The 55,872-nt window shown below is 69.6% G+C and carries 54 protein-coding genes (2 of these 54 running past the window's edge); 24 read left to right on the top strand and 30 right to left on the bottom strand.

Annotation, left to right across the window (positions count from 1 at the left end; genetic code table 11):
- A protein-coding gene (msbA, locus tag bpln_RS13915) for a lipid A export permease/ATP-binding protein MsbA (protein WP_042625653.1) crosses the window boundary here: on the top strand, positions 1-786 show its final stretch. Its footprint begins 999 nt before the window's first position; only the last 786 of its 1,785 coding nucleotides appear in the window; its start codon lies beyond the left edge, outside the window; the stop codon is at positions 784-786.
- Positions 787-911: 125 nt separating this feature from the next.
- Positions 912-1,364: an RcnB family protein gene (locus bpln_RS13910; protein WP_055139078.1), complete on the top strand. Its 453-nt coding sequence runs from the start codon at positions 912-914 to the stop codon at positions 1,362-1,364.
- A gap of 139 nt (positions 1,365-1,503) precedes the next feature.
- Here bpln_RS13910 and bpln_RS13905 read toward each other — a convergent pair whose 3' ends face one another.
- The 5 genes from bpln_RS13905 to bpln_RS13885 all read right to left on the bottom strand — a co-directional run bounded on the left by bpln_RS13905 (position 1,504) and on the right by bpln_RS13885 (position 6,092).
- Complete coding sequence (locus tag bpln_RS13905) at positions 1,504-2,172, bottom strand: FUSC family protein (protein ID WP_082465335.1); 669 nt, start codon at positions 2,170-2,172, stop codon at positions 1,504-1,506.
- Between the two features lie 10 nt (positions 2,173-2,182).
- Positions 2,183-3,499, bottom strand: a complete 1,317-nt coding sequence (locus tag bpln_RS13900) for an MFS transporter (protein ID WP_042625651.1) — start codon at positions 3,497-3,499, stop codon at positions 2,183-2,185.
- Positions 3,496-4,485 (bottom strand): PRC-barrel domain-containing protein, encoded by a 990-nt coding sequence (locus bpln_RS13895; RefSeq protein ID WP_055139535.1) that lies wholly within the window; start codon positions 4,483-4,485, stop codon positions 3,496-3,498. Before bpln_RS13895 ends, bpln_RS13900 begins: the two co-directional genes overlap by 4 nt.
- A 204-nt stretch (positions 4,486-4,689) precedes the next feature.
- Complete coding sequence (locus bpln_RS13890; RefSeq protein ID WP_042625650.1) at positions 4,690-5,019, bottom strand: TfoX/Sxy family protein; 330 nt, start codon at positions 5,017-5,019, stop codon at positions 4,690-4,692.
- A gap of 107 nt (positions 5,020-5,126) precedes the next feature.
- Entirely contained in the window at positions 5,127-6,092 is a 966-nt protein-coding gene (locus tag bpln_RS13885; RefSeq protein ID WP_055139077.1) for a LysR family transcriptional regulator, read from the bottom strand.
- Positions 6,093-6,206: 114 nt separating this feature from the next.
- Between bpln_RS13885 and bpln_RS13880 the strand changes: the two genes are divergently transcribed.
- The gene (locus bpln_RS13880) at positions 6,207-7,442 is read left to right on the top strand and encodes an MFS transporter (protein WP_055139076.1); all 1,236 of its coding nucleotides are present in this window, start codon (positions 6,207-6,209) and stop codon (positions 7,440-7,442) included.
- A 57-nt stretch (positions 7,443-7,499) separates the two neighbouring features.
- On the opposite strand, the gene bpln_RS13875 is transcribed toward bpln_RS13880, so the two are convergent.
- From bpln_RS13875 to upp, 10 genes are all read right to left on the bottom strand, one after another.
- Positions 7,500-7,802, bottom strand: a complete 303-nt coding sequence (locus bpln_RS13875) for a hypothetical protein (protein ID WP_042625647.1) — start codon at positions 7,800-7,802, stop codon at positions 7,500-7,502.
- A gap of 273 nt (positions 7,803-8,075) precedes the next feature.
- Positions 8,076-9,545 (bottom strand): ribonuclease G, encoded by a 1,470-nt coding sequence (rng, locus tag bpln_RS13870; protein WP_055139075.1) that lies wholly within the window; start codon positions 9,543-9,545, stop codon positions 8,076-8,078.
- A gap of 7 nt (positions 9,546-9,552) precedes the next feature.
- On the bottom strand, positions 9,553-10,188 hold the full coding sequence (locus bpln_RS13865; RefSeq protein ID WP_055139534.1) for a Maf family protein: 636 nt from the start codon (positions 10,186-10,188) through the stop codon (positions 9,553-9,555).
- A gap of 47 nt (positions 10,189-10,235) precedes the next feature.
- Positions 10,236-10,706 (bottom strand): 23S rRNA (pseudouridine(1915)-N(3))-methyltransferase RlmH, encoded by a 471-nt coding sequence (rlmH, locus tag bpln_RS13860; protein WP_042625643.1) that lies wholly within the window; start codon positions 10,704-10,706, stop codon positions 10,236-10,238.
- A gap of 46 nt (positions 10,707-10,752) precedes the next feature.
- Entirely contained in the window at positions 10,753-11,205 is a 453-nt protein-coding gene (gene rsfS / locus bpln_RS13855) for a ribosome silencing factor (protein ID WP_055139074.1), read from the bottom strand.
- 1 nt (position 11,206) lies between these two features.
- Complete coding sequence (locus bpln_RS13850; protein ID WP_082465288.1) at positions 11,207-11,968, bottom strand: nicotinate-nucleotide adenylyltransferase; 762 nt, start codon at positions 11,966-11,968, stop codon at positions 11,207-11,209.
- The gene (gene hemF, locus bpln_RS13845) at positions 11,959-12,882 is read right to left on the bottom strand and encodes an oxygen-dependent coproporphyrinogen oxidase (protein ID WP_042625641.1); all 924 of its coding nucleotides are present in this window, start codon (positions 12,880-12,882) and stop codon (positions 11,959-11,961) included. Before hemF ends, bpln_RS13850 begins: the two co-directional genes overlap by 10 nt.
- 163 nt (positions 12,883-13,045) lie before the next feature.
- Positions 13,046-14,323 (bottom strand): phosphoribosylamine--glycine ligase, encoded by a 1,278-nt coding sequence (gene purD, locus bpln_RS13840; protein WP_042625640.1) that lies wholly within the window; start codon positions 14,321-14,323, stop codon positions 13,046-13,048.
- A 107-nt stretch (positions 14,324-14,430) separates the two neighbouring features.
- Positions 14,431-15,159 carry a YebC/PmpR family DNA-binding transcriptional regulator gene (locus bpln_RS13835; protein ID WP_042625639.1) on the bottom strand — a complete coding sequence of 243 codons (729 nt, stop codon included), beginning with the start codon at positions 15,157-15,159 and terminating at the stop codon, positions 14,431-14,433.
- A gap of 287 nt (positions 15,160-15,446) precedes the next feature.
- Positions 15,447-16,097: a uracil phosphoribosyltransferase gene (gene upp, locus bpln_RS13830; RefSeq protein ID WP_042625638.1), complete on the bottom strand. Its 651-nt coding sequence runs from the start codon at positions 16,095-16,097 to the stop codon at positions 15,447-15,449.
- A 251-nt stretch (positions 16,098-16,348) separates the two neighbouring features.
- Between upp and bpln_RS13825 the strand changes: the two genes are divergently transcribed.
- Positions 16,349-17,128 (top strand): SDR family oxidoreductase, encoded by a 780-nt coding sequence (locus tag bpln_RS13825; protein WP_042625637.1) that lies wholly within the window; start codon positions 16,349-16,351, stop codon positions 17,126-17,128.
- Positions 17,129-17,241: 113 nt separating this feature from the next.
- A complete protein-coding gene (locus bpln_RS13820; RefSeq protein ID WP_042625636.1) occupies positions 17,242-17,625 on the top strand; it encodes a methylglyoxal synthase in 384 nt (127 codons plus the stop codon).
- Positions 17,626-17,665: 40 nt separating this feature from the next.
- Here bpln_RS13820 and bpln_RS13815 read toward each other — a convergent pair whose 3' ends face one another.
- Positions 17,666-18,067 (bottom strand): hypothetical protein, encoded by a 402-nt coding sequence (locus bpln_RS13815; RefSeq protein ID WP_055139073.1) that lies wholly within the window; start codon positions 18,065-18,067, stop codon positions 17,666-17,668.
- A 245-nt stretch (positions 18,068-18,312) separates the two neighbouring features.
- Between bpln_RS13815 and bpln_RS13810 the strand changes: the two genes are divergently transcribed.
- The 11 genes from bpln_RS13810 (at position 18,313) to bpln_RS13755 (ending at position 32,511) form a co-directional block, all read left to right on the top strand.
- Complete coding sequence (locus tag bpln_RS13810) at positions 18,313-19,287, top strand: quinone oxidoreductase family protein (protein WP_055139072.1); 975 nt, start codon at positions 18,313-18,315, stop codon at positions 19,285-19,287.
- A gap of 276 nt (positions 19,288-19,563) precedes the next feature.
- Complete coding sequence (gene kdpF, locus bpln_RS13800) at positions 19,564-19,656, top strand: K(+)-transporting ATPase subunit F (RefSeq protein WP_042625632.1); 93 nt, start codon at positions 19,564-19,566, stop codon at positions 19,654-19,656.
- Complete coding sequence (gene kdpA / locus bpln_RS13795; RefSeq protein ID WP_055139071.1) at positions 19,653-21,461, top strand: potassium-transporting ATPase subunit KdpA; 1,809 nt, start codon at positions 19,653-19,655, stop codon at positions 21,459-21,461. The genes kdpF and kdpA overlap by 4 nt, the downstream gene beginning before the upstream one ends.
- Positions 21,462-21,559: 98 nt before the next feature.
- On the top strand, positions 21,560-23,644 hold the full coding sequence (kdpB, locus tag bpln_RS13790) for a potassium-transporting ATPase subunit KdpB (RefSeq protein ID WP_042625630.1): 2,085 nt from the start codon (positions 21,560-21,562) through the stop codon (positions 23,642-23,644).
- Positions 23,645-23,657: 13 nt separating this feature from the next.
- Complete coding sequence (kdpC, locus tag bpln_RS13785) at positions 23,658-24,239, top strand: potassium-transporting ATPase subunit KdpC (protein ID WP_055139070.1); 582 nt, start codon at positions 23,658-23,660, stop codon at positions 24,237-24,239.
- A gap of 142 nt (positions 24,240-24,381) precedes the next feature.
- Positions 24,382-27,399, top strand: a complete 3,018-nt coding sequence (locus bpln_RS13780) for a sensor histidine kinase (protein ID WP_063891227.1) — start codon at positions 24,382-24,384, stop codon at positions 27,397-27,399.
- On the top strand, positions 27,392-28,090 hold the full coding sequence (kdpE, locus tag bpln_RS13775) for a two-component system response regulator KdpE (RefSeq protein ID WP_042625627.1): 699 nt from the start codon (positions 27,392-27,394) through the stop codon (positions 28,088-28,090). Before bpln_RS13780 ends, kdpE begins: the two co-directional genes overlap by 8 nt.
- 228 nt (positions 28,091-28,318) lie before the next feature.
- Positions 28,319-28,639, top strand: a complete 321-nt coding sequence (locus tag bpln_RS13770; RefSeq protein WP_042625626.1) for a DMT family transporter — start codon at positions 28,319-28,321, stop codon at positions 28,637-28,639.
- 197 nt (positions 28,640-28,836) lie between these two features.
- Positions 28,837-29,454, top strand: a complete 618-nt coding sequence (locus bpln_RS13765; protein ID WP_042625625.1) for a DUF4126 domain-containing protein — start codon at positions 28,837-28,839, stop codon at positions 29,452-29,454.
- The gene (locus bpln_RS13760; RefSeq protein WP_055139069.1) at positions 29,451-32,021 is read left to right on the top strand and encodes an ABC transporter permease; all 2,571 of its coding nucleotides are present in this window, start codon (positions 29,451-29,453) and stop codon (positions 32,019-32,021) included. The genes bpln_RS13765 and bpln_RS13760 overlap by 4 nt, the downstream gene beginning before the upstream one ends.
- 73 nt (positions 32,022-32,094) lie before the next feature.
- Positions 32,095-32,511 carry a group II truncated hemoglobin gene (locus bpln_RS13755; RefSeq protein WP_042625623.1) on the top strand — a complete coding sequence of 139 codons (417 nt, stop codon included), beginning with the start codon at positions 32,095-32,097 and terminating at the stop codon, positions 32,509-32,511.
- A gap of 51 nt (positions 32,512-32,562) precedes the next feature.
- On the opposite strand, the gene bpln_RS13750 is transcribed toward bpln_RS13755, so the two are convergent.
- The 11 genes from bpln_RS13750 to bpln_RS13700 all read right to left on the bottom strand — a co-directional run bounded on the left by bpln_RS13750 (position 32,563) and on the right by bpln_RS13700 (position 42,334).
- A complete protein-coding gene (locus bpln_RS13750) occupies positions 32,563-34,368 on the bottom strand; it encodes an ArnT family glycosyltransferase (protein ID WP_055139068.1) in 1,806 nt (601 codons plus the stop codon).
- A 361-nt stretch (positions 34,369-34,729) separates the two neighbouring features.
- The gene (locus bpln_RS13745) at positions 34,730-35,488 is read right to left on the bottom strand and encodes an SDR family oxidoreductase (protein ID WP_055139067.1); all 759 of its coding nucleotides are present in this window, start codon (positions 35,486-35,488) and stop codon (positions 34,730-34,732) included.
- Positions 35,489-35,566: 78 nt separating this feature from the next.
- Complete coding sequence (locus tag bpln_RS13740; protein ID WP_055139066.1) at positions 35,567-36,151, bottom strand: LOG family protein; 585 nt, start codon at positions 36,149-36,151, stop codon at positions 35,567-35,569.
- Positions 36,148-36,861, bottom strand: coding sequence for a TetR/AcrR family transcriptional regulator (locus tag bpln_RS13735; RefSeq protein WP_042625619.1), 714 nt, complete (start codon positions 36,859-36,861; stop codon positions 36,148-36,150). Before bpln_RS13735 ends, bpln_RS13740 begins: the two co-directional genes overlap by 4 nt.
- 234 nt (positions 36,862-37,095) lie before the next feature.
- The gene (locus bpln_RS13730) at positions 37,096-37,653 is read right to left on the bottom strand and encodes a diacylglycerol kinase (RefSeq protein ID WP_042625618.1); all 558 of its coding nucleotides are present in this window, start codon (positions 37,651-37,653) and stop codon (positions 37,096-37,098) included.
- Between the two features lie 8 nt (positions 37,654-37,661).
- Positions 37,662-38,696: a glycosyltransferase family 4 protein gene (locus bpln_RS13725; RefSeq protein ID WP_042625617.1), complete on the bottom strand. Its 1,035-nt coding sequence runs from the start codon at positions 38,694-38,696 to the stop codon at positions 37,662-37,664.
- A 43-nt stretch (positions 38,697-38,739) separates the two neighbouring features.
- Positions 38,740-39,675 (bottom strand): UDP-2,3-diacylglucosamine diphosphatase, encoded by a 936-nt coding sequence (locus tag bpln_RS13720; protein ID WP_055139065.1) that lies wholly within the window; start codon positions 39,673-39,675, stop codon positions 38,740-38,742.
- Between the two features lie 342 nt (positions 39,676-40,017).
- Entirely contained in the window at positions 40,018-40,533 is a 516-nt protein-coding gene (locus bpln_RS13715) for an RDD family protein (protein WP_042625615.1), read from the bottom strand.
- Positions 40,530-41,318 carry a DUF3106 domain-containing protein gene (locus tag bpln_RS13710; protein WP_042625614.1) on the bottom strand — a complete coding sequence of 263 codons (789 nt, stop codon included), beginning with the start codon at positions 41,316-41,318 and terminating at the stop codon, positions 40,530-40,532. Before bpln_RS13710 ends, bpln_RS13715 begins: the two co-directional genes overlap by 4 nt.
- Before the next feature lie 30 nt (positions 41,319-41,348).
- Positions 41,349-41,774 carry a DUF3619 family protein gene (locus bpln_RS13705; RefSeq protein ID WP_055139064.1) on the bottom strand — a complete coding sequence of 142 codons (426 nt, stop codon included), beginning with the start codon at positions 41,772-41,774 and terminating at the stop codon, positions 41,349-41,351.
- A complete protein-coding gene (locus bpln_RS13700; protein WP_055139063.1) occupies positions 41,771-42,334 on the bottom strand; it encodes an RNA polymerase sigma factor in 564 nt (187 codons plus the stop codon). Before bpln_RS13700 ends, bpln_RS13705 begins: the two co-directional genes overlap by 4 nt.
- A 335-nt stretch (positions 42,335-42,669) precedes the next feature.
- Here bpln_RS13700 and bpln_RS13695 point away from each other — a divergent pair, with 335 nt between their 5' ends.
- The 6 genes from bpln_RS13695 (at position 42,670) to bpln_RS13670 (ending at position 49,689) form a co-directional block, all read left to right on the top strand.
- Positions 42,670-44,433 (top strand): acetolactate synthase 3 catalytic subunit, encoded by a 1,764-nt coding sequence (locus tag bpln_RS13695; protein WP_042625611.1) that lies wholly within the window; start codon positions 42,670-42,672, stop codon positions 44,431-44,433.
- Positions 44,434-44,549: 116 nt separating this feature from the next.
- Positions 44,550-45,041, top strand: a complete 492-nt coding sequence (ilvN, locus tag bpln_RS13690; RefSeq protein ID WP_015876551.1) for an acetolactate synthase small subunit — start codon at positions 44,550-44,552, stop codon at positions 45,039-45,041.
- Positions 45,042-45,129: 88 nt separating this feature from the next.
- Positions 45,130-46,146: a ketol-acid reductoisomerase gene (gene ilvC, locus bpln_RS13685; RefSeq protein ID WP_042626705.1), complete on the top strand. Its 1,017-nt coding sequence runs from the start codon at positions 45,130-45,132 to the stop codon at positions 46,144-46,146.
- A 120-nt stretch (positions 46,147-46,266) separates the two neighbouring features.
- A complete protein-coding gene (locus bpln_RS13680) occupies positions 46,267-46,911 on the top strand; it encodes a phosphatidylserine decarboxylase (RefSeq protein WP_042625610.1) in 645 nt (214 codons plus the stop codon).
- 16 nt (positions 46,912-46,927) lie between these two features.
- Entirely contained in the window at positions 46,928-47,791 is an 864-nt protein-coding gene (pssA, locus tag bpln_RS13675) for a CDP-diacylglycerol--serine O-phosphatidyltransferase (RefSeq protein WP_042625609.1), read from the top strand.
- A gap of 353 nt (positions 47,792-48,144) precedes the next feature.
- Entirely contained in the window at positions 48,145-49,689 is a 1,545-nt protein-coding gene (locus tag bpln_RS13670; protein ID WP_042625608.1) for a 2-isopropylmalate synthase, read from the top strand.
- A 99-nt stretch (positions 49,690-49,788) separates the two neighbouring features.
- Here the strand turns inward: bpln_RS13670 and bpln_RS13665 are convergent, their stop codons facing one another.
- From bpln_RS13665 to bpln_RS13655, 3 genes are all read right to left on the bottom strand, one after another.
- Positions 49,789-51,321: a SulP family inorganic anion transporter gene (locus tag bpln_RS13665; protein WP_055139062.1), complete on the bottom strand. Its 1,533-nt coding sequence runs from the start codon at positions 51,319-51,321 to the stop codon at positions 49,789-49,791.
- A gap of 46 nt (positions 51,322-51,367) precedes the next feature.
- On the bottom strand, positions 51,368-52,039 hold the full coding sequence (locus bpln_RS13660) for a carbonic anhydrase (RefSeq protein WP_055139061.1): 672 nt from the start codon (positions 52,037-52,039) through the stop codon (positions 51,368-51,370).
- 446 nt (positions 52,040-52,485) lie between these two features.
- Complete coding sequence (locus tag bpln_RS13655; RefSeq protein ID WP_042625605.1) at positions 52,486-52,986, bottom strand: hypothetical protein; 501 nt, start codon at positions 52,984-52,986, stop codon at positions 52,486-52,488.
- Positions 52,987-53,442: 456 nt separating this feature from the next.
- On the opposite strand from bpln_RS13655, the gene rpsO reads away from it, so the two are divergent.
- Both rpsO and pnp read left to right on the top strand, forming a co-directional pair.
- Entirely contained in the window at positions 53,443-53,712 is a 270-nt protein-coding gene (gene rpsO / locus bpln_RS13650) for a 30S ribosomal protein S15 (protein ID WP_013698871.1), read from the top strand.
- A 320-nt stretch (positions 53,713-54,032) separates the two neighbouring features.
- Positions 54,033-55,872, top strand: partial view of a polyribonucleotide nucleotidyltransferase gene (pnp, locus tag bpln_RS13645; protein ID WP_042625604.1) — the 5' portion only. Its footprint extends 290 nt past the window's final position; 1,840 of the gene's 2,130 nt are visible here — the first part of the coding sequence; its start codon is at positions 54,033-54,035; its stop codon lies off the right edge, out of view.

Genomic DNA, 55,872 nt, shown 5'->3' with positions numbered 1-55,872 from the left:
GACGAGCCGGTCGAGCCGAAGGGCGGTGGGCGGCGCGTCGCGCATGCGCGCGGCGAGGTCGAATACCGCAACGTGTCGTTCGACTACGGCGCGAGCGAGCGGCCGACGCTCGACCGCATCGCGTTCAAGGTCGCGCCGGGCGAGATGGTCGCGCTGGCCGGGCCGTCGGGCGGCGGCAAGTCGACGCTCGTGAACCTGCTGCCGCGCTTCTTCGATCCGACCGGCGGGGCGATCCTCGTCGACGGCGTGCCCGTCAACGACTACGACGTCCACGACCTGCGCGACCAGATCGCGATGGTCAGCCAGGACGTCGTGCTGTTCAACGACACGATCGCGGCGAACGTCGCCTACGGCGGCACGCCCGACCGCGAGCGCGTGCAGGCCGCGCTCGAGGCCGCGAACCTGGCGGACACGGTGGCGGCGATGCCGGACGGGCTCGACACGCTGGTCGGCGGCAACGGCATGCGCCTGTCGGGCGGCCAGCGCCAGCGGCTCGCGATCGCGCGCGCGATCTACAAGGACGCGCCGATCCTGATTCTCGACGAGGCCACCTCGGCGCTCGACTCCGAGTCTGAACGGCACGTGCAGGCCGCGCTCGAGCGGCTGATGGAAGGGCGCACCACGCTCGTGATCGCGCACCGGCTCTCGACCATCGAGCGCGCGGACCGGATTCTCGTGCTCGAGGCCGGCCGGATCGCCGAGGAAGGCAGCCACGAGGAACTGCTGCGCCGCGGCGGGCTCTACGCGCATCTGCACCGGATCCAGTTCCAGCAGCAGGCCGCCTGATCCGTGCCGGCGCCCGCCGTTCCGGGCGGCGCCGGCACGGTCTCGATTTGGCTCGCCGCATCCGTCCCCATGCTAGTCTCTCCGAACCGGCTGACGGATCGGCCGGTCAATCTGGGAGAAAACACATGAAGACGTCTCGCTTGCTGCTCGCGCTGCTGCTGGCCGGTTCGCTCGGATCGTCGCTCGCGCTCGCTCAGCAACCGCCGCATGGTGGCGACCACGGCCCCGGCCCGGGCGGCCCGGGTCATTCCGGCGGCCCCGGCCCCGGCCATCCGGGCGGCCCCGGCGGCCCCGGCGGCCCGGACCCGCACCATGCGCCGCGCCCCGGCCATGGCGGCCCGGCCGGCCATCCCGGCGGCCCGCGCGACGAGCCGCCCGGCGGCTTCATCGAAGGCCATCGTGACTGGCACCGCGGCGACCGGCTCCCGCGCGAGTACTGGGACCGTCAATACGTCGTCGACGACTGGCGCGCCTACAACCTGGCGCCGCCGCCGCGCGGCTATCACTGGGTTGGCATCGGCGGCGATTACCTGCTGGTGCAGATCGGGAACGGCGTGGTGCTGCGCGTCGGCCCCTGAGGGCGGTTAGCGGGCGGTGCCTGTCGGTGCCGGTCGCGGTCTGACCACCATGGCCGGGAATCCGGCTTGCTGTAAAACATGCCCGCGCAAGCGGGCATGTTTGCATCGGCGGGGCGTCGCGCGGTGCTTCGGTCTTCGTTCAGCGCGAGGGGGGATCGGAGGGTTCGGGCGCCGAGGCCGGCGGTTTCGCATCGGTCGCGGCGTCCGGGCGATTCGCCCGCGTCCGGTCGGCCGCGCGGCGCCCGCGCGCCCACCAGTGGCGCTCGAGCCACGTCAGCAGCGCGCAGACCACCATCGCGCAAACCGTGCCGAGCGTGACCTCGCCGAGCCGGATCAGCGGGATGTCCCACAGCGGACCGTTGCCCGGAAACAGCAGCACGATGGTGGCGGTCACGCCGCCCAGGCGCGCGGCGCTGCCCACGTCGAGGCACCAGCAGATCACGATCGTCGCCGCGATCGTGACGGCGTAGGCGAGCAGGTGAGCGGGAAAATGCGTGCCGCCGAGCGCGGCGCCGGCGAAGCCGAGCACGCCGCCCACCATCGCGCCGACGAACTGGTCGCGTGACAGGTTCATCGTGTCTGAATACTGGTGCTGGGTGACCGCGATGGCCGTCACCGCCGCCCATACGGCCTGCTCCGAGTGCAGCGCGCGGCCGATGCCGTAGGCCAGGCACGCGCCGCACACCGCCTGCAGCGCCATCATGGCCCCTTGCGCCGCGCGCTGGCGCAGCGACATGCCCTTGAACAGCGCGAGCAGCGATTGCTGGATGTCGCGGCGCGTGTCGTGGAGCGTGCGGATCGGGTCCATCATGCTCGCGTCAGGCGGCTCGGGGCGGCTTGCCGGACGAATCGGGCGAATCAGGTGAATCGGGAGGATCCGACGCCTCGGGCGGCGTGTCCGCCTGAGCCTGCTCGTCGCCGAGCCCGGCGTCGCGTGTCTCCGGCATCGCCAGCGCCACCAGCAGCACGGCCAGCGCACCCGCCGCCGCGAGCCCGAAGAAGCTCATGGTGTTGCCGAAGTGGTCGGCCGCGAAGCCGGCGAGCGAGGTGCTCAGCGTCGCGCCGATGCCGGCCGCGAGCCCGAACAGGCCGATACAGAGGTTGTAGCGGCCCTTGCCGCCCGCCACGTCGGCGGCGATCAGCGGCAGCATCACGCCGAACACGGCCGCGCTGATGCCGTCGAGCATCTGTACCGGCACCAGCAGGTACGGGCTGCCGACGCCCGCGAACAGCAGCGCGCGCACCGGCAGCGCCGAGAAGCCGAGCAGCAGGATCGGCCGGCGCCCCCAGCGCTGCGCGGAGCGGCCCACCCAGGGGGAGAGCATCGCCACGATCGCCTGCGGGACGATGATGCAGGCCGCGATCACGAGTTGCACGTTGTCGCCCATGCCGGCCGTCACTTCGCCGGCCGCGAGGTTCAGCATCGCCGCGTTCGACAGGTGGAACAGCACCACGCAGGCGGCGAACACCAGCATGCGCCGGTCGCGCAGCAGGTCGAAGATCGTCTCGCGCGCTTCGCCGTCGGCGTTCGCGGCGCGCGGGCGGCTGCCCGGCGGCGGCGCGATCGTGTGGGTCGGCTGGATCATCGAGAGCGCGACCAGCGCCGGCAGCGCGAGCGCGGCCGTCAGCCAGAACACCGCGCGTGCCGATACGTATTCGCCCGTCAGCCCCATCAGGCCCGCGGCCACCGCGCTGCCGATCGAGGCCCAGCGCGCGTTGCGCCCGAGCCGGTCGCCGAGGTTCGCACGGCCCACCAGCGAGAACGAGATCGCCGCCATCGCCGGCACCAGCATGCAGCTCGCGAAGCCGTGGAACACCTCGGCCGCGATCACCGGCACGATGGTCGGGCTGGTGGCGAGCAGCACCGCCGACAGGATGATCGCGATGATCGCCCAGGCCGCGGCGCCCTTCTTGTTCTTCAGCGCGTCGACGGCGGCGCCGCCCGGCACCTGGCTGACCATCGCGCTGATGGTGCCGATCGACAGCACGAGTCCGATCTCGCCCTGCGTCCACTTGTGCGAGGCGAGATAGGAGGCGATGAACGGGCCGAAGCCCGTCTGCACGTTCGCGACGAAGAAATTGACCCAGTCGAGGGCGCGCAGGCTGCGGAGGCTGACCGTATGGCGTACCGTCATCGGCTGGTTCCCGCGCTGGACGCCGGGCTCGCCGGCGGCGAGGCGGCCGGCGACACGGCGATCACCGGTTTGTCGGCCGCATAGGGCGGCGCCGCCTTCAGCTGCGCCTCGGACAGGTCGAGCAGCGCGCGCAGCGACTTGTCCTTCGGCGCGAAGCGCAGCGCCGACCAGCTCGCGGCGATGGTGCGCCGGTCCGGATTCACGAGGCCGCCCAGGTCGAGCACGACCGCCTGCGGCTGCGCGTCACGATCGATCAGCACGTCGACGATGCGGCCGACCTCGCTGCCGTTGCTGCGCTCGACGTCGGCGTCGACCATCGCGATGGTCCCCGGCGTTTCACCCGCGTGCGAGGTGCCGCTCAGCGACACGGCCTTCGGCCGGTCGGCGGGCGGCAGCGTGCCCGACGGCACGTCGAGCAGGATCGGCTGCTCGCGCCCGCCCGGCGTGAAGCGGAACAGCCGCCACGGGAAACTGACCTTGCGGTCGCCGACGCCGAGGAAGCCCTGCAGGTTCACGATCATGCGGTCCGGCTTGCCGCCCGCGTCCGCGATCATGTCCACGGCGCGGCCGATCATCTTGCCGTCGCGGCGGCGCACCTCGCTGTCGAGCAGCGAATGCACCTGGTTGCGCTCGATCGTGCGGGTCTGGATCAGCGGCGGGGGCGGCGGCGGCGGGGGCGGCGGAGGCGGCGGCGGAGCCGCGCGCTTGACCACGCGCGGGCGCGGCGCCTCGCGGTGCGGCTTCTTCTGGGTGTCGGTGTCCTCGGGCGCCTCGACCTCGGAGGCGGGCTCCGGCGTGGCGACCGGCAGCCCTTCCTCGTCGAGCGTTTCGACAGCCGCGTCGACGATCGGCGCGGGCCGCTGCGGCGCCTGGAACAGCGCGCAGCCCGACAACGCGAGCGTCGCGGCGAGCGCGGTGACGAGAGGCGCCGCGGAGGCGACTAATTTCGGGAAACGGATTGCTAGACGCGGAAGGCCGCCGCTCATCAACTGGGACTCCATGGGCCGGGGCAGGCCGCGGATGCGGCACTGCGGCGATTGATGGCTGATGCCGCCGGCGGCATCGCGCAGGGCCAGAGTGTAACCTGTGCGCGCGCCGCGCCGATGAAATCGGCGCAACCGGGCCGCCTCGAACTGGCGGCCGGCGCGGAATCCCGTGGCGGAGGCGGGGCCGCCGGGCGCCTCAGCGTCTCATTTCGGCGGCAGCGTCCGCACGAACGCGAGCGCCGCGTCGAGCAGGCGCCGCCGTAGCGCGTCCTGCGCGCAGCGGTCCGGCGAGACCCAGACCCAGCCCGTCATCGGCCGGCCGCCGTTGCGCATCGGCTCGATGCCCGGCATCGCCACCGCCCAGCCGTCGTTGCCCTTGCCGAGCCGCACCAGCATGCCGTCATGACGCGCCGCGCAGAGCAGGTTGCCGTCGGCGAGCCAGGCCCAGCCGCCGAACATGGCGCGGCCCGTGATCCACGCCTCGTCGCGCAGTTCGTCGTTCAGCACTTCCTCGAGGCCGAGATCGCGTGTCATGCGGGCTCCTGCAGGGGCGGCGAGCCAGTGATTGTAGGGGAGCGCGCGCGGCGTGGCGATCGGCTTGATGGCCGGCTGCCGCCCCGGCGTTCGCGGGGGCTTGCGGGTCAGGCCGGTTCGGTGCCGGTGCCGGTGCCGGTTTCATCGCCAGCCGGCGGCTCGGCCGCCGCGAACAGCTGCTCGCGCAGCCAGCGATGCGCGGCGTTCGCCTCGTCACGTGGATGCCAGGCCGCGCCGAGCACGAAGCCGCCCACCTCGACAGGCAGCGGCAGCAGGTCGAGCCGGTCGGCGAATCGGCGCAGGAAGCGTTCGGGCAGCGCGCAGACGTAGTCGGTCGCCTCCAGCACCAGCGGCGCGAGATGGTAGTGCTGGACCGACACGGCCACCCTGCGCCGGTGTCCCGTGCGTGCCAGCACGTCGTCCATGAAGCCGTGGAAGCCGCCGCCGTCGCCCGACACGAGCACGTGGCGCAGCGCGCAGTAGGCGTCGAGATCGGGCGGCGCGAGTCCGCGCGGGTGGCCCTTGCGCTGGGCCATCACGTAGCGCTCATGGAACAGCGCGCGCGAGCGCAGGCTGGCCGGAATCGCGAAATCGGCGGCGATCAGCAGGTCGGCCGCGCCCTTGTCGAGCCAGCTGCCGAACGTGTCGGCCGGCACCGTGCGGAACGCCAGGCGCAGGTTCGGCGCGCGATCCGCCACGCGCCGCACCAGGTCGACGCCCGCCATCACGAACCCGTTGTCGCTCGCGAGGATCCGGAACGTGCGCGCGTCGTGGGCGGGATCGAAGCCGGCGCCGTGCGCGAGCGCCGCCTGCACACCCTGCAGCGCGGCGCGCAGCGGATCGCGGATCGCCAGCGCGCGGGCCGTCGGCGTCATGCCGCGGCCGTGCCGGGCCGGCACCAGCAGCGCGTCGCCCGTCAGTTCGCGCAGCCGCGCGAGCTGGGCCGACAGCGCCGGCTGGCTCAGGTGCAGCCGCTCGGCCGCGCGCGTGACGTTGGCCTCGTCCAGCAGCACGTCGAGCGAGGCGAGCAGCGCGAGATCGGCGCCGCGTAGCGTCGGTAACGTATCCGGCATTTGGATGGCTCCCATATCAACAATCGATTTCAAATATACCAAGCCGCGACGCAGACTGTCGCCTCGGCGCGGCGGACGCGCCGCGACCGATAGCGAACAGGAGGGCAATCGGCGATGGACACTCCGGAACCCGAGCGGCACGCGCTGCGCGCGCTGGCCAGCGCCAATTTCGCGGTGGGGGCGATGTCGTATGGCGTGGTCGGCGCGCTGCCGGCGCTGGCCGGCGCCTGGCGGATCTCGCCCGGGCGCGCGGCGCTGCTGATGAGCGCGTTCTCGATCGCGTTCGCGCTCGGCGCGCCGCTGCTGCAGATGCTCGCCGGCCATGCGCGGCGCCGCGCGCTGCTGCTGGCCGGGCTGGCGACGCTGATCGCCGCCACGCTCGCCGGCGCCGCCGCGAACGGCTTTGGCTGGCTGCTGGCGACGCGGATCGTGGCGGGCCTCGGCGCGGCCGCCGTCAGCCCGCTCGCGAACGCGATCGGCGCCGGGATCACGCCGGTCGAGCGACGCGGCAAGGCGCTCGCGGTCGTGTTCGTCGGCGTGACGCTGTCGAGCGTGATCGCCGCGCCGCTGGCCGCCGCGCTGGCCCACGCGTTTGGCTGGCGCGCCGTGTTCGTCGCGCTGGCGGCGATCGCGGCCGGCAGCGCCGCCTGGATCGTGACGACGATGCATGACGATTCACGCGGCGAGCGGATGCGGCCCGCGGCGCTCGCGCGCCTCGTGATGCGCCCGGGCACCGCGACCGGGCTCGCCGTGATCGTGCTGCAGACGGCCGCGTTCTTCGCGACCTACACGCTGATCCTGCCGCTCGTTGCGCTGCGCTTCGGTGCGAGCGCCGCGCAGGGCGGGGCCGCGCTGCTGGTGTTCGGGGTCACGGGGATCGTCGGCAATCTCGTGGCGCAGCGCGTGTCGCTGCGTTATTCGGCCGAGCGTTTGCTGTGGATCGTGATGGGGACGATGGTGGCGGTGTTCGTCGCGATCGCGCTGCTCGGCGTGGCGGGCTGGCGCGATGCGGCGCGGCAGGCGATGTTGCTGGCGCTGCTGGTGGTCTGGGCGCTGATGCAGGATCTGTTTTATCCGTCGCAGTTGCGCCGCGTGGTGGCGCTCGAGCCCGACTATCGCGGCATGGTGATCGCGCTGAATTCGTCGGGGATCTTTCTCGGGATTTCGCTCGGCGCCGCGCTTGGCGGGCGGGTGGCCGATCAGGTGGGGCTGGCTGCGCTGGCGCCGGTGTCGGCTTTGCTGACGATGGCGGCGTTCGCGGCGCTGGTGGTATCGCAGCGCTTCGTCGTGCGTGCGAGGCGGGGCGTGCCGGAGACGGCCGACTGTGGGGCTGCCGCCGGGCGTGGTTAGCCTGGGCGGCAGCGCGGTGCCGGGTCTTGTCTTTCAGGCTGTAGGGATCGAGCCGTTTCAGGCGCCTGGTCTGGCGAGCGACTGCACCGACAGGTTGCGATGCGAGCCGTCGACGATCATGGCGCCGACGCGCTTCGCGTCGCGCGCGGCTTCGTCGACCGACGCGAAGCTTTCCTCGCCGTTCGGATGGAACGGCACGGTCTGGCCGGGCAATCCGGCGCTGGCGCCGGGGCGGCAGAGATAGGCGACGTAGGTGTAACGGTTCGCGATGGCGCGCGCGGGCTGGACGGTGACGTGGATCTCGTAGCCCTCGCAGGGGATCGGATCGAGCTGGATCGGGACCTCGGTTGCTGCCGGCATGATGGCCTCCGTGTCGCCGCGGACGGCGCGCGCGGGTCGCGCGCCGGGTCGGTCGGCGTGTCCTTCAGGCTGTATTTTAGGTGAGGCGGGGCGGGAGCGGCGACGGCGGGAATTGCAACATTCTGTTGGGACGCCAATGCCGTGAAAGAGGGCGTGGCATTCGATATCGCGGCCGGGGTCGCCCGCCTCTTCGTCTCGCCGGAGTCGGCGGGATACGGGCGGAATCGGCGCGCTGGCGAGGCGTGGCGGGTTGCGCGAGTCGATGAAACGCCCCTACATCAGCACGATATCGTACTGCTCCTGACTCAGATTCGACTCCACCTGCAGCGACACCGGCTTGCCGATGAAATCGATCAGCATCGCCAGATGCTGCGACTCCTCGTCGAGAAACAAATCGATCACCTGTTGCGAAGCAATCACGCGAAACTCGCGCGGATTGAACTGCCGCGACTCCCGCAAAATCTCGCGCAGCACGTCATAGCAAACCGTCCGCGAAGTCTTCACCTGCCCCTTGCCCATGCAGACCGAGCAGGGCTCGCACAGCACGTGGGCGAGCGATTCGCGCGTGCGCTTGCGCGTCATCTCCACCAGCCCCAGTTGCGAGAACCCGTTCACCGTCACGCGCGTGCGGTCGCGCGAGAGCGCCTTCTTCAACTCGCCGAGCACGGCCTCGCGATGCTCGGCGTTCTCCATGTCGATGAAGTCGATGATGATGATCCCGCCCAGATTGCGCAGCCGCAGCTGTCGCGCGATCGTATGCGCGGCTTCCAGGTTGGTCTTGAAGATCGTGTCGTCGAAGTTGCGCGCGCCGACGTAACCGCCGGTGTTGACGTCGATCGTCGTCATCGCCTCGGTCTGGTCGATCATCAGGTAGCCGCCCGACTTCAGGTCCACGCGCCGCGACAGCGCGCGCTGGATCTCGGTCTCGATGCTGTAGAGGTCGAATAGCGGCCGCTCGCCGGTGTAGTGGTGCAGGCGCGCGCTGACGGCCGGCGTGAACTCGGTGGCGAAGGTCGAGAGCCGCGCGAAGGTCTCGCGCGAATCGACCTGGATCTTGCTGGTGTCGTCGTTGGCGAAGTCGCGCAGCACGCGCTGCGCGAGGTCGAGGTCCTGATAGAGCAGGCTGGTGGCCGGCAGCCGCTGCGCCTGCGCGACGATGGTGGTCCAGGTCTTGCGCAGGTAGGCGACGTCGGCGCCGAGCTCCTCGGCCGTGGCGTCCTCGGCGATGGTCCGCACGATGTAGCCGCCTTTCTCCTCGGGCGGAATCACGGCGGTCAGCCGCGCGCGCACGGCCTCGCGCTCGGCCTCGCTCTCGATCTTCTGCGAGATGCCGATGTGCGGCTCCTGCGGCAGGTAGACGAGCGTGCGCCCGGCAATGCTGACCTGCGTCGACAGCCGCGCGCCCTTGGTGCCGATCGGGTCCTTGATCACCTGCACCATCAGCGTCTGGCCTTCGAACACGGTCTTCTCGATCGGCGGATGCGGCACGCTCGCGTGCGGGTCGCCGGGCGGCCGCGGCTGCCAGATGTCGGCCACGTGCAGGAACGCGGCGCGCTCCAGGCCGATGTCGATGAACGCCGACTGCATGCCCGGCAGCACGCGCACTACTTTGCCGAGATAGATGTTGCCGACGCGCCCGCGCGACAGCGTACGCTCGACGTGAAGCTCCTGTACCGCGCCTTGCTGCACGAGCGCGACCCGCGTTTCCTGCGGCGTGATGTTGATCAGGATTTCTTCGTTCATGGTGGGCTCAGAAGGCGACGCGCGCCGCGCGCAGCAGCGCGGCGGTCTCAAAAAGGGGCAGACCCATGATACCCGAATGCGATCCGTCGATCCGCTCGACGAACTCGGCCGCGCGGCCCTGGATCGCGTAGGCGCCGGCCTTGCCGAACGGCTCGCCGCTCGCCACGTAGCGCGCCAGCGCGTCGGCGGTGACCGGCCCGAACTGTACGACGGAGCGCGACAGCGCGGGCATCAGCGGCTTGCCGTCGGCGTCGACCACGGCCAGCGCGGTCAGCACCTCGTGCTTGCGGCCGGCCAGGCGCGCGAGCATCGAGAGCGCGTCGTCGGCGGAAGCGGGCTTGCCGAGGATCGCGCCGTCCACCGCGACGGTGGTGTCGGCCACCAGCACGGGTGCGGCGGGCAGCGCGCTGGTCACGAGCCGCGCGCGCGCCGCGTCGGCCTTGGCGGCGCACACGCGCACCACGTAGTCCTCGGGCAACTCGCCGGGCAGCTCGGCCTCGAGCGCCTCGGCGTCCTCGTCGGGGCGCGGCAGCAGCAGCTCGAAGCTCACCCCGAGCTGGCGCAGCAGCTCCTGCCGGCGCGGGCTCTGCGAGGCGAGATAGACGAACGGATAGGTCGAATCGGGCAGGAGGCGGTCGGACATCGTCAGGGTTCTCGGTGGCAGCATGACGGCGTCGCGAACGCGGCGCGTCATGCTCGGTGGTAGGGATGATTCTGCGTGATGCTCCACGCGCGGTAAAGCTGCTCGGCCAGCAGCACGCGCACCATGCCGTGCGGCAGCGTGAGGCTGGAGATCCGCAGCAGCAGGTCGGCGCGCGCCTTCAGTTCCGGGTCGAGCCCGTCGGCGCCGCCGATCACGAACGCGACGTCGCGGCCGTCCTGCTGCCAGCCGGGCAGCGCCTGCGCGAGCTGCATCGAGGTCCAGTCGCGGCCGCGCTCGTCGAGCGCGACCACGCGTGCATTTTTCGGCAGCGCGGCCTCGATCCTCGTCTTCTCGGCCGCCATCACGCTCTCGGCGCTGCGGCCGCCCGAGCGCAGTTCGGGCTTGATCTCGCGCAGCTCGAGCCGCAGCTCGGGCGGCATCCGCTTCGCGTATTCGTCGAAACCGGCGGATACCCAGCCGGGCATCTTGTGGCCGACCGCGACGATGTGCAGCTTCATGGCGTGACTTCAGCGCGTGGGCGCGACGGCAACGGCGCAGCCGTGCTCAACGGCGCCGCGCGGGCGTCTTGCGGGCGGTGGTGCGCGCGGCGGGGGCGTTGTCCTCGTCGCTGCCGTCGTCGTCGCCGGAGGCGTGCGCGATGCCGCCGGTGCTGCCGCCGAGCTTCATGCGCACCGGCTTGTCGCCCCAGATCTCCTCGAGGTTGTAGTACTGGCGCAGCGCCGGCTGCAGGATGTGGACCACGGCGTCGCCGCAGTCGACCAGCACCCATTCGCCGGTGTCCTCGCCCTCGGAGCTGACGACGTCGCCGCCGGCGGCCTTCACCTGCTCGCGCACGTTCGAGGCGAGCGCCTTGGTCTGGCGGTTGGACGTGCCGCTCGCGACGATCACGCGGTCGAACAGTTCGGTCAGATGGCTGGTGTTGAACACCTTGATGTCTTGCGCCTTGACGTCTTCGAGGGCGTCGACGATCACACGCTGCAGTTTGCGGATATCCATGTCAGGGATGGTAGAGACGATGTTGAAGAATATAGTTCCAGACGGCGGCGGGCACGTGCTCGGCCTCCGCGTCGGGTACCCGGGCACGGCGCGCGATGCATTCGCGCAGGTGCGCACGGATGTCGGTCGCGGCGATGTCGAACGCGAGCGTGGTGTCCACCAGCACGTGGCCGGCGGGGCTTGCTTGCAACGCGGCGGCCTCGGCGCGGCGCGGCGCGATCTCGGCCGCCACGGCGGGCGAGGCGGCGGTCAGGTCGAAGCCGGGCCGCGTGGCGATGCAGACGTGCGCGAGCGAAAACAGCAGGCGCCAGTCGCGCCAGGTGTCGAGCCGCACCAGCTGGTCGGCGCCGATCACGAGCGACAGCGACGCGTCGGGGCCGACGCGCTCGCGCCAGCGCGTGAGCGTCTCGGCCGTGTAGGTCGGGCCGTCGTGTTCGATCTCGTCGGTGGCCACGGTCACGGCCACGCCGGGCAGGTCGAGCGACGGCGCGGCGGCGCGCGTCATCGCGAGCCGGTGCTCGGCGGCCGACACGTCGCGCTTCTGGTACGGCTGGCCGGCCGGCAGCAGCACGAGTTCGGTCAGCGCGAGTTCGCCGGCGAAACGCCGCGCGAGCGCCAGATGGCCGTCGTGGATCGGGTCGAACGTGCCGCCGAGGATGCCGATGCGGCGCGCCAGCGGGGTTGGTCGGGCTTGAGTATCCAGAACGCGTCCTTTCGGGTCGGGGCCGGCGTCCGGGGACGCCGGCGGGCGGCTCACAGCCATTCGCGCGGCACCAGGAATTCGCCGAGGCGCGCCTCGGGCGTGCCCGGCTCGGGCTGCCAGTCGTAGCGCCAGCTCGCGGCGGGCGGCATCGACATCAGGATCGACTCGGTGCGTCCGCCGCTTTGCAGGCCGAACAGCGTGCCGCGGTCGAACACCAGGTTGAACTCGACGTAGCGGCCGCGCCGGTAGGCCTGGAAGTCGCGCTCGCGCTCGCCGTAAGGCGTGTCGCGGTGGCGCTCGACGATCGGCAGGTAGGCGCCGACGAACGCGTCGCCGACGCTTTGCATCAACGCGAACGAGCGCTCGAAGCCGGGCTCCGACAGATCGTCGAAGAAGATCCCGCCGATGCCGCGCGTCTCGTTGCGGTGCTTGAGGAAGAAGTACTCGTCGCACCACTGCTTGTAGCGCGGATAGAGTTCGGCGCCGAACGGCGCGAGCGCGTCGCGGCAGGCGCGATGGAAATGGCGCGCGTCGTCCTCGTCGGGATAGAACGGCGTCAGGTCCATGCCGCCGCCGAACCAGAACACCGGCGCCTCGCCGGCCCGGGTCGCCACGAACATGCGCACGTTCATGTGGACGGTCGGGCAGTACGGATTGCGCGGATGCAGCACCAGCGACACGCCGAGCGCCTCGAAGCCGCGCCCCGCGAGCTGCGGGCGCGCCGCGCTCGCCGACGGCGGCAGCGCGTCGCCGGCCACGGCCGAGAAGCCGATCCCGGCGCGTTCGAAGAACCGGCCGTTCTCGAGGATGCGCGTGCAGCCGCCGCCGCGCAGTCGCTCCTGCGGCCCGCGCTGCCAGGTGTGGCTGGCGAGCGGGGTGCCGTCGAACGCGCCGAGCGCGTCGGCGATGCGGGTTTGCAGCGCCTCGAGATAGCTGCGCACGCGGTTGACGTCGAAATTCGAATCGCTGGTCATGGGGTCGGAAAGAGGGCGCGGTGGTATCCGCTGGCTCGGTCGGCTCCGGCTCGGGCCGATTGCCGCGATTGTAGACCTTTCGGCCGGCGCGCCCGGCCCGCGGGCGCGCCATGAAAAACGCCGCCCGGGCGCACGCGGGCGCACCGGGCGGCGGCTCGGCGCCTCAACCCTGCTTGCGGGCGAGCGCGCGGTGGCCGATGTCGCGGCGGTACTGCATGCCTTCGAAGTTGATCTGGTTGATCGCGTCGTAGGCGGCCTGCTGTGCGCCGCGCACCGAATCGGACAGCCCGACCACGCACAGCACGCGACCGCCCGAGGTCACGAGCTTGTCGCCGTCGAACGTGGTGCCCGCGTGGAACGTGACCGCATGCGCGGTTTCCCCGGGGATGCCGTTGATCCGGTCGCCCTTGCGCGGCGCGTCAGGGTAGCCGTGCGCGGCCAGCACCACGCCGAGCGCGGTGCGGCGGTCCCAGTCGAGTTCGACGGTGTCGAGCGTGCCGGCGATCGCCTGCTCGACCACCTTCGAGAAGTCGCTCTTCAGGCGCGCCATGATCGGCTGCGTTTCCGGGTCGCCCATCCGGCAGTTGAATTCCAGCGTGCGCGGATTGCCGTCCTTGTCGATCATCAGGCCCGCGTACAGGAAGCCGGTGAAGCGGATGCCGTCGTTCTCCATGCCGCGCACGGTCGGCATGATGATCTCGCGCATTACGCGCGCGTGCATCTGCGGCGTGACGATCGGGGCCGGCGAATAGGCGCCCATGCCGCCCGTGTTGGGGCCGCGATCGCCGTCGAGCAGGCGCTTGTGGTCCTGGCTGGAAGCGAGCGCGAGCGCGTGCTTGCCGTCCACCATCACGATGAAGCTGGCTTCCTCGCCGTCGAGGAATTCCTCGATCACCACGCGCGCGCCGGCGTCGCCGAGCTTGTTGCCCGACAGCATCATGTCGACGGCCTCGTGCGCTTCTTCCAGCGACATCGCCACCACCACGCCCTTGCCGGCCGCGAGGCCGTCGGCCTTGACCACGATCGGCGCGCCCTTGGCGTCGAGATAGGCGTGCGCGGCGGCCGCGTCGGTGAAGGTCTCGTATTCGGCGGTCGGGATGCCGTGGCGCTTCATGAACGCCTTGGCGAAGTCCTTCGAGCTTTCGAGCTGCGCGGCTTCGCGGGTCGGGCCGAACACCTTCAGGCCGCGCGAGCGGAAGTGGTTGACGATGCCGGCGGCGAGCGGCGCTTCCGGGCCGACCAGCGTGAACGCCACCTGCTCGGTCTCGGCGAAGTCGGCCAGGTCGTCGAGCGAGGTCAGTTCGATGTTCTTCAGGCGCGCGTCCTGCGCGGTGCCGCCGTTGCCGGGCGCAACGTAGACGGTCTGGACGCGCGGCGACTGGGCGAGTTTCCAGGCGAGCGCGTGTTCGCGGCCGCCGGAACCGACGACGAGTAGTTTCATGGGATTCCCCGCAGGCTAGAAAATGGGGCGGCCGGCGCGCCTCGGGCGGGCCGGCCGCGGAACCTGACGTCGGCCGCCTTTCACCCGAAAGACGGACCGGCGCGCGTTCATTCGTCGACGATGACCGCGTTCGTGTAGACCTCCTGGACGTCGTCGAGGTCTTCGAGCACGTCGAGGAGCTTCTGCATCTTCACGGCGTCGTCGCCCGTGAATTCCACTTCGTTCTGCGGCTTCATCGTCACTTCGGCGAGTTCGGCCTTGAAGCCGGCCGCCTCCAGTGCGTCCTTGACCTGCGAGAACGCCTGCCAGTCGCAGAGCACCTCGATGCTGCCGTCCTCGTTGGTGTTGACGTCGTCGGCGCCGGCCTCGAGCGCGGCTTCCATCAGCGAATCTTCCGACGTGCCGGGCGCGAACAGGAACTGGCCGACGTGATCGAACATGAACGCCACCGAGCCGTCGGTGCCCATGTTGCCGCCGTACTTCGAGAACGCGTGGCGCACTTCCGCGACGGTACGCACGCGGTTGTCGGTCATGGTGTCGACGATGATCGCCGCGCCGCCGATGCCGTAGCCCTCGTAGCGGATTTCCTCGTAGTTCGCGCCGTCCGCGCCGCCCACGCCGCGATCGATCGCGCGCTTGACGTTGTCCTTCGGCATGTTCGCGTCGGCCGCCTTGTCGACCGCCAGGCGCAGGCGCGGGTTCGAGTTCGCGTCGCCGCCGCCCAGGCGTGCCGCCACCTGGATTTCCTTGATCAGGCGCGTCCAGACCTTGCCGCGCTTCGCGTCGGCCGCTGCCTTCTTATGCTTGATGTTGGCCCATTTGGAATGACCAGCCATACCAGTTCTCCGTCGCCCGCGCCGTGCGGCGGGCGTGTCTTAAGCGATGTGTTGCGGTGCGTTGTGGCGCGGTGCCGCGAGAAGTCGTTGGTTCGCGTGTCGGCCCGCTCGCGCGGCATCGTGTGCCGGGGGCGGGGCCGGCCCGTCAGGGGCCGGGAACGCGAAGCACGCGATTTTACCATGCGGCGAAGCGCGCACCGGGCGGGGTGGGCGTTCGCTCGCGCACCATGCGGGGCCGGGTTGCGCCGCGCCGCCGCCGCGGCTGGCGCGGCTGACGGGGCCGCGGCTCAGTTCTTGGTGCCGAACAGCCGGTCGCCGGCGTCGCCGAGGCCCGGCACGATGTAGGCGTGCTCGTTCAGGTGCGAATCGAGCGAGGCCACGTAGACCTTCACGTCCGGATGCGCGTCCTGGAACACCTGGATGCCTTCGGGCGCGGCCACCAGCGCGAGGAACAGGATCCGCTCGCCCGGCACCTGGCGGCGCTTGAGCACGTCCACGGCGTGGACCGCCGAGTAGCCGGTGGCGATCATCGGATCGCAGAGGATGAAGGTGCGGTCCTCCAGATCGGGCAGGCGCACCAGGTATTCGACCGGGCGGTGGTCGTCGGCGCGGTAGACGCCGATGTGGCCGACGCGCGCCGAAGGCACCAGGTCGAGCAGGCCGTCCGACATGCCGATCCCGGCGCGTAGCACGGGCACGATCGCCACCTTCTTGCCCGCGATCACCGGCGCGTCGATCTCGACCAGCGGGGTTTCGACCCGCTTCGTCGTGATCGGCAGGTTGCGCGTGATCTCGTAGCCCATCAGCAGCGTGATCTCGCGCAGCAGCTCGCGGAACGTGCGCGTGGAGGTGTCCTTGTCGCGCATGTGGGTGAGTTTGTGCTGGATCAGCGGGTGGTCGAGGATGAAAAGGTTCGGAAAGCGGCTGTCCTGGGTCATGACGGGCGACGGGCGGCGGAAAATGGATTCATCGGATTCGGCTGCCGCCCGCATGGCGGGGCGGCAATGGCGCAAGTTTACCGAAGATGCCGGGGCGCGATCCGGATATTATCGACGTTTCGTGCGCGGGCGCGGCGGCCGGGGCCGGCTGGATCAAGCTGGAACGAATCGGGCCGGAGCGGTCGGCGTTGCCCGCGCGATTCGTCGCGTTTCGGTGCGGCCCGGCCGCCCGCTTACCAGGACAGACTCGAATGGATCTCGGCATCGCAGGACGAACCGCGCTCGTGTGCGCGGCCAGCAAGGGACTCGGACGCGGTTGCGCGCAGGCGCTCGCGGCCGAGGGCGTGAAGCTCGTGATCGTCGCGCGCACGCAGGAAACGCTCGACGCCACCGCGGCGCAGATCCGCGAGGCCACCGGCGCCGACGTGACGGCCGTGGCCTGCGACATCACCACGGCCGCCGGCCGGGAGGCGGCACTCGCCGCGTGCCCGCAGCCCGACATCCTCGTGACCAACGCGGGCGGCCCGCCCCCCGGCGATTTCCGCGATTTCTCGCGCGACGACTGGATTCGCGCGATCGACGCGAACATGCTCACGCCGATCGAGCTGATCCGCGCCACCGTGGACGGCATGATCGCGCGCCGCTTCGGGCGCATCGTCAACATCACGAGTTCGGCCGTGAAGGCGCCGATCGACGTGCTCGCGCTGTCCAACGGCGCGCGCTCGGGGCTGACGGGCTTCATCGCCGGGCTCTCGCGCAAGGTGGCCGAGCACAACGTGACGATCAACAACCTGCTGCCGGGGCTGTTCGACACCGACCGCATCCAGACCACGCTCGCCGCCTCGGCGAAGGCGGCCGGCAAGCCCGTCGACGAGATGCGCGCGCGCCGCACGCAGGAGATCCCGGCGCGCCGCCTCGGCCGGCCCGACGAGTTCGGCGCGGCGTGCGCGTTCCTCTGCAGCGCGCACGCCGGCTACATCACCGGCCAGAACTGGCTGCTCGACGGCGGCGTGTATCCGGGCACGTTCTGATCCGCCGGCCGGGCCGCTGGTCCGGCCGCCCGCCCGCTGCCCGGGCGGGCTGTTTCTCCGGGGCTGAGGCCCATGCCGCAGCCCCGGCCCATCGCTTCACAGGACGCCCCCGCATGAACGCACCCCGTATTGCGCTGATCGCGCATGATGCGAAGAAGGATGAAATCGTCGCGCTGACCGGCGCCTATCGCGACACGCTCGCGCGCTGCGAGTTGGTCGCGACCGGCACCACGGGCGGCCGGATCGCGAGCGCGCACGGCCTGGAGGTGGAGCGCAAGCTGTCGGGGCCGCTCGGCGGCGACCAGCAGATCGGCGCCGAGCTGGCCTCGGGCCGCGTCCATCTGGTGGTGTTCCTGCGCGATCCGATGACGGCGCAGCCGCACGATCCCGACATCAACGCGCTGGTGCGCGTCTGCGACGTCCACGACGTGCCGGTGGCCACCAACGTGGCGACCGCGCGCGTGTTGCTCGACGATCTGGTGCGCAGGATAGGGTGAGGATGCGCCGGGCGTCGTGTCCGGCGCGTGCCGTTCCCGGTTAGTACGCCTGCTGGATCAGCAGCGTGGCCTGGCCGCCGTTGTCCGAGCAGACGTCGTCCGAGACATACCCGTACAGGGTTGCGGCGCTGTTACCGCCGACGTCCACGACGATCGGCTGGGTGGTCACCGGCACGCCCCATTTCGCAGTCAGGACGCCGCCCTGCACGGTCACGCTGCTAATCGCGCAGCCACCGGGCGAGCAGGACATGGTGTTCGCCGAGAGCGACATCACGTACCGGCCCGGCGCGAGTTGAAACGTTGCAGCGGTTCCGTAGGGCGCGGCGCCTGGCGAGAGCGCGCTCTGGATGCAGTTCAAGCGCCCATCGACCGTGATGGACGTGGCGGCTTGCGCGGTGGACGCAAGGGCGAGCAGAAGGGTTGCGACAACGGGAATACGCATGACTCGGATCCTTTGTTCGATTACGTGGACTGCACGTCTGCCGATCGCGCCGGCCTATGGATATCGGCGCGCACGGACAGATCTGAAGCAAATGATCTGAAGAATCATTTTGTTATGTGCCGCGTGAGGCGTCACGTCGTTTCCCGTCACGGCGTCCGCCAGCAGGATCTCCTCCGACGCGCGAGAATCGTCGTTCACGCGGCCGGACGGCCGATTCCCCGTATCTCCAACCAGGAGCAGAACGCATGCCGAAAGCTATCCGTTACGACCAGCCGGGCGGCCCGGAAGTGATGAAGTGGGTCGACGTCGAGGTGGGCGAACCGCAGGCGGGCGAGGTGCGCATCCGCCACCACGCGGTGGGCCTCAACTACATCGACGTGTATTTCCGCAACGGGCTCTATCCGCAGCCGCTGCCGGGCGGACTCGGCCAGGAGGGCGCGGGCGAGGTGGTGGCGGTGGGCGAGGGCGTCACCGCGCTGAAGGCGGGCGACCGCGTCGCCTACACCGGCGTGCCGCCCGGCTCGTATGCCGAGGAACGCGTGCTGCCGGCCGCGAAGATCGTCAAGCTGCCCGACGCGATCAGCTACGACGATGCGGCCTCGCTGATGCTGCAGGGCCTGACGGCCCACTACCTGCTGCGCCGCACCTATCCCGTCAAGGCCGGCGACACGATCGTGATCCACGCGGCGGCGGGTGGCGTCGGCCTGATCGCCTGCCAGTGGGCCAAGGCACTCGGCGCGACGGTGATCGGCACGGTCGGCTCGGACGAGAAGGCCGAACTCGCGAGGGCGCACGGCTGCGACCACCCGATCGTCTACACGCGCGAGAACTTCGCCGAGCGCGTCAGGCAGATCACGGGCGGCGCCGGCGTGCCGGTGGTCTACGACTCGATCGGCAAGGACACCTACCTGCAGTCGCTCGACAGCCTCGCGCCGCTCGGCCTGTTCGTCAGCTTCGGCAACGCGTCGGGGCCGCTGCCGGCGATCGATTCGAAGGAGTTCTCGTCGCGCGGCTCGCTGTTCTTCACGCGGCCGACGCTGTTCACCTACATCGCGAAGCGCGAGGACCTCGAACGCGGCGCGGCCGAGCTGTTCGAGGCGGTCACCTCGGGCAAGGTGAAGACCAACGTCCGCCAGCGCTATCCGCTCGAACGCGTCGCCGACGCGCATCGCGACCTCGAGGCGCGCCGCACCACCGGCTCGACGATCCTGCTGCCGTAAGCCCCGGCACGCGGCATCGGGCTTCCCGCGGCGGCGCCGAGGCGCCGCCGCGGGTCGTCTACGCCGGCGCGTTTACGCGTTTTTTACACCTCCCGCCCGAGCTTTGACCCGCCCTTTACGCGCGTTCCCATAACGTTGCATCCGTTCGAACAGGAACACGGAGAACACAACAATGGATGCGCTGTATGTAGGCGGTCTCGCACTGTTTGCGGTGCTGATCGTCGCGCTGGTCGCGGGGTGCGACAAGCTCTCGCAAATGGGTCGCGGGGGGCGGTCATGAACTGGATGCTTTGGCTCGCGGGGCTCGCCACCGCGCTGTTGTTCGCTTATCTGGTCTACGCGCTGCTGCGCGCGGAGGACATCGAATGAACGCGAACAACCTGTTGCAGGCGGGGATCTTCATCGTCGTGCTGCTGGCGCTCGCCGTGCCGGTGGCCGGCTACCTGAGCCGCGTGATGGACGGCTCGTCGCGCGTGGTGCGCGTGTTCGGCCCGCTCGAACGCGCGCTGTATCGCGTGGCCGGCGTGGACCCGGGCGCCGAGATGTCGTGGAAGCACTACGCGCTCGCCACGATCGCGTTCAACGTGCTCGGCATGCTGTTCCTCTATCTGCTGCTGCGCATCCAGCAATGGCTGCCCGGCAACCCGCAGCAGTTCGCGCCGATGACGGTGGACGGCGCGTTCAACACGGCGGTCAGCTTCGTCACCAACACGAACTGGCAGGATTATTCGCCCGAGCAGACCGTCAGCTACCTGACGCAGATGCTGGGCCTGACCGTGCAGAACTTCCTGTCGGCGGCCACCGGGATCGTGGTGGTGATCGCGCTGATCCGCGGCTTCGCGCGCCACACGGCGAAGACCATCGGCAACTTCTGGGTCGACATCACGCGCGTGACGCTCTACGTGCTGCTGCCGATGGCGGCGTTGATCGCCGCGCTGCTGATGAGCCAGGGCGTGATCCAGAACTTCCGCGCCTACACCGACGTGCCGACGCTGCAGGCCTCGAGCTACCAGGCGCCGAAGCTCGACGCGCAGGGCAACCCGCTGAAGGACGCCAAGGGCAATCCGGTGACGGTCGCCACGCCGCTTACCTCGCAGACCATCGCGATGGGCCCGGTCGCCTCGCAGGAAGCGATCAAGATGCTCGGCACCAACGGCGGCGGCTTCTTCAACGGCAACTCCGCGCATCCCTACGAGAACCCCACGCCGTTCTCGAACGTCGTGCAGCTGCTGTCGATCCTGATCCTGCCCGCCGCGCTCTGCCTCGTGTTCGGCCGCATGATCGGCGACCGGCGCCAGGGCATCGCGGTGCTCGCCGCGATGACGGTGGCGTTCGCGGTGGCGGTCGGCATCGAGGCGGGCGCCGAGCAGCGCGCGAGCCCGGTGTTCGCGGCGCTGCACGTCGACCAGGGCGCGGGCGCGCTGCAGGCGGGCGGCAACATGGAAGGCAAGGAGACGCGCTTCGGCATCGCCCAGACCAGCCTCTTCGTGGTGGCCACCACCGCCGCCTCGTGCGGCGCCGTGGACGGCGCGCATGATTCGCTGACGCCGGTCGGCGGCCTCGTGCCGATGCTGCTGATCCAGCTCGGCGAGGTGATCTTCGGCGGGGTCGGCTCCGGGCTCTACGGGATGCTGGTGTTCGCGTTGCTGGCGGTGTTCGTGGCGGGCCTGATGATCGGTCGCACGCCCGAGTACGTCGGCAAGAAGATCGAGGCCTACGAGATGAAGATGGTGTCGATCGTGGTGCTGCTCACGCCGCTGCTGGTGCTGGTGGGCACCTCGATCGCGGTGCTCTCGGCGGCGGGCCGCGCGGGGATCGCGAACCCCGGCCCGCACGGCTTCTCGGAGATCCTCTACGCGTTCAGTTCGGCCGCCAACAACAACGGCAGCGCGTTCGCCGGGCTTACCGTGAGCACGCCGTTCTACAACTGGCTGACCGCGATCGCGATGTGGTTCGGGCGCTTCGGCACGATCGTGCCGGTGCTCGCGATCGCCGGCTCGCTGGCCGCGAAGAAGCGCATCGTCGCCACCAGCGGCACGCTGCCCACCCACGGGCCCCTCTTCGTGGTGCTGCTGCTCGGCTCGGTGCTGCTGGTGGGCGCGCTCACCTACGTGCCGGCGCTCGCGCTCGGCCCCGGCGTCGAGCATCTGATGCTGTTCGCGAACTCGCACTGATCGATCCGGGCCGGGTGGCGCGAGCGCCTCCGGCCCACCCACACAGGTAACGGGAATACGGTATCCGCGCATCGCTCGCGATGCCATCGAGGATCACAATGAATCAACATTCCGCAACGCGATCGATGTTCGACCCGGCGCTGGTGCGCCCGGCGATCGTCGAATCGTTCAAGAAACTCACGCCGCGCACGCAGTTCCGCAATCCGGTGATGTTCTGCGTCTACGTCGGCAGCGTGCTCACCACCATCCTCTGGATCGCCGCGCTCGCCGGCCAGGCCGAGGCGCCGGCCGGCTTCATCCTCGCGGTCACGCTCTGGCTCTGGTTCACGGTGCTGTTCGCGAACTTCGCCGAGGCGCTTGCCGAGGGCCGCTCGAAGGCCCAGGCCGCCTCGCTGCGCAGCGCGAAGAAGGACGTGATGGCCAAGAAGCTCAACGAGCCGCATCCGAAGTCGCCGATCCGCATCACCACCGCCAGCGAGCTGCGTCGCGGCGACGTGGTGCTGGTCGAGGCCGGCGACACGATCCCCGCCGACGGCGAGGTGGTGGACGGCGTCGCCTCGGTCGACGAATCGGCGATCACCGGCGAATCGGCGCCGGTGATCCGCGAGTCGGGCGGCGATTTCTCGTCGGTCACGGGCGGCACGCGGGTGCTGTCGGACTGGATCGTCGTGAAGGTCACGGCCAACCCGGGCGAGGCGTTCCTCGACCGGATGATCGCCATGGTGGAAGGCGCCAAGCGCCAGAAGACCCCCAACGAGATCGCGCTGACCATCCTGCTGGTCGCGCTGACGATCGTGATGCTGCTGGCCACCGCCACGCTGCTGCCGTTCTCGATCTTCTCGGTGCAGGCGATGGGCGCGGGCCACGTGGTCACCATCACGGCGCTGGTCGCGCTGCTGGTCTGCCTGATCCCGACCACCATCGGCGGGCTGCTCTCGGCGATCGGCGTGGCCGGCATGAGCCGCATGATGCAGGCCAACGTGATCGCCACCTCGGGCCGCGCGGTCGAGGCGGCCGGCGACGTCGACGTGCTGCTGCTCGACAAGACCGGCACCATCACGCTCGGCAACCGCCAGGCCTCCACCTTCGTGCCGGCCGCGGGCGTGCCAGAGGAAACGCTGGCCGACGCGGCGCAGCTCTCGTCGCTGGCCGACGAGACCCCGGAAGGCCGCAGCATCGTGGTGCTGGCCAAGACGCGCTTCAACCTGCGCCAGCGCGACATGGCCGCGCTGCGCGCCACCTTCATCGGCTTCTCGGCGCAGACCCGCATGAGCGGCGTGGATCTGCCCGATCGCGAGATCCGCAAGGGCGCGGCCGACGCGATCCGCCAGTACGTCGAGGCCCAGGGCGCGCGCTTTCCCGAGGACGTGCGGCGCGCCGTGGACGACATCGCGCGGCGCGGCAGCACCCCGCTGGTGGTGGCCGAACGGCTGGGCGACGCGACCCGCGTGCTCGGCGTGATCGAGCTGAAGGACATCGTGAAGGGCGGCATCAAGGAGCGCTTCGCCGAGCTGCGCAAGATGGGCATCAAGACCGTGATGGTGACGGGCGACAACCGGCTCACCGCCGCCGCGATCGCGGCCGAGGCGGGCGTCGACGACTTCCTCGCCGAGGCGACCCCCGAGACCAAGCTCGCGACGATCCGCGAGCACCAGACGGCCGGGCGCCTGGTGGCGATGACGGGCGACGGCACCAACGACGCGCCGGCGCTCGCGCAGGCCGACGTCGCGGTGGCCATGAACACCGGCACGCAGGCGGCCAAGGAAGCCGGCAACATGGTCGACCTCGATTCGAACCCGACCAAGCTGATCGAGATCGTCGAGATCGGCAAGCAGATGCTGATGACGCGCGGCTCGCTGACGACCTTCTCGATCGCCAACGACGTCGCCAAGTATTTCGCGATCATCCCGGCCGCGTTCGCCACCACCTATCCGCAGCTCGACGCGCTGAACGTGATGCATCTGGCCACGCCGGCCTCGGCGATCATGTCCGCGGTGATCTTCAACGCGCTGATCATCGTGCTGCTGATCCCGCTCGCGCTCAAGGGCGTGCGCTATCGCGCGCTCGGCGCGGCCACGCTGCTGCGCCGCAACCTGCTGGTCTACGGACTCGGCGGGATCCTGGTGCCGTTCGTCGGCATCAAGCTGATCGACATCGTGCTCGCCGCTTTCGGCTGGGTATAAAGGAAGGTTCGTCATGAAGACCCTGATTCGTCCGCTCGTCGTCCTGTTCGCGGTGCTCACCGTCGTCACGGGGCTCGCGTATCCGGCGGTGATGACCGCGTTCGGCTCGGCCGTGTTCCCGTCGCAGGCGGGCGGCAGCCTGATCGAGCTGAACGGCAAGGTGGTCGGCTCGTCGCTGATCGGCCAGCCGTTCGACGCGCCGCAAGACTTCTGGGGGCGGCTCTCGGCCACCAGCCCGATGCCGTACAACGGGCAGGGTTCGAGCGCCTCGAACCTCGGTCCGACCAACCCGGCGCTGGCCGACCAGGTCAAGGGCCGGCTCGACGCGCTGAAGGCGGCCGGCACCGATCTCTCGCAGCCGGTGCCGGTGGATCTCGTCACCGCCTCGGGCAGCGGCCTCGATCCGGAGATCAGCCCGGCCGCGGCGGCCTACCAGATCGCCCGCGTCGCGAAGGCGCGCGCGATGCCGGCCGACGCGGTGCGCCAGCTGGTCGACGCGCATACGCGGGGCCGCCAGTTCGGCCTGTTCGGCGAGCCGCGCGTGAACGTGCTCGAACTGAACCTCGCGCTCGACGCGGGCAAGGCCGCGCACTGAGCGTGCCTGATCTGGGCGACCCGCCCGGTCGTCCGATGCGGCGCGCCCGGTGCGTGCCGCCTTTTCTTTTTCCGGGGTTTGGCACCACAATGCAGCGACCTTCCACGACGCGCCGCCCGCGACCCGCGGCGGCGCCCCCCGCATGAACCGTCCCGATCCCGACCAGCTTCTCGACAAGCTCCAGCGCGAGGAGGAGAAGCAGCAGCGCGGCCGGCTGAAGATCTTCTTCGGCGCCTCGGCCGGCGTCGGCAAGACCTACGCGATGCTGCAGGCGGCGCGCTCGCGCGCCGACGAGGGCGTCGACGTGCTGGTCGGCATCGTCGAGACGCACGGCCGGCGCGAGACCGCCGCGCTGCTCAGCGGGCTCGACCTGCTCGCGCCGCGCGTGATCGAGCATCGCGGCCGGCGGCTCGAGGAGTTCGATCTCGACGCGGCGCTCGAACGGCGCCCGCAGCTGGTGCTGGTCGACGAGCTGGCCCACTCGAACCTGCCCGGCACGCGCCACCTGAAGCGCTGGCAGGACGTGCATGAGCTGCTCGACGCCGGCATCGACGTCTACACCACCGTCAACGTCCAGCACCTCGAAAGCCTCAACGACGTGGTCGGCGCGATCACCGGCATCCGTGTCTGGGAGACCGTGCCGGACCGCGTGTTCGACGCGGCCGACGAGGTCACGCTGGTCGACCTGCCGGCCGACGAGCTGCTCGAGCGGATGCGCGACGGCAAGGTGTACCTGCCGCAGCAGGCCGAGCGCGCGGTGCGCAACTTCTTCCGCAAGGGCAACCTGATCGCGCTGCGCGAGCTGGCGCTGCGCCGCACCGCCGACCGCGTCGACGCGCAGATGCGCGAGTACCGCGCCGATCGCTCGATCGCGCGCATCTGGCAGGCGCGCGAGCGGCTGCTGGTGTGCGTCGGGCCGGGGCCGGAGGCGCCCACGCTGGTGCGCGCGGCGGCGCGCCTCGCGGCCGGGCTGAAGGCCGACTGGATCGCGGTGTATGTGGAGACGCCGCGCTCGCAGCGGCTCGACGATGCGCGGCGGCGCCGGCCGCTCGACGCGCTGAAGCTCGCGGCCGAACTCGGCGCCGAGACCGTCACGCTCGCGGGCGGCGACGCGGTGGCCGCGCTGATCGGCTACGCGCAGGTGCGCAACGTCTCGAAGCTGGTGGCGGGCGGCTCGCCGCGCGCCGGCTTCGCGCGCCGGCTCGCGCGGCCGTTCGGCGAGCGGCTCGCCGAGCGTGCCGGCGACCTCGACCTGATGCTGCTGCGCGCCTCGGCCCAGGACGAGGCGCGTCGCGCGCCATCCGACGCCGGCGCGCTGGCCTGGCGCGACGCGTTCCTGCGGCTGGCGGGCGAGCGCTCGCCGCCGCGCCACTACGCCGTGGCCGCCGCGATCTGCGCGGTGCTGACCGGCATCGCAAGCCTCGCGCAGACGCGCCTCGACCTGACCAACCTCGTGATGCTGTACCTGCTCGGCGTGGTGTTCTGCGCCGTGCGGCTCGGGCGCGGGCCGGGCGTGATGCAGTCGTTCCTGTCGGTCGCCGCGTTCGATTTCTTCTTCGTGCCGCCGCGGATGTCGCTGTCGGTGTCCGACACGCAATACCTGCTGACCTTCTTCGGCATGCTGCTGACCTCGCTCGTGATCAGTCACCTGACCTCGAGCCTGACTCGCGCGGCGGGCCTGGCCGAGCGGCGCGAGCGGCGCACCGGCGCGATGTACGCGATGGCGCGCGAGCTGGCCGCCGCGCTGACGGCCGAGCAGATCGTCGAGATCGGCAGCCGGCACGTGGCCGAGGTGTTCCGCGCGCGCGTGGCGATGCTGCTGCCCGACAGCGCGGACCAGGTGCGCCAGAAGATCGAGAACCCCGACGAGGCGCTGACGCTGACGGGCGCCGCGCTCGACAGCGACGTCGGGCAGTGGGTCTACGACCAGCAGAAGCCGGCCGGGCGCGGCACCGACACGCTGCCGGCCGCGCTCGCGCGCTACCTGCCGCTGAAGGCGCCGATGCGCACACGCGGCGTGCTGGCCGTGGTCACGCAGGACGCGCGCGAGCTCGACATGCCCGAGCAGCAGCGCATGCTCGACGCGTTCGCCGCGCAGATCGCGCTCGCGCTCGAACGCGTCCACTACGTCGAGATCGCGCGCGACGCGCTGGTCAGCATGGAGTCCGAGCGGCTGCGCAACTCGCTGCTGTCGGCGATCTCGCACGACCTGCGCACGCCGCTCACCACCATCGTCGGCTTCTCGTCGATGCTGGCGGGGCTGCACGAGGCGGCGGGGCAGCGCGGCGGGGCTACCAGAGCGGCCGGCGCGGCGGCCACCACCGGCACGGCGGCGGGCACGGCGGTTACCGTGGCAGCCACGGCGGCCGAGGCCGCCGTGAGCCGCGAGCATGAACTCGCCGAGGCGATCCATGACGAGGCGCTGCGCATGACCGGAATCGTCACGAACCTGCTCGACATGGCGCGGCTGCAGGCCGGCAGCCTGCAGCTGAAGCGGCAGTGGTCGCTGCTCGAGGAAACCGTCGGCGCCGCGCTCGCGGCCTGCAAGCGCGTGCTGGCGCGCCATCCGGTGCAGGTGCGGCTGCCTGCCGACCTGCCGCTGTTGCAGACCGACGCGGTGCTGATGGAGCGGCTGTTCGCGAACCTGTTCGAGAACGCGGCGAAATACACGCCGGCCGGCGCCGCGCTCGTGATCGGCGCCGAGCGTATCGACGAGGACGGCAAGCCGTTCGTGCGCGTCACCGTCGACGATCACGGCCCGGGGCTGCGCGCCGGCATGGAGGCGCGCATCTTCGACAAGTTCACGCGCGGCGAGAAGGAGTCGGCCACGCCCGGCATCGGGCTCGGGCTCGCGATCTGCCGGGCGATCGTCGATGCGCATGGCGGTAGAATCGGCGCGCGCAACCGGCTCGCGCCGGACGGCTCGGTGCTCGGCGCGCGATTCTGGTTCACGCTGCCCGTCGATGCGCCGCCGCCCGTGCCCGAAGTCGATGACGCCGGCGAGGGCGAGCAGGCCGATGGAGCCGCCGCAGCCGACGATGCCGACCGGACCACGGCGGCCGGGAACCCGCCGGACGAGGGCCGGGCCGCCGCCGGCCGGGCTCTTCCGCGCGCCGCGCCCGCCGCTTTCGAACCTCCGCTGACGCCCGACCATGAGTGAACCGACGCTGACCGTCGTCCTGATCGAGGACGAAAAACAGATCCGCCGCTTCGTGCGCACCGCGCTCGAGGCCGAGGGCATCGCCGTGTTCGACGCCGAGACCGGCAAGCAGGGGCTGATCGAGACGGCCACGCGCAAGCCTGATCTGGTGATCGTCGATCTCGGGCTGCCCGACACCGACGGGCTCGACGTGATCCGCGAGTTGCGCGGCTGGTCCGAGCTGCCGGTGATCGTGCTGTCGGCGCGCACGCGCGAGGACGAGAAGGTGGCCGCGCTCGACGCCGGCGCCGACGACTACCTGACCAAGCCGTTCGGCGTGTCCGAACTGCTGGCGCGGATTCGCGCGCACCTGCGGCGGCGCAACCTCGGCGGCGCGAACGACACGCCGAGCGTGACGTTCGGCGCGATCACCGTGGACCTCGCGCTGCGCGTCGTCACGCGCGCCGGCGCGCCGGTGCATCTGACGCCGCTCGAATACCGCCTGCTCGCGACGCTGGTGCGCCACGCGGGCCGCGTACTGACGCACCGGCAGCTGCTGCGCGACGTCTGGGGGCCGTCGCACGTCGAGAGCCATCACTATCTGCGGATCTACATGGCGCACCTGCGCCAGAAGCTCGAGGCCGATCCGGCGCAGCCGGAACACATCGTCACCGAAACCGGGGTGGGCTACCGGCTGGTCGGCGCGGCCTGAACGGCAACCCGGCGACGATCCGGTCCCATGCCGTGCGTCGCGATTACCCCGCCGCGCGGCCCGCGGCGCGCCATGTCAGCCACGCCAGTGCTCGCCGCCGGCGCCGCGGCGGGGGACCCGCCCGTCTTTCCGTAATGATTTTGATATAATCGCCGGTCGCACCGGGACGACCCGGTCGCGCCTTTCGATTCACGGGGACGGCCCCGTCCCTTCCCCGTGGAGTCCCTCATGTCCTGGATCCTGCTGTTCGTCGCCGGCCTGCTCGAAATCGCCTGGGCGGCCGGCATGAAAACGTCGGAGGGCTTCACGCGCCTCTGGCCTTCCGTGTTCACCGTGGTGACCGCGCTCGGCAGCTTCGCGCTGCTCGCGATGGCGATGCGCCAGTTGCCGCTCGGCACGGCCTATGCGGTCTGGACCGGCATCGGCGTGGTCGGCGCCTTCGTGGTCGGCATCGTGCTGATGGGCGAGGCCGTTACGTTGATGCGCGTCGCGAGCGCCTTGCTGATCGTGCTCGGCCTGCTCGGCCTGAAGATGACCTCGGGCCACTGAGCCCGTCCGGCCCGCCGCGCGCGCGGCCCGAGCGCCGGCCCGGTGCTTTCCCCGTGCGGTGCGTGCTGCGGCGCGTCTATAATGGGACGACATTTTCCCGGAACGATGCTGCTGGATGCCCGTCGAGGCTCCGGCGGCGCGTCCGCCTCGCCGGCCGCCGCGCCGGCAAGCGCGTTCGGCGCGCAAGGAGACCGCTCATGGTCGAGGCCATTTCGCTCGGCGCGGGGCTCGCGTGGGCGAGCGGGCTGCGCCTCTATCTGACGGTGCTGATCGCCGGCGTGCTCGCGCGCACCGGTCTCGTCCACCTGCCCGACACGCTCGCCGCGCTGACTTCCCCGTGGGTGATCGGCGCCGCCGGCGTGCTCGCCGTCGCCGAATTCCTCGCCGACAAGATTCCCGCGTTCGATTCGCTCTGGGACGCGATCCACACCTTCATCCGGATTCCGGCCGGCGCGGTGCTGGCCGCCGGCGCGCTCGGTCACGCCGATCCGGCCATGCTGATGATCGCCGGGCTCGCCGGCGGCACGCTGGCCGGCTCAGCGCACGTCGCGAAGGCCGGCACGCGCGCGCTGATCAACCTGTCGCCCGAGCCGGTTTCGAACTGGATCGCCTCGACGACCGAGGACGGCCTCGTCTGCGCCGGCCTCGCGCTCGCGTTCTTCGTCCCGCTGCTGTTCCTCGCGCTGATGATCGGCTTCGTCGCGTTCGCCGCTTGGGTGCTGCCGAGGCTCTGGCGCGGCGTGTCGGGCGGATTTCGCGGGATGGCGCACCAGATGGTGTCGCGCTTCAATTCACTCGGAGGCAAGCGGGATTGACGACGCAGCATGAGGAAGTTCGCGCCGCACGCGGCGCGCGTCTGGGGCCGGGCGAGCTGGTACGGCAATCGATCCGGATGACGATGCGCGACTGGCGCGCGGGCGAGCTGACGCTGCTCGTGCTCGCGCTGGTGCTGGCGGTGGCCGCGCTGACCAGCGTCGGCTTCCTGTCGGACCGGCTGCGCCAGGGGCTCGAGCACGACGCGCGCCAGATGCTCGGCGCCGATTTCGTGGTGCGCGGCGACCGCCCCGTCGATCCGTCGTTCGCCGCCGCGGCGCGCGCCGACGGGCTGGCCACGGCCACCACGGCGATCTTCCCGAGCATGGTCGGCGGCACCGGCGCCAACGCGCCGTCGCGGCTCGCCGCCGTCAAGGCCGTCTCGGCCGGCTATCCGCTGCGCGGGCAGGTGGAGATCGCCGGCGCGGCCACCGCGCCGGGCCGCCCGGCCGGCGCGATTCCCGCGCCCGGCACCGTGTGGGCCGATCCGGCGCTGCTCGACGCGCTGCACCTGAAGGTCGGCGATCCGGTGCGGGTCGGCCAGCGCAATTTCACGATCGCGGCGGCAATCACGCGCGAGCTCGATCGCGGCTTCTCGTTCGTCAATTTCTCCCCGCGCCTGATGTTGCGCGAGGACGAACTCGTCTCCACCGGCCTGGTCGGCTACGGCAGCCGCGTCACCTACCGGCTGCTGGTGGCCGGCCCCGATGCGGCCGTGGCGCGCTTCGCCGCGCTCGCGCACCAGCGCGTGGACGGCGGCAAGCTGCGCGGCGTGGTGCTCGAATCGCTGCAGGAAGGCCAGCCGCAGGTGCGCGAGACGCTCGACCGCGCGCGCCACTTCCTGACGCTGGTCTCGCTGCTCACGGCGCTGCTCTCGGCGGTGGCGATCGCGATGGCCGCGCAGCGCTACATGCGCCGCCATCTCGACGGCTGCGCCGCGATGCGCTGCCTCGGCACCAGCCGGCGCACGCTCGCGGGCCTGTTTGCGCTCGAATTCGTCGCGATCGGCATCGCCTCGGGCCTGCTCGGCGCGGCGCTCGGCTACGCCGGCCATCTCGCGCTGCTGGCCGCGCTCGGCAGCCTGATCGACGTGGTGCTGCCGCAGCCGGGCGTCGCGCCGGCGCTGGTCGGCGTCGGCGCCGGGCTGGTGCTGCTGCTCGGTTTCGCGCTGCCGCCGCTGATGCCGCTCACGCGCGTGCCGCCGGTGCGCGTGCTGCGCCGCGAGTGGGGCGGCGAAGGGCGCACCGCCTGGCTCGGCTACGGGCTCGGTGTGCTGCTGTTCGCGGCGCTGCTGATCGCGGCGGCCGGCAACCTGACGCTCGGCCTGATCGTGGCGGGCGGCTTCGCGGGCGGGCTCGTGCTGTTCGCCGCGCTGGCCCGCGCGGTGCTGTTCGCGGCGGCGCGCGCGGTGCGCGACGCGCGCGTCGGCGCCGGGCTCGGCTGGCGTTACGCGATCGCCTCGCTGCATCGGCGCGGCGCGGCCAGCGCGCTGCAGATCACCGCGCTCGCGCTCGGCCTGATGTGCCTGCTGCTGATCTCGATCACGCGCGACGACCTGGTGGCCGGCTGGCGCAAATCGACGCCGCCCGACGCGCCGAACCAGTTCCTGATCGACATCCAGCCCGACCAGCGGCCCGACGTGGTTCGCTACCTCGCCTCGCAGGGGATCGACGACGCGCCGCTCGAACCGATGGTGCGCGGCCGCCTGATCGCGATCGACGGCCGCGCCGTGAATCCCGACAGCTACGCCGACGCGAACGCGCGCCGGCTCGTCGACCGCGAGTTCAACCTGTCGTACACGACCCAGCTGCCCGACGACAACCGCGTCGTCGAGGGGCGCTGGTTCGGCGTCTCGTCGAAGCCGCAGGTATCGATCGAGGCGGGGCTCGCGAAGACGCTCGGGGTGAAGCTCGGCGACACGCTGCGCTTCGACGTGACCGGGCTCACCGTGGAGGCGCCCGTCACCAGCATCCGCAAGCTCGACTGGGGCACGTTTCGCGTGAACTTCTTCGTGCTGATGCCGCCCGCCGCGCTGGAGGACATGCCGGCGATGTACATCACCAGCTTCCATCTGCCGCCGCAGCGCGCGCGCGTGATAGACGGGCTGATCGCGCGCCAGCCCGGCATCACCGCGATCGACGTCGCGCCGATTCTGGCTCAGGTGGAGCGCGTGCTGCTGCAGGTGGTGGGCGCCGTGCAACTGCTGTTCGGCTTCACGCTCGCGGCCGGCGTGCTGGTGCTCTACACGGCGCTGGCCGGCAGCCGCGACGAGCGTGTGCGCGAGGCGGCGCTACTGCGCGCGCTCGGCGCGTCGCGCGCGCAGGTCGGCGCGGTGCAGCGTGCCGAGTTCGTGATCGTCGGCACCCTCGCGGGCGTGTGCGGGGCACTCGGCGCGCTCGCGATCGGCTGGGTGCTGGCGGTCCAGGTGTTCCGGTTCGAACTCGCGCTCAATCCGTGGGTGGTGCCGGCCGGCGTCGCCGCGGGCATCGTCTGCGCGGGGGCGGCGGGCTGGTGGAGCTTGCGCCGCGTGCTGGCGCGGCCGGCGCTGCGTTCGTTGCGCGATGCCTGATACCTGACGCGCGGCCTGAGCCCCGCGCCCTGATGCGGTATCGTTGCGCTTTTCCCGAACTCCGATTTTCCGTATGACCGACGATGTGACCGACGACGGCGCGCAGGCGAAGCCGAGCGCGTTCGACCTGGTGGGCGGCGAGGCGCGCGTGCGCGAGCTGATCGACCGCTTCTACGACCTGATGGACCTGGAACCCGAGTTCGCGGGGATCCGCGCGCTGCATCCCGCCTCGCTCGACGGCTCGCGCGACAAGACCTTCTGGTTCCTGTGCGGCTGGCTGGGCGGCCCCGACCATTACGTAAGCCGCTTCGGCCACCCGCGGCTGCGCGCGCGGCACCTGCCGTTCCCGATCGGCTCGTCGGAGCGCGACCAGTGGCTGCGCTGCATGGCCTGGGCGATGGAGGACATCGGGCTTGCGCAGCCGCTGCGCGAGCGGCTCATGCATTCGTTCTACGACACCGCCGACTGGATGCGCAACCGCCCGGGTTGATGCGCCCGTCGATGCGGCGCGGCGCCGTTCGCGGCGCCCGCGCCGCCGCGTTCAGCGCGGCTTGCCGCTTTCCGGGGTGCGCACGTAGACGCGCAGCAATTCCTTGTCGTCGCCGGGCCGCGCGCCCGACCAGACCGGCTCCCATTCACCGCCGAGGTTCGGCGTGACCGCGCGCAGCCCCTGCACGATCAGCCAGGTGCAGGCCGTGTCGGCGGGATTGCCGACCGGCCGGTGCTGGATGCCCGAAAAGTAGTAGAGCATCGGCGCTTCCGACTCGCCGAGCCCGAGGCTCGCCATGCAGTCTCCCTCGTTCCATTGCAGCTCGAGCTGGCGGTTGAGGCTCGCGAACACCGTGCGATAGCTCTTGGCGGCGTCGAGCCACGGCAGCAGCAGCGTGAAGATCAGCCCCCAGACCAGCAGTACGCCGGCCGCCCACGATAGCGCGCCGCGCCATTTGTCGGTCGCGCGCAGCGACGGCAGTACCCAGAGCCAGCCGATCGTCAGCGCCAGCGCGGCGAGCGTGAACGGCAGCTCGAACGGGATGGTCCAGTCGAGCGGCAGCCAGCGGCCGAGCCAGCGAATCGGCTCGCGCGACGCGTGGTACGAGGTGATGATCGACCAGATGTACCAGGCGAGGCCGGCGGCCGCGCCGAACACCACGCGGCTCAGGTAGTCCCAGCCGCGCGCGACGCGCATCGGCAGGCGGCCGACGGCGCCGGCGGCCAGCAGCGCGAGTGGCGCGATGAACGGCAGGATATAGAGCTCGCGCGAAGTGGCGGCCACCTGCAGCACGATCATGCCGATGCCGGCGAACAGCGCGGGCAGCGCGACGGCCGGCACGCGCCAGGCGCGCCAGCGGCCCGCGACGAGCGCCCAGGCGGCGAGCGGGCCGACCGGGAAGCCGACCGTGAGCAGCGCGCGCCAGATGAACAGCGGCTTGTCGTTCTCGGCGCCAAGCCGCGGCACCGAAAAGCCGAAGAAGCGGCCGACGTTGTTGTCCCAGAACCAGGTCATGAACAGCGTCTCGGAGCGCAGCAGCAGCGCGATCGGCCAGATCAGCGCGAACGGCGCGAACACCAGCGCGGCGACGCCGAGCGAGCGGAAGAACTTGCGGCTGCGGCAGGCCGGATACAGCACGAGCAGCGCCGCGAGCGTCGCGCCGAACACGAGCGGCACGAACGGGCCCTTCGCCATCAGCGCGATGCCGACGCCCGCGCCGAACCCGGCTGCCGCGAAACGGCCCGAGGGGCGCCCGCCGCAGCGGGCCGTCACGAGTTCGAGCAGCGACGAGAACGCGATCGCGGCACCGGCCATCAACGCCACGTCGGTCATCATGTCGTGGACGTGCTTGACCACCACCAGCGTCCCCGCGCAGAGCGCAACCGCGCCGATCACCTCGAGCTCGAACCAGCGCCGCGCGCCGCTCGCGATGCGCGCCGCGCGGGCCGTGAAGCCGAACGCGAGCGCGGCGAACAGGGCGCTCGCGAGCCGCGCCGCGTCGTGCAGCGGCAGGTAGCGTCCGAACAGCCAGGCCAGCGCCGCGGCGGTCCAGTCGTAGAGCGGCGGCTTCTCGAGGAATGGCTGGCCGGCGTTGGTCGGCACGACCAGATCGCCGGTATCGAGCATGTGCTGGATGATGCCGAACGTGTAGGTCTCGTCCTGCTTCCACGGATCGTGGCCGAAGATGCCGGGCAGCAGGTAGGCGCAGGCCACCGCGGCGGCCAGCAGCCAGACGCGCAGCCCGGCCTGGGCGGTGGCGCGAGCCTCGTCCGCGGGCGGGCGCCTGGGGCCGGCGGTATGACGAAACGGGGTGCGCGCGGACGAGCGCGTGCGGCCGGGAGTTGCGGGTCCCTGCATCGAAGTACGTCTCAGAAGTCGGTTGCCCAGCCGGCGGCATGGGCCGGTTGGTTGGGGATGCCGTGGGAAGGCGGAAACGCGGCGGATACCACGATGGACGTTAGTAGAACACGTTTTTATTACCGTTTGTTACGTGAACTGTCGCGACATTGTGAGGATTTATCGGCTGTGTGCAAATTTGTCGATTGCACGTTTGCGCGCGTCGCTTTTGTGCGACAGAGCGGGGTCGGCGGGGGAAATCGACTGAAGAATCGGCGGCCTGTTAAGGGCTGCGAAGTGACCGCGGCAGGCAGGATTCAGAGGGGAGCGCGGCACGCGACGGCCGCGTGCCGCCGTTGGCGGCGCGCGGGTGGCGCGAAGCCTAGCGTCCGCCGCCGACGTCGACGAGCGTGCCGGTCACATACGAGGCGGCATCGCCGAGCAGCCAGACGATCGCCTCGGCCACCTCGTCGGCGCGGCCCGGGCGGCCTATCGGCGTGAGCGCGCCGAGCCGGGCGGCGCGATCGGGCTGGCCGCCGCTCGCGTGGATTTCGGTGTCGATCAGACCCGGGCGCACGGCATTCACGCGCACGCCATGCGGCGCGAGTTCCTTGGCCAGGCCGAGCGTGAGCGAATCGACGGCGCCCTTCGCGCCCGCGTAGTCGACGTATTCGTTCGGCGAGCCGAGCCGCGCGGCCAGCGACGAGACGTTGACGATCGCGCCGCCGCGTCCGCCGCGATCGGTGGGCAGCCGCCGCGCGGCCTCGCGCGCGCAGAGATAGGCGCCCAGCACGTTGACGTCGAACACGCGCGTGAGCCGCGCGAGGTCCATCTCGGCGAGCGGCTGCGGCGGCGCGACGATGCCGGCGTTGTTGACGAGCGCGTCGAGCGGGCCGAGTTCGGCCTCGACGACATCGAACATCGCGATCACGTCGGCCTCGACGGCCACGTCGCCGCGAATCGTGACGGCGCGGCCGCCGGCGGCGCGGATCGCCCCGGCGACCGCCTCGGCCGCCTGCGCGTCACGCGCGTAGTTGATGCCGACGGCCCAGCCGCGCGCGGCGGCGAGTTGCGCGGTCGCGGCACCGATGCCGCGGCTCGCGCCGGTGACGAGGACGACCTTGTCGAGCGAGGCGGACATCGGGGTGGGGCTCCTGAACCGGTGAGAAGGCCAGGTCCGCCCGCGGGCCTGGCGGGGAAGGGGGAAGCGCGGCGCGCCTCAGGGCGCGTCGGTCACCGGCTGCCACTTGTCACGCGCGGGCGGCCGGTAGCGGCGCAGTCGCTCGAGCAGGCCGTCGGCCGTTGCGTCGATGCAGAGCGAGTCGAGGTAGGTGCCGGCCATGAAGCCTTCGTCCACGGTGTGCCGCAGCATCGCCGCGAGCGGGTCGTAGAAGCCCTCGACGTTCAGCAGCGCTACCGGCTTGCGGTGATAGCCGAGCTGCGCCCAGGTGAACACCTCGAAGAATTCCTCGAGCGTGCCGGCGCCGCCCGGCATGGCGACGAACGCGTCGGACAGGTCGGCCATCATCCTCTTGCGGTGATGCATGTCGGGCACCACGTGCAGTTCGGTCAGCCCCTGGTGGCCGACTTCCTTGTCCACCAGCAACTGCGGGATCACGCCGATCGCGCGGCCGCCGGCGGCCAGCACCGCGTCGGCGATGATGCCCATCAGCCCGACGCGGCCGCCGCCGTAGACGAGCGTGAGTTCGGCCGCGGCCAGCGCCCGGCCGAAGCCGCGCGCCGCTTCGGCATATACGCCGCGCGCGCCCGGCGACGAACCGCAATAGACGCAGACCGATTTCATGGCTTGGAGTCCTTCTGCGCGCCGCGCGGCGGCAGGTAGTCGTGGAATTCGCGCTTGGGCAGCTTGCCCGAGACGAGATCGTCGAAGATCTGACGCGAACGGCCGCGCAGGTACGGCGCCATCACCGAGATCACGTGCATGCTGACCTGGTGCAGCTCGTCGCGGATCGCGTCCTGGTCATTGTACTTGCGCGGATGCATAACGTATTGATACGAGAGCCAGTAGGTCGAGATCACGCCCATGTTGGTGGCGATCACCTCGATCTCGGCCGGCGTCGCCACCAGCTCGTCGTCGGACACCAGCAGTTCGCACATCTCGCGCGCGAAGCGCACCTTGTGGCTGATGATCTGCTTGAAGTGGGTTTCGAGCGTGCGGTTGCGGGCCAGCAGATCGTTCAGGTCGCGATACAGGAACCGGTAGGTCCACATGAAATCGGCCATGTACTGCAGGTAGGACCAGGTCTCGTCGATGGTCGGACGGTGATCTTCGGGAAAGCGCAGCCGCCGTTCGATCTGCTGCTCGAACTGCGCGAAGATGCTGTTGATGATGTCGTCCTTGTTGCGGAAATGGTAGTACAGGTTGCCTGGACTGATTTCCATTTCCTCGGCGATCGTCGTGGTCGTCACGTTCGGCTCGCCGATCTCGTTGAATAGCTTCAACGACAGCTCGAGGATCCGTTCACGCGTGCGGCGGGGAGGTTTCGCTTCCATGTGTCGTCCGGCCCTGTGTGTGCCGGACTGGCGGGCGCTGCATGAGGATGCTGCGGATTCGTCCGGCTCGGTTGGCTGTTCTTTCGAGACTATTGGCCGATTATAAACGGTCGTTCGCTTTTCAGGCGCATTTCGTGATCCCAATCAGGGCACGAACGACGGCGCCGCGACCGGGCCTCGATCAGGCCGCGATCGCGGTGCCGCGCGATGCCGGAGCGGTCGCTCGCGGCGCGCTCAGCGCCCGAGCCAGTGCCCGACCACGGGCCACAGGATGAAGCCCCAGGTCGCGAGGCAGGCGCCCAGCGCGACCGTCACGGCCGCGCTGCCGAGGTCCTTGGCGCGCTTGGACAGTTCGTGGCGCTCCAGCGAAATCCGGTCGATCGCCGCTTCCACGCTGGAATTCAGCAGTTCGACGATCAGCACCAGCAGCACCGAGCCGATCAGCAGCGCGTGCGAGACGGCGTCGACCGGCACCAACACGCCGATCGGCAGCAGGATCGCGGCGAGCGTCAGTTCCTGGCGAAACGCACTCTCCTCGCGGATCGCCACCTGGAAGCCGTTGACCGAATGCTTGAGCGCGTACCAGGCGCGCGTGAGCCCGCGATTGCCCTTGTACGGATTCGGCGGCAACGGCGCGAGCGGGTCGTCGGTGCCGAGCGGCTCGTGCGTGTCGGCGCCGTCGTGCGCATCGTGGGAATCGTTCTCGGCATGCGGATCGCGCGCGAACGCGGCGGCGTTCAGCGCGGGACGGCGCAACGGCGAGGGCGACGGAGCGGGCGCTTTCGCGCGCATGGCTGGTTTCAAACGGCTGCGCCTTGAGGTTGGGAGCTGGCGGTTTTCGGTAGCGGCTTCAGGTGCGAGGCGAACTGCTCGGACGCGGCGCGCCACGAGAAGCGCTCGGCCCAGGCGCGTGCGTCGGTGCGATCGATCTTCAGCGCTTCGAGGCAGGCCTCGCGCAGGTCGTCGTTCATCGCGCCCGCGTTGCCGTCGCCGAGCACGTCGACCGGGCCCGTCACCGGGTAGGCCGCCACCGGCGTGCCGCAGGCGAGCGCCTCGAGCAGCACCAGCCCGAACGTGTCGGTCTTGCTCGGGAACACGAACACGTCGGCCGCCGCGTACACCTTGGCGAGCTCCGCCTGCGTCAGCACGCCAAGGTAGTTCGCCTCAGGATAGCGTGATTTCAGTTCGGCGAGCGCCGGGCCTTCGCCCGCCACCCACTTCGAGCCGGGCAGGTCGAGCTTCAGGAACGCCTCGACGTTCTTCTCGATCGCCACGCGCCCGACGTAGAGGAAGATCGGCCGCGCCGTGTTCAGCACCTTCGATTCCATCGGCTCGAAAATGTCGAGATCGACGCCGCGCGTCCACAGCACCACGTTGTCGAAGCCGAACGTCTCCAGATCCTGCTTGACCACCGGGGTGGGCGCCATCACCGCCAGCGAGGCGCCGTGGAACCAGCGCAGGAAGCGGTAGGTGACCGACAGCGGAATGCCGAAGCGCGCCTGCACGTATTCGGGGAAGCGCGTGTGGTAGGCGGTCGTGAACGGCAGCTTGTGCTTGCGCGCGTAGCGGCGCGCGGCCATGCCGAGCGGGCCTTCGGTGGCGATGTGCAGCGCATCGGGCGCGAACTCGTCGATGCGCGAGCGCAGCCGCGCATACGGGAACAGGGACAGGCGGATCTCGGGATACGTCGGGCAGGGGATCGTGCGGAACTCGAGCGGGGTGAGCAGCTCGACGCGGTGGCCGAGCGCGGTCAGCTCGCGCGAGGTGCTCTTGAGCGTGCGCACGACGCCGTTGACTTGCGGCTCCCATGCATCGGTGACGATCATGATCTTCATGCGGGTATTCCTGTAGGGGGCTGGGCGCGGGACAGCGGCAGGCTCACGCGGCGGCCTTGGCCTTGCGCGAGGTGGTGGCGGGCGGCGATTGCATCACCGTCCAGTAAACGATCTTCAGCTCGCCTTCCATGGTCTCGACGAGTGCGGACAGGCTCTCGACCCAGTCGCCGTCGTTGCAGTACAGCACGCCGTCGATGTCGCGGATCTCGGCCTTGTGGATGTGGCCGCAGACCACGCCGTCGCAGCCGCGGCGGCGCGCTTCGTCGGTCATCGCGTTTTCGAACGACGAGATGAAGTTCACGGCGTTCTTGACCTGGTGCTTCAGGTACTGCGACAGCGACCAGTACTGGAAGCCGAGCCGGCTGCGAATCCGGTTGAACCAGCGGTTCAGCACGAGGATCAGCGTGTAGGCGGTGTCGCCGAGATAGGCGAGCCACTTCGCGTGCTGGATCACGCCGTCGAACAGGTCGCCGTGGACGATCCAGAGCCGCTTGCCCGTGAGCGTCGTGTGAAACGCCTCGCCGCGCACCTGGATGTCGCCGAACGCGAGGTCGCAGAACTGCCGCGCGGCCTCGTCGTGGTTGCCGGGGATGTAGACGACCTGCGAGCCCTTGCGCGCCTTGCGCAGGATCTTCTGCACCACGTCGTTGTGCGCCTGCGGCCAGTACCAGCCCTTGCGCAGCTGCCAGCCGTCGATGATGTCGCCGACCAGATACAAATATTCCGACTCGTTGTGGCGCAGGAAGTCGAGCAGGTACTCGGCCTGGCAGCCGCTCGTGCCGAGGTGGATGTCGGACAGCCAGATGGTGCGATAGCGGTGCGACGGGCCGTCGGATTCGTCGTGGTGACCGGTCGTGGCGCCCGCCGACGGCGGTGCGGGCGCCTTGTCGGCCGATGCGCCGGACAGGAACGCCGCGACCGTTGCATGCGCGCCGGCCGGATCTCGAAAGAAGGTAGTCGCGGACGTTTTGAGGCCCATGCGTGACTCGCGCCGATTGATATAACCGGCATTCCGCCATGTGGACGTGACCATGCCGTGACAGTCACGAAATGTTCTTATTGCGGTGTTTTCAAACGGAAGGATGCGGTAGCGCGGGGGCAGCGAAACGACACGCGGGGCGTGCGCAATGGCGTGGCGAGGCGTTCTTGACGGCAGCGCGACGCGCTGTATCCATCACGCTACGCGGGCATGACAGGCCGGTGGCATCGTCTCTCGGCCACCACTGGCGAGGCCCGATGAAAGGGAACCGCGACGAACCGCGAAACGGTGGAGCGCCAATGGAGGTGGTCCGTCAGCGACGCGCAAGCGGCATGCAACGCCTCAGCGCGACACCGCCTCGATGCGCGTGCCGGCCAGCCGGTCGTGCGGAAACCGCCGGCCGCGGTCGAGCCGCGCGGCGAATGCCCACAGCACGATCCAGACGGCGCTCGCGACGAGCGTCGCCGGCACGCTCAACGCGAGCAGCGGATGCAGCGCGAGCGGCGGCACGAACCAGAGCCAGGCGAGCAGGTAGCGCCACAGCGCGCGCGCCGGCGAAAGCGGCGCGCCGGCGGCGGTGACCACGCGCAGCCGCCAGGTCTTCATCGGCAGGGTCTGCCCGCCGTGCGTCCAGAACCAGACGAAATAGCCGCCAACCACCAGCGCGATCCAGACGGCGAGCCACTGGTGATGGACGAGGCCGTTGCGCTGGCCGAGAGCCAGCGCGAACGCGAGGCCGGCGAAGAACACCACGCCGAACAGCAGCACGGCTTCGTAAAGGAGGGCGGCGAGCCGGCGTCGCACGCTCGGCGGCGCGCCGGACCCGGAGCGGGCGGAAGCAGCCGGCGCGGCGCTCACGATCCCTGGTAGATCGACGGCGTGTCGGCCGGCGAGACCGGCTGCGCGGCCGGCGGCGGGAGCGTGCCGGAGGCGGCCGTGGTGGGCGGCGGCGCGCCGGGTCCGGTGGCACCGGGGGCTGGCGGCGAGGGCGGCACGAGCGGGGTGAGCGTCGGCACCGCCGAGCGGTCGTGCGCGTTCACGAGCCGGTTGATGTCGCGATCGCTCTTGCCGGACGGCGGTGCGCTGACGACGGTCGGGCGCCGGTGGCGCTCGGCGGCCGCGAGTCGGGCCTTCTGTTCCGGCGGCAGCTTCTGATAGTCCTTCCAGGCGCGTTCGCGCGCCTGCGCGGGCAGGTCCTTCGAGGCCTGGTAGTTCTCGCGCGCGACGCGCCGTTCCTCGGGCGTCATGCCGGCCCATTGCGTCATCCGTTCATGCAGCCGCTTCTGCTCATCAGGCGACATCTTCGGGAAACGCGCCGCGATCTTCAGCCACTTGCGCCGCCGCGCCTCGCTGAAACCGTCCCACAGGTGCTCGAACGGCGCCAGCGCCTCGCGCTGCGGCGGGCTCAGGCGCGCCCACGACAGCGGGCCGTCGGCCGGCAGGCTCGGAAAGCCGCCCGACAGCGACAGGCCGACGGCCGGCTGCGCGGCGTGCGGCGCGCTGGCGCCGGCGGGCGCCGAGGTCGGCGTCGGGGCCGGCGTGGCGGCCGGAGGCGAATCCTCGAAACGCGGGTAGGTGGCCGCGTAAGCGATCGCGAGCGCGATCACGCTCCCGAAAAATATCGCCAGTCCCCGTTTCTGCATCGCCCCGTGCTTCCTTTTCCGTGATCGCGCTCAGCGCGTGTGTGTCAGGTAGGCGTTGAAGCCGTGGTCGAGGTAGGCGTTCAGCGGAAGATCATCGCTCAGCATCGCGGCATCGATGTCCGCGAGTTCGGCCGTGTGCTGCAGGTTTTCCCAGTAGGCGATGCCGGCGATGCCGGCCAGCAGCACGGCCAGCGGCAGCGCCCGCGCGATCCGGCGCGCCAGCGAGACGGGCCGCGGCGCCGGGCCTCGCGCGAGGCCGAGACTGCCGGCGCCGGCACCCGCGAGCGCCGGCACCAGCACCAGGCCGGCGTCGGGCTTCTTGCGCGCGAGCGCGGCCCGGCGCGCGGCGGCGAGCCGGTCGGCGGCCGGCGGCGGCAGCGTGGCGGCGCGCTCGTCCAGCGCGCGGCGGATCTTCAGGGCGAATTCGAGTTCTTTGAGTTCGGGAGCGGAGCTCATAGCGTGATTCCTTTGGCCTTGAGCGCTTGCGCCAATGTGTGCGTGGCCCGGGAGCAGTGCGTCTTGACGCTGCCCTCGGAGCAGCCCATGGCGGCGGCTGTTTCGGCGACGTCCATATCTTCCCAATAACGCATCAGGAAAGCTTCCCGTTGACGCGCCGGCAGCCTGCGAATTTCATCGTCGATCAGCGACAGCACCTGCTCGCGCTCGAGGCGCGTCTCGCTGCTCTCCACGCCGCTGCCGTTGTCGGCCGATTCGAGCGTCTCGAGCGGATCGAACTCGTCGTCGTCGGCGTTGCCGAGCGACGAGAACAGGCTCACCCAGGTGTTGCGGACTTTCTGCCGACGAAAGTAGTCGTGGATCGCATTCTGCAGGATGCGCTGGAACAGCAGCGGCAGCTCGGCGGCCGGCCGGTCGCCGTATTTCTCCGCGAGGCGGATCATCGCGTCCTGCACGATGTCGAGCGACGCGTCGTCGTCGCGTACCGCGTAGGCAGCCTGCTTGAACGCGCGCCGTTCGACGCCCGCCAGAAAGTCGGCGAGTTCCTTGTCTGATGCCATTCCGTGAAAGGGTCTGCGCTCGAAGGGCTGGTAGGACGAAAAATTCCGTAAACGGGCCGGATGCTAACAAATTTTCGTGCCGCCCGACACGGCGCGTGGCGCCGGACCGTTGTCGCGGCAACCTGGCGCGTGGCCCGGCGCCGGCCGGCGGTAGATTTTTCCTTGACCACTTGACGCCGACACGATATTGTCGGCGGTTCGCAACATAAGTGATGGTCACATTTGAGGCTGGCCCAAGAAGCCAGCTCGTCAACTGGACGCGCCGCTTGAACCCGAGCCACAAGTTCGGCAGAGAGCACCCGATCAATTTTTTGCCGAAAATTCGAAAGGTCCATATGAACATGCCCAGCGCGGAATTCTCCACGTCGGAACCCGTTTCTGCCCCGTCGAGCGACTCGATCGGCGCCACCGTGCTCATGAAGGCACTGGCCGACGAGAACGTCGAATTCATCTGGGGCTATCCCGGCGGCTCGGTTCTCTACATCTACGACGAACTCTACAAGCAGGACAAGGTCCAGCACGTGCTCGTGCGCCACGAACAGGCGGCGGTGCATGCGGCGGACGCCTACGCGCGTTCGACCGGCAACGTCGGCTGCTGCCTCGTCACGTCCGGCCCGGGCGTGACCAATGCCGTCACCGGCATCGCCACGGCCTACATGGATTCGGTGCCGCTCGTCGTGATCAGCGGCCAGGTGCCGACCGCGGCGATCGGCCAGGACGCATTCCAGGAATGCGACACGGTCGGCATCACGCGCCCCTGCGTCAAGCACAACTTCCTCGTGAAGGACGTGCGCGAGCTGGCCGAGACCGTCAAGAAGGCGTTCTTCATCGCCCGTACCGGCCGTCCCGGCCCCGTGCTGATCGACATTCCGAAGGACGTGTCGAAGATGCCGTGCGAGTACGTGCCGGTCAAGAGCGTTTCGCTGCGCTCGTACAACCCGGTCACCAAGGGCCACTCGGGCCAGATCCGCAAGGCGGTGTCGCTGCTGCTGTCGGCCAAGCGCCCGTACATCTACGCCGGCGGCGGCGTGATCCTCGCGGACGCCGCGCGCGAGCTGAACCAGTTCGCCGACCTGCTCGGTTACCCGGTCACCAACACGCTGATGGGACTCGGCGGCTATCGCGCTTCCGATCCGAAGTTCCTCGGCATGCTCGGCATGCACGGCACCTACGAAGCCAACATGGCGATGCAGCACTGCGACGTGCTGATCGCCATTGGCGCGCGCTTCGACGACCGCGTGATCGGCGATCCGGCGCACTTTTCGTCGCGTCCGCGCAAGATCATCCACATCGACATCGATCCGTCGTCGATCAGCAAGCGCGTGAAGGTCGACATCCCGATCGTCGGCGACGTCAGGGAAGTGCTGAAGGAGCTGATCGAGCAGTTGCAGACGGCCGAGCACGGCCCCGACACCGAGGCGCTCGCGCAATGGTGGAAGGACATCGAGGCCTGGCGCGCGAAGGACTGCCTGAAGTTCGACCGCGAGAGCGAGATCATCAAGCCGCAATACGTGGTCGAGACGCTCTGGAAGCTGACGGGCGGCAACGCCTACGTCTGCTCGGATGTCGGCCAGCACCAGATGTGGGCCGCGCAGTTCTACCGCTTCGACAAGCCGCGCCGCTGGATCAACTCGGGCGGCCTCGGCACCATGGGCTTCGGCCTGCCGGCCGCGATGGGCGTCAAGATGGCCCATCCGGACGACGACGTCGTCTGCATCACCGGCGAGGGCTCGATCCAGATGTGCATCCAGGAGCTGTCGACCTGCAAGCAGTACGACACGCCCGTCAAGATCGTCTCGCTGAACAACCGCTACCTCGGCATGGTCCGCCAGTGGCAGCAGATCGAATACAGCAAGCGCTACTCCCATTCGTACATGGACGCGCTGCCCGATTTCGTGAAGCTCGCCGAGGCGTTCGGCCACGTCGGGATGCGCATCGAAAAAACCGCCGATGTGGAGCCGGCGCTGAAGGAAGCGCTGCGCCTCAAGGATCGCACCGTATTTCTCGACTTTCAGACCGATCCGACCGAGAACGTCTGGCCGATGGTCCAGGCCGGCAAGGGCATCACGGAGATGCTGCTCGGATCGGAAGATCTGTAACGGCGCCGCCGCGCGTCGCGCCCCGCGCCCCGCCTTCACGAAGGGCGGGCGCTGCCGGGTGGCGCGCGCCGCGCATTCGAACTGAATCAGTCGAGACCTATCGGGAACAAGCGAACATGAGACACATCATTTCCGTGCTGCTGGAAAACGAACCGGGCGCGCTGTCGCGCGTCGTCGGCCTGTTCTCGGCACGCGGCTACAACATCGAAACCTTGACGGTGGCGCCGACCGAAGATCATTCGCTGTCGCGTCTGACCATCGTCTCCATCGGCTCCGACGACGTGATCGAACAGATCACGAAGCATCTGAACCGCCTGATCGAGGTGGTGAAAGTGGTGGACCTGACCGACGGTGCCCACATCGAGCGGGAGCTCATGCTGATCAAGGTACGAGCGGTAGGCAAGGAACGCGAAGAAATGAAGCGGATGGCGGATATCTTCCGCGGCCGCATCATCGACGTGACCGAAAAAACCTACACAATCGAATTGACGGGCGCGAGCGACAAGCTCGACGCATTCATCCAGGGGCTGGACGCCGGCGCGATTCTCGAAACCGTGCGCACCGGCAGCTCGGGCATCGGTCGCGGCGAGCGCATCCTGAAGGTCTGATGCGGCCGTATCGAACGAAGCCGGTGGCGCCGTCATGCCCCGGTGATCCCAATCATTGAACACACTAATGTACTGCGAAGGAACCATCATGAAAGTTTTCTACGACAAGGACGCCGACCTCTCCCTCATCAAGGGCAAGCAGGTCACGATCATCGGCTACGGCTCGCAAGGCCATGCCCACGCGCTGAACCTGAAGGACAGCGGTGTGAACGTGACGGTCGGCCTGCGCAAGGGCGGCGCGTCGTGGAGCAAGGCCGAGAACGCCGGCCTGGCCGTCAAGGAAGTCGCTGAAGCCGTGAAGGGCGCCGATGTCGTCATGATGCTGCTGCCGGACGAGCAGATCGCCGAGGTCTACGCCAAGGAAGTCCACGCCAACGCCAAGCAAGGCGCCGCGCTGGCATTCGCGCACGGCTTCAATGTCCACTACGGTCAGGTGATCCCGCGCGTCGATCTGGACGTCATCATGATCGCGCCGAAGGCCCCGGGCCACACGGTGCGCGGCACCTACTCGCAAGGTGGTGGCGTGCCGCACCTGATCGCCGTGGCGCAGGACAAGTCGGGGTCGGCGCGCGACATCGCGCTGTCGTACGCGGCAGCCAACGGCGGCGGTCGTGCCGGCATCATCGAGACCAACTTCCGCGAAGAAACCGAAACCGACCTGTTCGGCGAACAGGCCGTGCTGTGCGGCGGTACCGTCGACCTGATCAAGGCCGGTTTCGAAACGCTGGTCGAAGCAGGCTACGCGCCCGAAATGGCATACTTCGAGTGCCTGCACGAACTGAAGCTGATCGTCGACCTGATCTATGAAGGCGGCATCGCCAACATGAACTACTCGATCTCGAACAACGCCGAGTACGGCGAGTACGTGACGGGCCCGCGCATCGTCACGGCCGAGACCAAGAAGGCCATGAAGGCGGTCCTGACGGACATCCAGACGGGCGAGTACGCGAAGAGCTTCATCCTCGAGAACAAGGCCGGCGCCCCGACGCTGCAATCGCGCCGCCGCCTGACCGCCGAGCATCAGATCGAGCAGGTCGGCGCGAAGCTGCGCGCGATGATGCCGTGGATCGCGAAGAACAAGCTGGTCGACCAGTCGAAGAACTAAGCTTCCGATGGATGGCCGGCCCCGTTTTCGCGGGCCGGCTCAGGAAAAGCCGCCCGAAGGCCGCAGTGCCCCGGGCGGCTTTTGTTATGCTACGGGCTTTGCAATCCAACGAACCACTCCATGAACTATCCTCATCCGATCATCGCGCGCGAAGGCTGGCCGTTCATCGCGATCGCTGCCGTCGTCGCGCTGTTGATCCATGCAGTCGCGGGGTTCGGTCTCGCCTGGCCGTTCTGGCTGCTGCTCATCTTCGTGGTGCAGTTCTTCCGGGACCCGGCCCGGCCGATCCCGACCCAGGCCAACGCCGTGCTGTGCCCGGCCGACGGGCGCATCGTCGCGGTCGAGACCGCGCATGATCCGTATGCGAACCGCGAGGCGCTCAAGATCAGCGTGTTCATGAACGTGTTCAACGTCCACTCGCAGCGTTCGCCGGTGGATGGCGCCATCACCAAGGTCGAATATTTCCCGGGTGCGTTCCTGAACGCGGCGATCGACAAGGCCTCGACCGAGAACGAGCGCAACGCGGTGGTGATCCACACGGGCAGCGACCACATCGTCACCTCGGTGCAGATCGCCGGGCTGGTGGCGCGCCGGATCCTCTGCTACGTGCGTGTGGGCGAGCCGCTCACGCGCGGCCAGCGCTACGGCTTCATCCGCTTCGGCTCACGGGTGGACGTCTACCTGCCGGTCGGCAGCCGCGCCCGCGTCTCGATCGGCGAAAAGGTCTCCGCATCGTCGACGATTCTCGCTGAATTGCCGCTGTAAGCGGCAGGGAGGCCCGATGGCTGCATTCAAACCGCGCCGGCCGCGCAACGGCAAGTCCCTGCCGCGGTCGTTCCGCCACAACAAGGCGCTCGGCGCCGACACGTCGAGTGCCGAACCGCGCCGTGCCGCGCGCCAGCGGTTCCTGCGCACGCGTGGCATCTACCTGCTGCCGAACGCGTTCACCACGGCCGCGCTGTTCTGCGGCTTCTTCGCCGTGGTGCAGGCGATGAACGTGCGCTTCGAGATCGCGGCGATCGCGATCTTCGTGGCGATGGTGCTCGACGGCATGGACGGGCGCGTCGCGCGCATGACGCACACGCAAAGCGCGTTCGGCGAGCAGTTCGACAGCCTGTCGGACATGGTGTCGTTCGGCGTCGCGCCTGCGCTCGTGATGTACGAGTGGGTGCTGAAGGACCTCGGCCGCTGGGGCTGGCTCGCCGCGTTCGTCTACTGCTCGGGCGCCGCGCTGCGGCTCGCGCGCTTCAACACCAACATCGGCGTGGTCGACAAGCGCTTCTTCCAGGGCCTGCCGAGCCCGGCCGCGGCCGCGCTGATCGCCGGCTTCGTCTGGCTCGCCACCGACAATCGCGTGCCGCTCAAGCTCGGCTGGCTGCCGTGGGTCGCGTTCGTGCTGACCATCTACGCGGGCGTGACGATGGTGTCGAACGCGCCGTTCTACAGCGGCAAGGCGCTCGACGTGCGGCACCGCGTGCCGTTCGCGGCGATCCTGCTGGTGGTGGTCGCGTTCGTGCTCGTCTCGTCCGATCCGCCGCTGATGCTGTTCGGCCTGTTCGTGCTGTACGGTCTGTCCGGCTACGTGTTCTGGGCCTACATGGCGATTCGCGGGCGCGCCAACCCGGCGCGCTCGGCCAAGTCCTGACGCTGGCACTGCCCCAGTCGGAGCGACCCGATGGTGACTCCGGCGCAACGGGGTCACATGTTGTTTCCCGCGACGGCGGCCCCCGGGCCGCCGTTTTGCCGCTCGCCGCCGGCTCGGCGTGCCGCCCGATTGCATGCGTCCGGGAATGCCGCTATATTCCCCGCCATGATTTTGTTTTCCCGCCTTTCCTTCCTTCGAGCCGCCGCGCCCCTATGCGCCGCGGCGTCGGCGCGCCTGCCGCGCTGAGCGTTTTCGCCCCTCGTCGAGCTTCGTCGCTTGTCTGTCGAGCGTCGCCAGCGGTGGCGCGAACTCCATCGTTTCGTTGCACCCACAAGATCCCCGGAGTCTCCCCCATGACCGACAAACTGATTATTTTCGACACGACCTTGCGTGACGGCGAGCAGTCGCCCGGCGCGTCGATGACGAAGGAGGAAAAGATCCGCATCGCCAAGCAGCTCGAGCGGATGAAGGTCGACGTGATCGAGGCCGGTTTCGCGGCCAGCTCGAACGGCGATTTCGACGCGATCCACACCATCGCGGGCCTCGTCAAGGACAGCACGATCTGTTCGCTGGCGCGCGCCAACGACAAGGACATCCAGCGCGCGGCTGACGCGCTGAAGCCGGCCGAGAGCTTCCGGATCCACACCTTCATCGCCACCTCGCCGCTGCACATGGAGAAGAAGCTGCGCATGACGCCGGACCAGGTGTTCGAGCAGGCACGCCTTGCCGTGCGCTTCGCGCGCAAGTTCACCGACAACGTCGAGTTCTCGCCCGAAGACGGCAGCCGCTCCGACATGGATTTCCTCTGCCGCGTGCTGGAGGCCGTGATCGCCGAGGGCGCGACCACCATCAACATCGCCGACACGGTCGGCTACGGCGTGCCCGAACTGTACGGCAACCTCGTGAAGACGCTGCGCGAGCGGATCCCGAATTCGGACAAGGCGATCTTCTCGGTCCATTGCCACAACGACCTCGGCATGGCGGTGGCGAACTCGCTGGCCGGCGTGCAGATCGGCGGCGCGCGCCAGGTCGAATGCACCATCAATGGCCTCGGCGAGCGTGCCGGCAACACCTCGCTCGAAGAGATCGTGATGGCGGTGAAGACGCGCCGCGACTACTTCGGCCTCGACGTCGGCCTCGATACCACGCAGATCGTGCCGGCCTCGAAGCTGGTCTCGCAGATCACCGGCTTCGTCGTGCAGCCGAACAAGGCGGTGGTCGGCGCGAACGCGTTCGCGCACGCCTCGGGCATCCACCAGGACGGCGTGCTGAAGGCGCGCGACACCTACGAGATCATGCGCGCCGAAGACGTGGGCTGGACCGCCAACAAGATCGTGCTCGGCAAGCTGTCCGGCCGCAACGCGTTCAAGCAGCGCCTGCAGGAGCTTGGCGTGTCGCTCGACAGCGAAGGCGAACTGAACGCCGCGTTCATGCGCTTCAAGGATCTCGCGGACCGCAAGGCCGAGATCTTCGACGAGGACATCATCGCGATCGTCTCGGAGGAATCGGCGCTCGCGCACGAACACGAGCATTACAAGTTCGTGTCGCTGGCGCAGCGCTCGGAGACGGGCGAGCAGCCGCACGCGAAGGTCGTGTTCGCGGCCGGCGGCGACGAGGTGACGGGCGAGGCGCGCGGCAACGGGCCGGTGGACGCGACGTTCAACGCGATCGAGACCGAGGTGGGCAGCGGCGCCGAACTCGTGCTGTATTCGGTCAACGCGATCACGACCGGCACCCAGGCGCAGGGCGAGGTGACCGTGCGGCTGTCGAAGAGCGGCCGGATCGTCAACGGCGTCGGCACCGATCCCGACATCGTCGCCGCCTCGGCGAAGGCGTATCTGTCGGCGCTGAACAAGCTGCACTCGAACGTCGACAAGCTGAACCCGCAGCTGTCCTGAGGGTTCGCCGGCCCGGGCGGCTGCCGCCCGCGCAAGGCAAGCCAGGAAGACACGACGCCCCACGCGGCCTGCGGCCCGTGGGGCGTCGTCGTTTCCGTGTCATTGCGGCGCCGGGCTGCGCAGCGCGCCGAAGCGCCAGCGTCCATCGTGCGCGCGCACCGGCTGGCGATAGTCCACGTTGATGCCGCGCGCCGGCGCGTCGGCCACGAACGCGTCGATCAGCTCGCGCACGTCGTGATCGAGATAATCGGCGCGCGTCGCATCGATGATCACCACCGCGCCGTCCGGGATCTGCCGCAGGTCGTGCTTGACGCGCACCTTGCCGAGGAACGACACATCCTTGCGGAACGTCAGCAGGTAATGGTCGTCGTGCCGCGCGAGCGTGGCCGGGTTGCGCAGGTTCGCGAGCGCGACGGCCAGCACGCTGCAGACGATGCCGAGCCCGATGCCGGCCAGCAGGTCGATCGCGAGCACCCCGGCGATCGTCGCCACGAACGGCACGAACGCGGCCGGCCCCTGCCGGGCCACGGCCGCGAACAGCGCCGGCTTCGCGAGCTTGAAGCCGGTGTGGATCAGGATCGCGGCGAGCGTCGCGAGCGGAATCAGGTTGATGAGCCCGGTCAGCAGGAACACGCTGGCGAGCAGCAGCACGCCGTGGACCACGGCCGAGATCCGGCTTTGCGCGCCGGCATGGACGTTGACCGAGCTGCGCACGATCACCGAGGTGATCGGCAGGCCGCCGACCGCGCCGGCCACCAGGTTGCCGATGCCCTGCGCCTTCAGCTCGCGGTCCGGCAGCGGCGCGCGGCGCTTCGGATCGATCTGTTCGACGGCCTCGAGCGAGAGCAGCGTCTCGAGGCTGGCGACGATCGCGAGCGTGACGGCGACGCGCCAGACCGCCGGGTTCCAGAGCTGCGCGAAATGCGGGCCGAGTTCGAGGTTCGTCAGCGCGCCGCCGAGCGCGGCGAGCGAATCGAGCGCCGGCAGCGCGACGCGGTGTTCGGCGGGCGGCGCGAACGCGGGCGCGAGCGCGTCGAGCGCGAGCGTCGCGGCGATGCCGAGCGCTACCACCACCAGCGGCGCCGGCAGGTTGCGGACCAGCGCGAAGCGGCGCAACGCGCCGGAATCCCAGGCCACCAGCAGCGCGAGCGAGGCCAGCGCGAGCGCCGCGGCGGCGAGCGCATGCGTGCCGAACGGCGCGGCGCCGCCGTGCAGGCCGAGCGCGAACGGCACCTGTTTGACAATTAGCAGCAGGCCGATCGCGGCCAGCATGCCCTTGATCACCGGCGACGGCACGTAGGCCGCGAGCCGGCCCGCGCGCAGCAGGCCGAGGCCGAGCTGCAGCAGGCCCGACAGCGCGACGGCGAGCAGGAAGGCCGGGAAGCCGCCGAGCTGCGCGATGCCGTCGACGACGATCACGACGAGCCCGGCCGCGGGGCCGCTCACGGACAGCGACGAGCCGCTCAGCAGCGCGACCACGAGGCCGCCGACGATGCCGGAGACGAGCCCCGCGAACGGCTCGACGCCGGAGGCGTTGGCGATGCCGAGGCACAGCGGCAGCGCGACGAGGAACACCACGGTGCCGGCGACGGCGTCGCGCGGGAACGTGGAGAGGAGGGTGCGTGGATTCATGGTGTCGGGATCGGGCTGGGCGAGGTGAGGGGCGGGCGGACGTGGCTCAGGCGGCCTGCAGCACGCCGGCGCGCGACGTGCCGTGCGGCATCCCGGCGGTGTCTGCTGCATCTGCGGAGCGGCCGTCGGCATCCGGATAGCCCGACGTCAACACCTTCAGCAGGCCGTCGGACAGCGAAAAGATCCAGCCGTGGACGAGCGGCGCCGGATCGCCGTCCCGCACGATCGGGCTCTCGCGCAGCAGGCGCACCTGCTCGTGGACGTTCAGCTCGGCGAGGCGATCGGCGGCGCGGTCGGCTGGCAGGCCGTCGAGCGTGGCGCGATGGCGGCTCGCGAGCGCGCAGAGCGGCGCGATGCGACGCGCCACATGCGGCAGGTCGGCCGGCGGCGGCAGCAGCGACGCGCGCACGCCGCCGCAACCGTAATGGCCGCAGACGATGACGTGGTCGACCTTCAGGACGCGCACCGCGTATTCGAGCACGCTCGCGCCGTTGTCGTCGCCGGGCTGGAACAGGTTCGCGATGTTGCGGTGGACGAACAGCTCGCCTGGCGCGCTGTGGGTGATCGCCTCGGCGGGCACGCGGCTGTCGGAGCAGCCGATCCAGAGTACGCGCGGGTTCTGGCCCTGCGCGAGGCCGTCGAAGAAGCCGGGCGCGCGCTCGGCGGTTTCGCTGGCCCAGGCGGCGTTGGCGGCTAACAGGCTTTTGGCGCGATTCATTGAGGAATCCTTGTTGATTGAATGAAAAGGCGACAGCGTACGGCGGGCTGATATCCCGATTCTTTCTAAATTGAAAGCTTGTTCGGTGGGATCTTAGGGGTTTGTCTCGATGCGCGGCGGCGCTGAAACATTCTGTTTCAATTTGCGAGCCCGGCGGTAATCGATGCACCATTTTCGGTAACGCCGTGCCGGTTCAAGGTGCATTGCCGTGTGACGAAAGCTGGCGACCACATTGGATTGCCGGAGAAGGCCGGCGCCGTATCACAAAATAATGAACGATTTGTTTTAATGATTTTTCGTGAAACGGATTCGAACGATTTCGCCGTGTGGCAATCAAGAAAAAGGCCATTCCGCGTGAGCGAGAATGGCCAGTGATAAAAACCTGTAAAAAACGACAGCTGTCCGATTACATCGGATTCAATCGACGTCGCGCCGTCGAATCGTGCTCAGAACGCCGTGCGACGGTCCGGATCGTGCAGCGGGTCGGGCGTCTTCTGCGTGAGCCGCAGAATGCCCTGGTCGTCGAAGTAGAAGCTGTAGAGCATGTACCAGACGTTGTCCTCGAGATACCGGTAGGTCCATACCTCGCGTTTCATCAGCGGGAAGTAGGAGGTTTCCTCCGGGCGTCCGAAGTTGACGAGCACGTCGGCCTTCTTCCACTTGCCGATCTCGGCGCGATAGAACTCGTTGGGCTGCAGCGCCTGGCGCATGCTCAGCACCTTGCCGGCCGCGTCGACATCGGCCGTGGTGGTGGTTTCGCCCATCGGCTGGGTCGGCCACATCAGTCGCTTGCCGCCGCCGGGCAGGTCGTAGACTTCGGCGGGCGGACCCAGCCGCGCCACGAGCGCCGACTGGTCCTCTCCCGCCTGATAGCGCTGCCACGGTTGCACGCAGCCGGCGAGCAGCGTGGCCACCGCGGCAAGCAGTACGGGAAGTCGTCGAAACATGCTGGTCTCCGTGGAATGCGATGCCGCTGTTGTATCACGTCGCACACCGGCGTGCTCGCTCGCCGGGGGCGATACGCTGACGCCGCTTCGTGCCTCGCGGTACCGGTGCGCCGCCGTGCCGGGATGATCCGGCCCGACCGGCTTCGACGGGCCACCGCGGCGGTGCCGGTATGATGCGGAGCCGGCCATGGCTGGAAGCGCCGAGGCGTGCCGATTGCCTGCCGGATCAGAGCGGAATCGCCATGCGCCGCTCGCTGCCGATGGTGCCGGCAGCAGCGCCCACGGCACGCACCAGGCCGCATCGGACGGCCGGATCGCGCGCCCGCCGCGGCATGTGGCGGGCGGAGCAGGCAGGGGGCTTAGACGGGAAAGAGAGTTGTGCTACAATGCCGGCCGGTTGTCAATCACGGCACGGCCATTCTTCCGTGTCCGCCTGTTAGCTAGAAAGGAAATCACATGTCGGTTGCAGATATCAAGAAGTCGGATGTTGTTGCTCAGTTCGCGCGTGGCGCCAACGACACGGGTTCGCCCGAAGTCCAGGTCGCGCTGCTCACCGCGCGTATCGTCGAACTGACGGGTCACTTCAAGACCCACGCGAAGGATCACCACAGCCGCCGCGGCCTGCTGCGCATGGTGAGCCGCCGCCGCAAGCTGCTCGACTACCTGAAGGGCAAGGATGCCGACCGCTATCGCGCGCTGATCGAGAAGCTGGGTCTGCGTAAGTAAGCGGGGCGCGTTCGCCTCCCGGAAATGCCTGTGTCAGTCCGCTGATGCAGGCATTTTGTTTTTCAGCGGTACGCAACGTCTCGCCGTAGCACGTACCGCGGGTGCCCGCCCGGCTGATCGGGGCGGTCCGCCCACCGGCCTGGCTGCCGGGTGGAGCTTTGTGTCATTCCAGGGCGATGTCCGCCGCCGCGGCGCTGCCGGCCTCGCGCTGGAATGGCATAAAAAACACACCTCTTCCCGCCGCGCCAGGTCGCACCACCGCCGCGCCAGTCGATTTCCCGCGCGGCGCATGCCATCCATGAACAAAACAAGGAGCGACCATGTCTCTGTTCAACAAGATCGTGAAGGAATTCCAGTGGGGCCAGCACAAGGTTCGCCTCGAAACGGGTGAAATCGCCCGTCAGGCGAGCGGCGCCGTGATCGTCGACGTCGAGGACACCGTGGTGCTCGCGACCGTGGTCGGCGCGAAGAGCGCGAAGCCGGGCCAGGATTTCTTCCCGCTGACGGTCGACTACATCGAGAAGACCTACTCCGCCGGCAAGATCCCGGGCGGCTTCTTCCGCCGCGAAGGCCGTCCCTCGGAGCACGAGACGTTGACCTCGCGCCTGATCGATCGTCCGCTGCGCCCGCTGTTCCCGGAAGGCTTCTACAACGAAGTCCAGGTCGTGATCCACGTGCTGTCGATCAACCCGGAAGTGCCGGCCGACATCCCCGCGCTGATCGGCGCGTCGGCCGCGCTGGCCATCTCGGGCCTGCCGTTCAACGGCCCGGTCGGCGCCGCGCGCGTGGCCTACATCGACAGCCAGTACGTGCTGAACCCGACGCGTGACCAGATCAAGGCCTCGAGCCTCGACCTCGTCGTCGCCGGTACGGAACGCGCGGTGCTGATGGTCGAATCGGAAGCCCAGCAACTGCCGGAAGACGTGATGCTCGGCGCGGTCGTGTTCGGCCACGAGCAGATGCAGGTCGCGATCGACGCGATCCACGAGCTGGTCCGCGAAGGCGGCAAGCCGGAATGGAACTGGCAGCCGGCGCCGAAGGACGAGGCGCTGATCGCCAACATCACGGCGGCGGCACAGGCCGATCTGCTGGCTGCCTACCAGATCCGCGACAAGCAGGCTCGCTCGGCCAAGCTGAAGGAAGTCTACGCATCGACCTCGGCCAAGCTCGAAGCCGATGCGGCGGCAGCGGGCACCACCGCCGCCGACAAGGCGACCGTCGGCAACGTCCTGTTCGACATCGAGGCGAAGATCGTCCGTTCGCAGATCCTGAACGGCGAGCCGCGCATCGACGGCCGCGACACGCGCACCGTGCGCCCGATCGAGATCCGCACCGGCGTGCTGCCGCGCACCCACGGCTCGGCGCTGTTCACGCGCGGCGAGACGCAGGCGCTGGTGGTGGCGACGCTCGGCACCAAGGGTGACGAGCAGATCATCGACGCGCTCGAAGGCGAATACCGCGACCGCTTCATGCTCCACTACAACATGCCCCCGTTCGCGACCGGCGAAACGGGCCGCGTCGGCTCGCCGAAGCGCCGCGAAATCGGCCACGGCCGCCTCGCCAAGCGCGCGCTGGTGGCGTGCCTGCCGAGCGCCGAGGAATTCGGCTACTCGATCCGCGTCGTCTCGGAAATCACCGAGTCGAACGGTTCGTCGTCGATGGCGTCGGTCTGCGGCGGCTGCCTCGCGCTGATGGACGCGGGCGTGCCGATGAAGGCGCACGTCGCCGGCATCGCGATGGGCCTGATCCTCGAGGACAACAAGTTCGCGGTGCTGACCGATATCCTCGGCGACGAAGATCACCTCGGCGACATGGACTTCAAGGTCGCGGGCACCGAAGCCGGCGTGACGGCCCTGCAGATGGACATCAAGATCCAGGGCATCACGAAGGAAATCATGCAGGTCGCGCTCGCGCAGGCGAAGGAAGGCCGCATGCATATCCTCGGCAAGATGAAGGAATCGGTGTCGGGTGCGAACACGACGCTGTCCGAATTCGCGCCGCGCATGATTACCGTCAAGATCAATCCGGAAAAGATCCGCGACGTGATCGGCAAGGGCGGTTCGGTGATCCGCGCGCTGACGGAAGAAACCGGCACGACGATCGACATCTCCGACGACGGCGTCGTGACCATCGCGAGCACGAGCAGCGAAGGCATGGCCG

Source organism: Burkholderia plantarii (assembly GCF_001411805.1).
Lineage (GTDB): Bacteria > Pseudomonadota > Gammaproteobacteria > Burkholderiales > Burkholderiaceae > Burkholderia > Burkholderia plantarii.
This window is presented reverse-complemented; position numbering and strand designations above follow the sequence as displayed.

Coding starts and splice junctions, on each gene's coding strand:
- bpln_RS13910 (WP_055139078.1), top strand. CDS start 912: ATGAAGACGTCTCGCTTGCTGCTCGCGCTGCTGCTGGCCGGTTCGCTC.
- bpln_RS13905 (WP_082465335.1), bottom strand. CDS start 2,172: ATGGACCCGATCCGCACGCTCCACGACACGCGCCGCGACATCCAGCAA.
- bpln_RS13900 (WP_042625651.1), bottom strand. CDS start 3,499: ATGACGGTACGCCATACGGTCAGCCTCCGCAGCCTGCGCGCCCTCGAC.
- bpln_RS13895 (WP_055139535.1), bottom strand. CDS start 4,485: ATGAGCGGCGGCCTTCCGCGTCTAGCAATCCGTTTCCCGAAATTAGTC.
- bpln_RS13890 (WP_042625650.1), bottom strand. CDS start 5,019: ATGACACGCGATCTCGGCCTCGAGGAAGTGCTGAACGACGAACTGCGC.
- bpln_RS13885 (WP_055139077.1), bottom strand. CDS start 6,092: ATGCCGGATACGTTACCGACGCTACGCGGCGCCGATCTCGCGCTGCTC.
- bpln_RS13880 (WP_055139076.1), top strand. CDS start 6,207: ATGGACACTCCGGAACCCGAGCGGCACGCGCTGCGCGCGCTGGCCAGC.
- bpln_RS13875 (WP_042625647.1), bottom strand. CDS start 7,802: ATGCCGGCAGCAACCGAGGTCCCGATCCAGCTCGATCCGATCCCCTGC.
- rng (WP_055139075.1), bottom strand. CDS start 9,545: ATGAACGAAGAAATCCTGATCAACATCACGCCGCAGGAAACGCGGGTC.
- bpln_RS13865 (WP_055139534.1), bottom strand. CDS start 10,188: ATGTCCGACCGCCTCCTGCCCGATTCGACCTATCCGTTCGTCTATCTC.
- rlmH (WP_042625643.1), bottom strand. CDS start 10,706: ATGAAGCTGCACATCGTCGCGGTCGGCCACAAGATGCCCGGCTGGGTA.
- rsfS (WP_055139074.1), bottom strand. CDS start 11,205: ATGGATATCCGCAAACTGCAGCGTGTGATCGTCGACGCCCTCGAAGAC.
- bpln_RS13850 (WP_082465288.1), bottom strand. CDS start 11,968: ATGGCTGTGAGCCGCCCGCCGGCGTCCCCGGACGCCGGCCCCGACCCG.
- hemF (WP_042625641.1), bottom strand. CDS start 12,882: ATGACCAGCGATTCGAATTTCGACGTCAACCGCGTGCGCAGCTATCTC.
- purD (WP_042625640.1), bottom strand. CDS start 14,323: ATGAAACTACTCGTCGTCGGTTCCGGCGGCCGCGAACACGCGCTCGCC.
- bpln_RS13835 (WP_042625639.1), bottom strand. CDS start 15,159: ATGGCTGGTCATTCCAAATGGGCCAACATCAAGCATAAGAAGGCAGCG.
- upp (WP_042625638.1), bottom strand. CDS start 16,097: ATGACCCAGGACAGCCGCTTTCCGAACCTTTTCATCCTCGACCACCCG.
- bpln_RS13825 (WP_042625637.1), top strand. CDS start 16,349: ATGGATCTCGGCATCGCAGGACGAACCGCGCTCGTGTGCGCGGCCAGC.
- bpln_RS13820 (WP_042625636.1), top strand. CDS start 17,242: ATGAACGCACCCCGTATTGCGCTGATCGCGCATGATGCGAAGAAGGAT.
- bpln_RS13815 (WP_055139073.1), bottom strand. CDS start 18,067: ATGCGTATTCCCGTTGTCGCAACCCTTCTGCTCGCCCTTGCGTCCACC.
- bpln_RS13810 (WP_055139072.1), top strand. CDS start 18,313: ATGCCGAAAGCTATCCGTTACGACCAGCCGGGCGGCCCGGAAGTGATG.
- kdpF (WP_042625632.1), top strand. CDS start 19,564: ATGAACTGGATGCTTTGGCTCGCGGGGCTCGCCACCGCGCTGTTGTTC.
- kdpA (WP_055139071.1), top strand. CDS start 19,653: ATGAACGCGAACAACCTGTTGCAGGCGGGGATCTTCATCGTCGTGCTG.
- kdpB (WP_042625630.1), top strand. CDS start 21,560: ATGAATCAACATTCCGCAACGCGATCGATGTTCGACCCGGCGCTGGTG.
- kdpC (WP_055139070.1), top strand. CDS start 23,658: ATGAAGACCCTGATTCGTCCGCTCGTCGTCCTGTTCGCGGTGCTCACC.
- bpln_RS13780 (WP_063891227.1), top strand. CDS start 24,382: ATGAACCGTCCCGATCCCGACCAGCTTCTCGACAAGCTCCAGCGCGAG.
- kdpE (WP_042625627.1), top strand. CDS start 27,392: ATGAGTGAACCGACGCTGACCGTCGTCCTGATCGAGGACGAAAAACAG.
- bpln_RS13770 (WP_042625626.1), top strand. CDS start 28,319: ATGTCCTGGATCCTGCTGTTCGTCGCCGGCCTGCTCGAAATCGCCTGG.
- bpln_RS13765 (WP_042625625.1), top strand. CDS start 28,837: ATGGTCGAGGCCATTTCGCTCGGCGCGGGGCTCGCGTGGGCGAGCGGG.
- bpln_RS13755 (WP_042625623.1), top strand. CDS start 32,095: ATGACCGACGATGTGACCGACGACGGCGCGCAGGCGAAGCCGAGCGCG.
- bpln_RS13750 (WP_055139068.1), bottom strand. CDS start 34,368: ATGCAGGGACCCGCAACTCCCGGCCGCACGCGCTCGTCCGCGCGCACC.
- bpln_RS13745 (WP_055139067.1), bottom strand. CDS start 35,488: ATGTCCGCCTCGCTCGACAAGGTCGTCCTCGTCACCGGCGCGAGCCGC.
- bpln_RS13740 (WP_055139066.1), bottom strand. CDS start 36,151: ATGAAATCGGTCTGCGTCTATTGCGGTTCGTCGCCGGGCGCGCGCGGC.
- bpln_RS13735 (WP_042625619.1), bottom strand. CDS start 36,861: ATGGAAGCGAAACCTCCCCGCCGCACGCGTGAACGGATCCTCGAGCTG.
- bpln_RS13730 (WP_042625618.1), bottom strand. CDS start 37,653: ATGCGCGCGAAAGCGCCCGCTCCGTCGCCCTCGCCGTTGCGCCGTCCC.
- bpln_RS13725 (WP_042625617.1), bottom strand. CDS start 38,696: ATGAAGATCATGATCGTCACCGATGCATGGGAGCCGCAAGTCAACGGC.
- bpln_RS13720 (WP_055139065.1), bottom strand. CDS start 39,675: ATGGGCCTCAAAACGTCCGCGACTACCTTCTTTCGAGATCCGGCCGGC.
- bpln_RS13710 (WP_042625614.1), bottom strand. CDS start 41,318: ATGCAGAAACGGGGACTGGCGATATTTTTCGGGAGCGTGATCGCGCTC.
- bpln_RS13705 (WP_055139064.1), bottom strand. CDS start 41,774: ATGAGCTCCGCTCCCGAACTCAAAGAACTCGAATTCGCCCTGAAGATC.
- bpln_RS13700 (WP_055139063.1), bottom strand. CDS start 42,334: ATGGCATCAGACAAGGAACTCGCCGACTTTCTGGCGGGCGTCGAACGG.
- bpln_RS13695 (WP_042625611.1), top strand. CDS start 42,670: ATGAACATGCCCAGCGCGGAATTCTCCACGTCGGAACCCGTTTCTGCC.
- ilvN (WP_015876551.1), top strand. CDS start 44,550: ATGAGACACATCATTTCCGTGCTGCTGGAAAACGAACCGGGCGCGCTG.
- ilvC (WP_042626705.1), top strand. CDS start 45,130: ATGAAAGTTTTCTACGACAAGGACGCCGACCTCTCCCTCATCAAGGGC.
- bpln_RS13680 (WP_042625610.1), top strand. CDS start 46,267: ATGAACTATCCTCATCCGATCATCGCGCGCGAAGGCTGGCCGTTCATC.
- pssA (WP_042625609.1), top strand. CDS start 46,928: ATGGCTGCATTCAAACCGCGCCGGCCGCGCAACGGCAAGTCCCTGCCG.
- bpln_RS13670 (WP_042625608.1), top strand. CDS start 48,145: ATGACCGACAAACTGATTATTTTCGACACGACCTTGCGTGACGGCGAG.
- bpln_RS13665 (WP_055139062.1), bottom strand. CDS start 51,321: ATGAATCCACGCACCCTCCTCTCCACGTTCCCGCGCGACGCCGTCGCC.
- bpln_RS13660 (WP_055139061.1), bottom strand. CDS start 52,039: ATGAATCGCGCCAAAAGCCTGTTAGCCGCCAACGCCGCCTGGGCCAGC.
- bpln_RS13655 (WP_042625605.1), bottom strand. CDS start 52,986: ATGTTTCGACGACTTCCCGTACTGCTTGCCGCGGTGGCCACGCTGCTC.
- rpsO (WP_013698871.1), top strand. CDS start 53,443: ATGTCGGTTGCAGATATCAAGAAGTCGGATGTTGTTGCTCAGTTCGCG.